Annotated in this window: 46 protein-coding genes and 1 tRNA gene (2 of these 47 only partly in view); 27 read left to right on the top strand and 20 right to left on the bottom strand. The window is 57.4% G+C overall.

The features are described from left to right. The 11 genes from ORG26_RS15520 to tgt form a co-directional block, all read right to left on the bottom strand. Positions 1-286: the start of a glycosyltransferase family 4 protein gene (locus tag ORG26_RS15520; RefSeq protein ID WP_266363314.1), read on the bottom strand. The gene continues 992 nt to the left of window position 1, outside the view; 286 of the gene's 1,278 nt are visible here — the first part of the coding sequence; it begins with the start codon at positions 284-286; its stop codon lies off the left edge, out of view. Beyond that, positions 283-2,364: a glycosyltransferase gene (locus ORG26_RS15515; protein WP_266363312.1), complete on the bottom strand. Its 2,082-nt coding sequence runs from the start codon at positions 2,362-2,364 to the stop codon at positions 283-285. Before ORG26_RS15515 ends, ORG26_RS15520 begins: the two co-directional genes overlap by 4 nt. Positions 2,365-2,385: 21 nt before the next feature. Continuing rightward, positions 2,386-3,282 carry an alpha-1,2-fucosyltransferase gene (locus ORG26_RS15510; protein WP_266363310.1) on the bottom strand — a complete coding sequence of 299 codons (897 nt, stop codon included), beginning with the start codon at positions 3,280-3,282 and terminating at the stop codon, positions 2,386-2,388. Beyond that, positions 3,279-4,433, bottom strand: a complete 1,155-nt coding sequence (locus ORG26_RS15505) for a glycosyltransferase family 4 protein (RefSeq protein ID WP_266363308.1) — start codon at positions 4,431-4,433, stop codon at positions 3,279-3,281. Before ORG26_RS15505 ends, ORG26_RS15510 begins: the two co-directional genes overlap by 4 nt. Then, positions 4,430-5,839 carry a hypothetical protein gene (locus ORG26_RS15500; RefSeq protein WP_266363306.1) on the bottom strand — a complete coding sequence of 470 codons (1,410 nt, stop codon included), beginning with the start codon at positions 5,837-5,839 and terminating at the stop codon, positions 4,430-4,432. Before ORG26_RS15500 ends, ORG26_RS15505 begins: the two co-directional genes overlap by 4 nt. Then, the gene (locus ORG26_RS15495; RefSeq protein WP_266363303.1) at positions 5,836-7,146 is read right to left on the bottom strand and encodes a lipopolysaccharide biosynthesis protein; all 1,311 of its coding nucleotides are present in this window, start codon (positions 7,144-7,146) and stop codon (positions 5,836-5,838) included. The genes ORG26_RS15500 and ORG26_RS15495 overlap by 4 nt, the downstream gene beginning before the upstream one ends. Continuing rightward, positions 7,147-8,430 (bottom strand): nucleotide sugar dehydrogenase, encoded by a 1,284-nt coding sequence (locus tag ORG26_RS15490; protein ID WP_266363302.1) that lies wholly within the window; start codon positions 8,428-8,430, stop codon positions 7,147-7,149. Further along, complete coding sequence (locus ORG26_RS15485) at positions 8,390-9,451, bottom strand: Wzz/FepE/Etk N-terminal domain-containing protein (protein WP_266363300.1); 1,062 nt, start codon at positions 9,449-9,451, stop codon at positions 8,390-8,392. Before ORG26_RS15485 ends, ORG26_RS15490 begins: the two co-directional genes overlap by 41 nt. An 8-nt stretch (positions 9,452-9,459) precedes the next feature. Beyond that, positions 9,460-11,814: an SLBB domain-containing protein gene (locus ORG26_RS15480; protein WP_266363298.1), complete on the bottom strand. Its 2,355-nt coding sequence runs from the start codon at positions 11,812-11,814 to the stop codon at positions 9,460-9,462. Between the two features lie 150 nt (positions 11,815-11,964). Then, positions 11,965-13,431: an OmpA family protein gene (locus ORG26_RS15475; protein WP_266363296.1), complete on the bottom strand. Its 1,467-nt coding sequence runs from the start codon at positions 13,429-13,431 to the stop codon at positions 11,965-11,967. Between the two features lie 161 nt (positions 13,432-13,592). Beyond that, entirely contained in the window at positions 13,593-14,723 is a 1,131-nt protein-coding gene (gene tgt, locus ORG26_RS15470) for a tRNA guanosine(34) transglycosylase Tgt (protein WP_266363294.1), read from the bottom strand. A gap of 166 nt (positions 14,724-14,889) precedes the next feature. Here tgt and ORG26_RS15465 point away from each other — a divergent pair, with 166 nt between their 5' ends. From ORG26_RS15465 to ORG26_RS15445, 5 genes are all read left to right on the top strand, one after another. Then, the gene (locus ORG26_RS15465; protein WP_266363292.1) at positions 14,890-16,080 is read left to right on the top strand and encodes a glycosyltransferase; all 1,191 of its coding nucleotides are present in this window, start codon (positions 14,890-14,892) and stop codon (positions 16,078-16,080) included. Next, complete coding sequence (gene rsmG / locus ORG26_RS15460) at positions 16,077-16,718, top strand: 16S rRNA (guanine(527)-N(7))-methyltransferase RsmG (RefSeq protein ID WP_266363290.1); 642 nt, start codon at positions 16,077-16,079, stop codon at positions 16,716-16,718. The genes ORG26_RS15465 and rsmG overlap by 4 nt, the downstream gene beginning before the upstream one ends. An 82-nt stretch (positions 16,719-16,800) precedes the next feature. Then, a complete protein-coding gene (locus ORG26_RS15455; protein WP_266363288.1) occupies positions 16,801-17,097 on the top strand; it encodes a hypothetical protein in 297 nt (98 codons plus the stop codon). Positions 17,098-17,342: 245 nt separating this feature from the next. Then, positions 17,343-17,416, top strand: a tRNA-Asn gene (locus ORG26_RS15450). A gap of 157 nt (positions 17,417-17,573) precedes the next feature. Next, complete coding sequence (locus ORG26_RS15445; protein ID WP_266363287.1) at positions 17,574-19,508, top strand: ATP-dependent nuclease; 1,935 nt, start codon at positions 17,574-17,576, stop codon at positions 19,506-19,508. A 441-nt stretch (positions 19,509-19,949) separates the two neighbouring features. Here ORG26_RS15445 and ORG26_RS15440 read toward each other — a convergent pair whose 3' ends face one another. Genes ORG26_RS15440 through ORG26_RS15430 form a run of 3 tightly spaced genes read right to left on the bottom strand, consistent with a single transcriptional unit; the run spans position 19,950 to position 22,014 of the window. Further along, positions 19,950-20,399 carry a DMT family transporter gene (locus ORG26_RS15440; RefSeq protein ID WP_266363285.1) on the bottom strand — a complete coding sequence of 150 codons (450 nt, stop codon included), beginning with the start codon at positions 20,397-20,399 and terminating at the stop codon, positions 19,950-19,952. A 27-nt stretch (positions 20,400-20,426) separates the two neighbouring features. Beyond that, complete coding sequence (locus ORG26_RS15435) at positions 20,427-21,221, bottom strand: DUF481 domain-containing protein (protein ID WP_266363283.1); 795 nt, start codon at positions 21,219-21,221, stop codon at positions 20,427-20,429. A gap of 22 nt (positions 21,222-21,243) precedes the next feature. Beyond that, a complete protein-coding gene (locus tag ORG26_RS15430; protein WP_266363281.1) occupies positions 21,244-22,014 on the bottom strand; it encodes a type 1 glutamine amidotransferase domain-containing protein in 771 nt (256 codons plus the stop codon). A 141-nt stretch (positions 22,015-22,155) separates the two neighbouring features. Between ORG26_RS15430 and ORG26_RS15425 the strand changes: the two genes are divergently transcribed. Both ORG26_RS15425 and ORG26_RS15420 read left to right on the top strand, forming a co-directional pair. Continuing rightward, a complete protein-coding gene (locus ORG26_RS15425) occupies positions 22,156-22,527 on the top strand; it encodes a winged helix-turn-helix transcriptional regulator (protein WP_266363279.1) in 372 nt (123 codons plus the stop codon). A 131-nt stretch (positions 22,528-22,658) separates the two neighbouring features. Further along, entirely contained in the window at positions 22,659-24,035 is a 1,377-nt protein-coding gene (locus tag ORG26_RS15420; RefSeq protein ID WP_266363277.1) for a TRAFs-binding domain-containing protein, read from the top strand. Positions 24,036-24,041: 6 nt separating this feature from the next. Here the strand turns inward: ORG26_RS15420 and ORG26_RS15415 are convergent, their stop codons facing one another. The 4 genes from ORG26_RS15415 to nirB form a co-directional block, all read right to left on the bottom strand. Further along, the gene (locus tag ORG26_RS15415; RefSeq protein WP_266363275.1) at positions 24,042-24,710 is read right to left on the bottom strand and encodes a response regulator transcription factor; all 669 of its coding nucleotides are present in this window, start codon (positions 24,708-24,710) and stop codon (positions 24,042-24,044) included. Positions 24,711-24,759: 49 nt separating this feature from the next. After that, positions 24,760-26,157: an ATP-binding protein gene (locus tag ORG26_RS15410; protein ID WP_266363273.1), complete on the bottom strand. Its 1,398-nt coding sequence runs from the start codon at positions 26,155-26,157 to the stop codon at positions 24,760-24,762. 88 nt (positions 26,158-26,245) lie between these two features. Further along, positions 26,246-26,599 (bottom strand): nitrite reductase small subunit NirD, encoded by a 354-nt coding sequence (gene nirD, locus ORG26_RS15405; RefSeq protein ID WP_266363270.1) that lies wholly within the window; start codon positions 26,597-26,599, stop codon positions 26,246-26,248. A gap of 62 nt (positions 26,600-26,661) precedes the next feature. Beyond that, complete coding sequence (gene nirB / locus ORG26_RS15400) at positions 26,662-29,184, bottom strand: nitrite reductase large subunit NirB (protein ID WP_266363268.1); 2,523 nt, start codon at positions 29,182-29,184, stop codon at positions 26,662-26,664. 278 nt (positions 29,185-29,462) lie between these two features. Here nirB and cobA point away from each other — a divergent pair, with 278 nt between their 5' ends. The 9 genes from cobA to ORG26_RS15355 all read left to right on the top strand — a co-directional run bounded on the left by cobA (position 29,463) and on the right by ORG26_RS15355 (position 42,003). After that, entirely contained in the window at positions 29,463-30,260 is a 798-nt protein-coding gene (cobA, locus tag ORG26_RS15395; protein ID WP_266363266.1) for a uroporphyrinogen-III C-methyltransferase, read from the top strand. Positions 30,261-30,387: 127 nt separating this feature from the next. Further along, positions 30,388-31,752 carry an alginate export family protein gene (locus ORG26_RS15390; protein ID WP_266363264.1) on the top strand — a complete coding sequence of 455 codons (1,365 nt, stop codon included), beginning with the start codon at positions 30,388-30,390 and terminating at the stop codon, positions 31,750-31,752. 5 nt (positions 31,753-31,757) lie between these two features. Then, a complete protein-coding gene (locus tag ORG26_RS15385) occupies positions 31,758-32,975 on the top strand; it encodes a CmpA/NrtA family ABC transporter substrate-binding protein (RefSeq protein WP_266363262.1) in 1,218 nt (405 codons plus the stop codon). Positions 32,976-33,087: 112 nt separating this feature from the next. Further along, positions 33,088-33,942, top strand: coding sequence for a nitrate ABC transporter permease (gene ntrB, locus ORG26_RS15380; RefSeq protein ID WP_266363260.1), 855 nt, complete (start codon positions 33,088-33,090; stop codon positions 33,940-33,942). A 164-nt stretch (positions 33,943-34,106) separates the two neighbouring features. Then, complete coding sequence (locus ORG26_RS15375) at positions 34,107-34,904, top strand: ABC transporter ATP-binding protein (RefSeq protein WP_266363258.1); 798 nt, start codon at positions 34,107-34,109, stop codon at positions 34,902-34,904. Positions 34,905-34,913: 9 nt separating this feature from the next. Continuing rightward, the gene (locus tag ORG26_RS15370; protein WP_266363256.1) at positions 34,914-36,209 is read left to right on the top strand and encodes an MFS transporter; all 1,296 of its coding nucleotides are present in this window, start codon (positions 34,914-34,916) and stop codon (positions 36,207-36,209) included. 122 nt (positions 36,210-36,331) lie between these two features. Continuing rightward, positions 36,332-39,904 (top strand): molybdopterin-dependent oxidoreductase, encoded by a 3,573-nt coding sequence (locus ORG26_RS15365; protein WP_266363254.1) that lies wholly within the window; start codon positions 36,332-36,334, stop codon positions 39,902-39,904. Between the two features lie 75 nt (positions 39,905-39,979). After that, positions 39,980-41,422, top strand: coding sequence for a rubredoxin (locus ORG26_RS15360; RefSeq protein WP_266363252.1), 1,443 nt, complete (start codon positions 39,980-39,982; stop codon positions 41,420-41,422). Between the two features lie 107 nt (positions 41,423-41,529). Then, the gene (locus ORG26_RS15355) at positions 41,530-42,003 is read left to right on the top strand and encodes a nitrate reductase associated protein (RefSeq protein ID WP_266363250.1); all 474 of its coding nucleotides are present in this window, start codon (positions 41,530-41,532) and stop codon (positions 42,001-42,003) included. On the opposite strand, the gene ORG26_RS15350 is transcribed toward ORG26_RS15355, so the two are convergent. Both ORG26_RS15350 and ORG26_RS15345 read right to left on the bottom strand, forming a co-directional pair. After that, positions 42,000-43,082, bottom strand: coding sequence for a hypothetical protein (locus tag ORG26_RS15350; RefSeq protein WP_266363248.1), 1,083 nt, complete (start codon positions 43,080-43,082; stop codon positions 42,000-42,002). The two genes, ORG26_RS15355 and ORG26_RS15350, sit on opposite strands and share 4 nt — an antisense overlap. A 127-nt stretch (positions 43,083-43,209) precedes the next feature. Beyond that, complete coding sequence (locus ORG26_RS15345; protein ID WP_266363246.1) at positions 43,210-43,548, bottom strand: hypothetical protein; 339 nt, start codon at positions 43,546-43,548, stop codon at positions 43,210-43,212. Between the two features lie 422 nt (positions 43,549-43,970). Between ORG26_RS15345 and ORG26_RS15340 the strand changes: the two genes are divergently transcribed. From ORG26_RS15340 to ORG26_RS15290, 11 genes are all read left to right on the top strand, one after another. Further along, on the top strand, positions 43,971-44,738 hold the full coding sequence (locus tag ORG26_RS15340) for a polysaccharide biosynthesis/export family protein (RefSeq protein WP_266363244.1): 768 nt from the start codon (positions 43,971-43,973) through the stop codon (positions 44,736-44,738). A gap of 540 nt (positions 44,739-45,278) precedes the next feature. Further along, positions 45,279-47,636, top strand: coding sequence for a GumC family protein (locus ORG26_RS15335; protein WP_266363242.1), 2,358 nt, complete (start codon positions 45,279-45,281; stop codon positions 47,634-47,636). Positions 47,637-47,661: 25 nt separating this feature from the next. Then, on the top strand, positions 47,662-48,804 hold the full coding sequence (locus ORG26_RS15330) for a DegT/DnrJ/EryC1/StrS family aminotransferase (RefSeq protein WP_266363240.1): 1,143 nt from the start codon (positions 47,662-47,664) through the stop codon (positions 48,802-48,804). 80 nt (positions 48,805-48,884) lie between these two features. Continuing rightward, on the top strand, positions 48,885-49,466 hold the full coding sequence (locus tag ORG26_RS15325) for an acyltransferase (RefSeq protein WP_266363238.1): 582 nt from the start codon (positions 48,885-48,887) through the stop codon (positions 49,464-49,466). An 82-nt stretch (positions 49,467-49,548) separates the two neighbouring features. Continuing rightward, positions 49,549-50,703 (top strand): Gfo/Idh/MocA family protein, encoded by a 1,155-nt coding sequence (locus tag ORG26_RS15320; RefSeq protein ID WP_407704800.1) that lies wholly within the window; start codon positions 49,549-49,551, stop codon positions 50,701-50,703. A gap of 86 nt (positions 50,704-50,789) precedes the next feature. After that, positions 50,790-52,169: a hypothetical protein gene (locus tag ORG26_RS15315; RefSeq protein ID WP_266363234.1), complete on the top strand. Its 1,380-nt coding sequence runs from the start codon at positions 50,790-50,792 to the stop codon at positions 52,167-52,169. 45 nt (positions 52,170-52,214) lie between these two features. Further along, positions 52,215-52,889, top strand: coding sequence for an acyltransferase (locus ORG26_RS15310; protein ID WP_266363232.1), 675 nt, complete (start codon positions 52,215-52,217; stop codon positions 52,887-52,889). Positions 52,890-52,925: 36 nt separating this feature from the next. After that, on the top strand, positions 52,926-54,182 hold the full coding sequence (locus ORG26_RS15305; protein WP_266363230.1) for a hypothetical protein: 1,257 nt from the start codon (positions 52,926-52,928) through the stop codon (positions 54,180-54,182). Positions 54,183-54,352: 170 nt separating this feature from the next. Then, positions 54,353-56,215, top strand: a complete 1,863-nt coding sequence (asnB, locus tag ORG26_RS15300) for an asparagine synthase (glutamine-hydrolyzing) (RefSeq protein WP_266363228.1) — start codon at positions 54,353-54,355, stop codon at positions 56,213-56,215. Positions 56,216-56,260: 45 nt separating this feature from the next. Continuing rightward, positions 56,261-57,415, top strand: a complete 1,155-nt coding sequence (locus tag ORG26_RS15295) for an N-acetyl sugar amidotransferase (RefSeq protein WP_266363226.1) — start codon at positions 56,261-56,263, stop codon at positions 57,413-57,415. A gap of 55 nt (positions 57,416-57,470) precedes the next feature. Continuing rightward, a protein-coding gene (locus tag ORG26_RS15290) for an N-acetyl sugar amidotransferase (protein ID WP_266363224.1) crosses the window boundary here: on the top strand, positions 57,471-57,671 show its 5' end (the start). The gene runs 954 nt beyond the window's last position; only the first 201 of its 1,155 coding nucleotides appear in the window; the start codon lies at positions 57,471-57,473; its stop codon lies off the right edge, out of view.

Below are 57,671 nucleotides of genomic sequence, written 5' to 3'. Positions count from 1 at the left end.
CGGACGCCAGAAAAGTGGCATAGCCCCAGAGCCGACCGACCCAGTTGCGGTTGTACCAGTCTGAAACATGGGTCCGGATGACCCGCAGGCCCGGCGCCGGGTGTTCTTCCACCACCCAGCGACCCCGGCAGTGGGCGTATTTCCGGCCCCGTCCGTAGTGAACCATGCCCGCAATGACCGTAACGGCATGTCCTTTCGTGGCCCAGAGTCGGCTGGTTTCGTTCCAGCGCTGGCCGCCCGCCTCTTCCGGTGGCAGAAAAAACTGGTGAATCAGCAGGACTTTCATGCCGTGACGGGTTCGATGGGCTGCGAAGGGCTTCCTTTGGCGTCGAGTAGCTGGCAGTAAAGCCGGTATTTGGCCGCCCAGATGGCGGGCGGTGAGTAGCGGTCGAGGACGCGCTGGCGGGCGGCCTCCCCGTGTTTTCTGGCCAACTCCGGGTCTTCCAGATAGCGGCCGACCATCCGCACCAGACTCCCGGACGAAAACGGTTCGCAGAAAAGGCCCGTCTGCTGCTCCACCACCGCATCCACAGCGCCCGTCACCCGGCTGGCTACCACCGGCACCCGCATCGCGGCGGCTTCGAGCAGCACCTGGGGCAGGCCTTCGCGGTAGGTTGGCAGCACCAGAACGTCCAGCAGCGCGTAATACCGCTCGATGTCCGGCACAAAACCCAGGCAGCGGACCCGGCTGTCGGCCAGCCAGGCCGTTATCTGCGGAGCCTTCTTGAGCGACCCCAGTTCGGGCGCGCCAATGAGCAACAGCGTCAGGTCCGGGTATCGGCTACGCAGGACGGCCCAGGCTTCGACCAGTTCAGAGAGGCCCTTGTCGCGCGTCAGTCGGCCGATGAAGCCGATGACCCGGCCGGATAGCCGCAGGTTCCGGCGAAGCTCCGCCACGTCGGCAGGGTCAATCCGTTCGGGATTAAACCGGGTCACCGCCTCCACGCCGTTGCAACTTCCGTTTTCCAGCACCTGAATTTTCTGCGGAGTCACCAGCCGGTAATGCAGGGCCTGCTTTTTCAGCGACGGGCTGACGGCCAGCACGACGGTAGCTACCCGGCAGCTCACCCATTCCGTCAGCCAGAGCACCCGGCGCATCGGTCCGCGCTGGCTTTCCAGCGGCAATCCGTGCAGTTCGTAGACCCGGACGGGTACGCCCGCCAGCCGGGCCGCCAGCATGCCCAGTAGTCCGGCTTTCGGGGTGTTGGCGTGGACGATGCGGGGCCGGGATTCCTGAAAATGCCGATACACCCGAAACAGGCAGCGCAGGTCCAACAGCGGAGAAAGGGTTCGGCGGAAAGGAACAGGCGTCAGACGGCACTGGGTCCGGGCTGCAAACTCCCGGGCCGCCTGGCCCGGCGCGCACATGACTTCCACCTCGAAGCCCTGCTCTCGGAAATACGGAATCTGTCCTTCCAGAAACAGCAGCGACTCGGGAACGCTGAAAAGCTGGGTGACGACAACCGCGGGCGCTGGCTTCGTCGGCCCGGTATCGCCCCGTTTAAGACCGCGGCGCAACAGCGTTTCGGCCTCCCTCCTTTCTTCGGGCGACAGCGTTCGGTTGCGTCGGTGGAGCAGCCAGCTTTCCAGCTTCAGCCGGCTGAGCAGCGTGTACAGGAAACTTTTCAGACTAAACAGCAACCAATAATACGCGACGGTCGGCCCACTGAGCCGGGGCCGGTACCGGACGACCAGCCGCTGCAGTTCAGCCGCCGTCCGGCGATATTTCGCGGCGTACGGCAAACCGCGCTCCCGGTAGAACAGCAGGGGCTGCGGTATTACGGCAAATTGGGAGGTAAACAGCGTCCGCAACCACAATTCCTGGTCCTGCGACCGTCGCCAGGCCGGGTCGTACGGATGTTGCAGGAACCACTCGCGCCGGGCCATCACGGTTGGGTGAATGATGGCCGTAGCTCGGATGGCTTCCCGCAGGGTTTCCGGCAGCTTTACCCGGCCACGAAAGCCGTAGACCCGGTTCCGGGTGTCGATGACGTAGGCAAAAGAGGCCACCAGATGCGTTTCGGGGCTGCTTTCCAGAAAATCCACCTGCGTTGCCAGCCGGTGCGGAGCCATCACGTCGTCGGCGTCCATTCGCGCCAGATAGCGCCCCCGGGCCAGTCGGGCAATCTGATTCAGGCGAGCGGGCAATCCCTCGTTCTGTCCGTCCAGAATCAGCCGGATGCGAGGGTCGCTGGCCCAGCGCCGGGCAACGGCGGCACTTCCGTCGGTGGAGCCGTCGTCCAGCAGAATCATTTCCCAGTCCGAAAAAGTCTGATTGACCACGGATTGAATGGCGTTGTCGAGGTAGGCCGCGGCATTGTAGAACGGCAATCCTATGGTTACGGTCGGTGCTCTGGGCGTCATGGGTTTTGTCGATTAGTGGGCCTACAGTTCTATCCAGTGCGGGTATTTCAATTCCGGGGCCGTCACGCTCCGGCCTTTTTCACGCAGCCAGAGGCGCGGCGCGACCACCAGCGAATCCGCCTTACGGCCGAGAAAAGCCGCCCACCACGAAAAGGTGCTATTTGGAATGACAAAATGCCGACATAAGGTCATCAGCTGAAAATGAATCGGTCCGCCCGGAAGGCTGTGCTCTTCGGCGGCGTACACGGCGGGCAGCCGAAAGCGCAGGTTCGTTCGGCACCAGTCCATATCATCCGAAAAGACAAAAAGCGTCGGCCGCTCCAGCCGCTGTTTCAGCACCTCTTCGGCCCGGTAGAAATAAGCCGGCTCGGTGACCTGATGGCGGGCATTATTCACAAAATCGCCCCGCCGGACGTGCAGGCAGACGGCTTCGGCCCCGCGAATCTGTTCGGCCAGTTCTCCGGCGACCGGGGGTAAGGCTTCCCGAAAAACCAGTTCCTGCCGGAGCACGGCCGCGATGGGGTCCACGTAGGCCCGGCTTTGCCAGTACCCGCTCAGGTAGCTGTTGTCGGGGGCCTGCAACACGCGCGAATCAGCCCGAAAAGGCGTCCGCTCGGCCAGGTACGTAAGCGGTCCCCGGTTGAAAAAGGTGTTTCTGACCCGCCCCCAAACCCGCCCCGCCCGGGTCGGCCGGAGACCATACCGGCGGGTAACGGCCGACGGAGCCATTTTGGGGTCGATGGTAAACCCATCCAGGGCAAAGGTCCGGCGCGCCGACGAGTCCGGGCCGCTGGACTGCTGCAACAGAAATCCATTGTCCAGCCAAAGCTCCGTCCGATGCCTTTCGGCCAGGTACCGCCCCAGCGCGTACTGGAAAAGCTGGTTGCCCAGTCCGCCGTTCAACTCGGTGACGATCATGATGCCTTGATTCGGACCGGAAGCCGGAGGGCAACAAGCCGTTGATAAAGAGCCGCGTATTGCCCAACGATTTTCTCCAGATCGTGACGAGTCCGGACGTGGGAAGCGCCCGCCTCCGCTAACCCTCGCGCCAGAGCCCTATCGTGCCGAATGGCCTGCACCGCTTCCGCCATTTCTTCAACGGAGGAAACCACGAGTCCCCCGCGATGCTCCCGCACGTCGCCCACGTCGAACGAAACCCAGGGCAGGCCCGCCGCCATCGCCTCCAGCAGCACCACGGGCGAGGCTTCGCGCGTAGAGGGCAGCACAAACACGTCGGCCTGTCGGTAGGCACTCAGCACGGTTTGCCGGTCGGAACCGGGTTTTGTCCAGAAATTGGGAATCAGTTTCGCCTGCAGGGCACATTCGTAGGTGCAGGGCGACTTCAGCCCAAGCCTGCCGAGGCCAAACCGCTCGGGATAGTGCGGGTTGCCAACGTTGACTACCTCTATGTCGGGCACTCGCCGGGCAAGGTCGTACAGCGTGCGGTGGCCTTTGAGCCGGAGATGATTCGAGACGTTCAGCGTCCAGAAACGGCCGCTCAGGCCCCAGTCGCGGCGGAGATTCCGGACCGGCAATTTCTCGACCTCGTCCCGATCGACCCCGTTGCCGATCACCTCGTAGCGGGCGTAGCCCAGGCGTTTCAGAAAAGGCACTTCTTCAAACGTTTCGGAAAGACAGGTCACCGCATCCACATGCTCCAGCAGTTGCCGGAACTGCTCAAAATACGGTCGCCAGGCGGGGTTGTTCAGTTGGGAAAACCCGTGCGGCGTTACGACCACCGGCCGTTGGCGGCGAGGCAGCCAGTCGGCCAGAGCGTCGAAGGACCAGATCTGGCAGGCGTGGTGGTGCTGAAGGTCCCAGCAACCGGCTTCGACAAATTGCCGGAACGCCGCCACCTCGCCCCGCATGCCCGTCATGCCGTTGCCGCTGACCCGAAACGAATGAATCCGCACGCCCCGATGCGTTGTCGCCTGTCGGGCAGGTTCGTGTTCGGTCGCCACGTCCACCGCATGGCCGCGCCGGGCAAGGCCCTCGGCCAGCGTCGTCAGGACCGTTGAGATTCCATTTTTTCTGGGCCAGTAGGATTGGCCGATCAGCAGAATGTTCATGAGCGGGCGGCAGCAAGTGGGGAATAAAACCGGTTAATCAGCAACAGCAGCAAAGCCGGGGCGGCCGAATAAATCAGGAACTGCACCAGAACGGAAAGACTGAGAAAAATCGTCGCGTTGAAGAGCAGCGCCAGATAAAACCAGGCGAAGGCAGACGCTTGGTTTGCGCCAAGATTTTGTTTGAACCGCTGATCGAGAAAGCAATAAGCGTAGCCGATTGCCAGATGGCTCAGGAATACCGCCGGGAATCCTCCGTTGTAATAAAATTCGCCGCTGACCGGAATCACCTGATCGGGGTGGATGACCGTCCCGTAAATCTCCCCGTTGTAGACCATGACGCCGCTGGTGTCCCGGAAGGATTTGCCGAGGACCGGCACGGGAAACAGGAAAGACGAAAGCAGCGTGGGGCCGTAGAAGTCGGCATTGACCCGCAGGAGCGGTGTTATCTGGTAAGGCGTTCCAAAATAGACCTGATGGGCCATCGGGACGTAGCTGATGTTCTCGATAAACAGGCGAATCAGACCGGGCACCTCGCTCCAGGCAAACTCCCGCAGCGACCGGACCAGTCCGAAGAAAAAGACCAGCACAATCGCCGGAACGGCCAGCAGCAGCACCAGCAGTTTGTGCCGCACCCGCCACGCCCCGAACGCCACCCCGGCGAAGGTCAGCACCGGATACAGAATGTTGGCCCGGTTGCTGTGCAGCGACGCCAGCAGGCATAAGCCGGTAAAAACGAGGTTTCGCGGGCAGGAAGGCGGTTCGTCCCGCTTATCATTCAGCCAGAAAAGCATCACCGCAAAGGGCAGAAACCGGGCTCCGAGGTTGGCCAGCAGCCCCAGCAGACTACCGCCCGCCTCCAGATTGAACGTTTCGGCCGATTCCTTCAGAATGGCCCGGGAAAAATACCCCGTTAGAGAACCGTACTGGAAGAGAACCGCCCAAACCCCGATTCCCAGATAACCCCACGCCAGCCTGCCCCGCCCGTTCCCGGGTTGTGCCGGGTCGGGCGACCCTGGCTTTTGCCGGGCGCGGTACGCCCACCCCATCACAAACGCGAAAAAGGCCAGTCCAACGACTCCTACTTCGGTTTGCATTGGACTTTTCAGCGGTTCAAATTTAGGAGCTAGATTGCCCCAGATGATGATTTCGAACGGAATCAGGACCAGCTTATTCAAAAAAATAAACAGCATGACGTTTTTGGGCGTCAACAGCTCCGGATCGCTTCGAAACGCCGGAAACCAGCTTTGCGCCGTCCAGAACAGAAGCGGAAGGACGCACATTGTCGGTCCAACTCCATCGTTCGGGAACTCGTCAACGGTCAGCCCCAGATAAAAAAGGGTCAGCAGGAGCAGCGAGAGGCTACTGAGTCTTTCGGTCTGACGAAGGCTGGGTTTGCTGAGCATCATCGGGCGCCGGTTAAGCTAACGTCCCCATTTGCTGCCCGCTTCAACCGCGCTTTTCGTTTCCGGACCCACCCCAGAAAGCCGACCGCACATCCCAGCCCCAGCAGATGAGCAAGCACCAGACTGAAATCGGGCAACCCGGGCGCGAGCAGGCCGCAGATTCCGACCAGCACCAGTGAGAAAAGCAGATCGGCCGTCAGCCGGACCCGGTAGCGGCCTTTGACCAGCAGTTCGTTTCCGTAAAACTGATTCAGCACCGCAGGAACGCCGCCGAAGATGGTCAGCCAGTACACTACTCTGTTTGTCCACGTTGGCGCCCAGCCGTAGGCCCTGAAGATCAGCGGTCCGGCCAGCAGCAAAACCAGACAACCCATAACGGCCAGCAACAGCCCCATGACAAAACTATTCCGCAGCAGCGGACGATAACCCTGGCTCCCGTACAGGGCATTCCACAACGGAAAAAGAGCCTGATTGAACTGGTTGACCAGCGTACTGTTCAGGTTGGACAGTTGCCGGCAAAGCGTGTAAAACCCCACCGCCGCCACTCCTCCCGGCCAACTGGCCACCAGCCGGACACTCGCGAAGGTGGCCGAACTGACCAGCAGCGAAGCAAGGAGGAGCGGCTGGCAGTCCGAAAGGACAAGGCGAAATTGTCTATTGCTTAAACAAGCAAACGAAAGGCCGTCTTTTTCAATGGCAAGAACCAGAAAACTGCACAAACAGAACCCGAACGAGCTTCCGTCGAGAATCCACCAGATTTGTTCAAGTCCGGGCCGGGACCCAAAGAGCAGCAAAGCCACAACGGCAGTGCGGCAGGCGGCCATTCCCAGCAACGCAGAATACCGTCGGTAAGCGACCAGCGCAGCCGTCAGGACCGTTTCGACGGAGAACAGAATCAGATAGCCGTGCGCCAGTGCCAGCAGTTCCGGAGTCATCAGCTTCGCCGGGAAAAAGAAGCTCCCGACGGGTTCCGGCAAAGCGTGAAGAAATCCGCTTACCAGACCACCGGCACCGACCACCAGCGCCAGCGTCGCCGTCAGGTAAGCGGCCTTTTCGGGGGAATCGGGGCGGGAAAGATAGCGGATCAGCGCGGGCGGCGCGCCCAGGGTGGTCAGAACGGTCCATACCGCCACGTAGCCCAGCAGCAGCGCATGCACGCCGACGCTTTCTACCGAATGCAACTGGGAAATGCGCTGGCCAATCAGCAGGGGCATGGCCTGATTAACCCCCACAAACAGCCCATAACCCAGCAGCAGGCGGTAGGGCAGGCCCCGCAGAGCCTCCGTAACGGTATGGAACCCGACCCTCATTTACAGGCGACTGTCCACCAGATCCTTTTCCAGCATGGCCTTCAGATCGTAGACGACCGTCTTTTCAGTGCGCAGGGCGTCATAATTCAGGCTCCGGAACTGCTTGTGCGAGACGGCCACAATGATACCGTCGTACGTTCCGGTCGGCTCGTCGATCAGGTCGATGCCGTATTCATGCTTTACTTCCTCCGGGTTGGCCCACGGGTCATATACATCGACCTGAATGCCAAACTGCGTCAGTTCGGTGTAAATGTCGATGACGCGGGAGTTCCGGATGTCCGGGCAGTTTTCCTTGAACGTGATTCCCAGCAGCAGTACCCGCGCGCCGTTGATGGCCTGTTCTTTACGAATCATCAGCTTGACCATCTTGGAAGCGACAAAAACACCCATTGCATCGTTGATTCGGCGGCCCGACAGGATAACCTGCGGATAATAGCCGAGGCTCTCCGCCTTATGCAGCAGGTAGTAGGGGTCAACGCCGATGCAGTGCCCGCCCACCAGACCGGGCCGGAAAGGCAGGAAGTTCCACTTCGTTCCGGCGGCTTCCAGCACGTCGTTGGTATCAATTCCCATGCGGTCGAACATCAGCGCCAGTTCGTTCACAAACGAAATGTTGACATCGCGCTGGGCATTTTCAATCGCTTTGGACGCCTCGGCCACCTTGATCGATGCCGCCAGGTGCGTGCCGGCCGTTACGATGGAGCTGTACAGATCGTCCACAAAGCGGGCAATTTCGGGCGTGGAGCCGGAGGTCACTTTTTTGATGGTCGTCAGCGTGTGAATCTTATCGCCGGGATTAATCCGTTCGGGCGAGTAGCCGCAGAAAAAGTCCACGTTGTAGACCAGGCCGGATTCCTTTTCCAGCACCGGAACGCAGTCTTCTTCCGTACAGCCCGGGTACACGGTCGATTCGTAGATGACCAGATCGCCTTTTTTCAGCACGGTACCGATGTCGCGGGTCGCACTCAGCAGGGGCCGTAAATCCGGTTTTTTATAAACGTCAACGGGTGTGGGAACCGTTACGATGAAAATGGTGCAGTCGGCGATATCCGCCTTGCTGCTGGAAAAACGCAGGCTGGTTGCCGACCGGAGGGCTGCCGCATCAGCTTCCCGGGTTTTGTCGATACCCTGCTGAAGTTCGGCCACGCGCTGGCTGTTAATATCATAGCCAACGACGTCGTATTTTTTTCCGAACTCAATCGCTAAGGGCAGACCAACATAACCGAGTCCGACAATGGCAATTTTACCCGATACGGGCACCTGTGATTCCACTAACTTGCTCATATTTGTTTTGGTTGACATTCTTTCCTGTTACCCACGCCAGACTGCCCAGTCCGCCCAGCAGGCCAAACAGCAGAACGAGGCGGGTTCGCCGGGGCGCACTGCGGCGAGTCGGCACCTGGGGAGGTTCCAGCACCTTCAGAATGGGCGTTTCCTCCTGTACCTTCAGCCGCACCTGTTCGTAGTCGTGGGTAATGCTATTTACTAACGTTTGTGCCAGATCAAATTCGGCCTGTAATTTTCGTTCTTCAACGCCCGCCACCTGGCTCACCAGATAGCGGTTGCGGTCTTTGTAGCCGGTCAGGTTCAGCATCGCGCGTTCGTACCGGTGCCGGGCTTCCTGCTGCCGCTGCCGCAAAAATGCCAGATCCTGCCTCGACTTCTCTGTCCTATAATCAATCACATAACGGGTTAAATAATTCACAGCGAACTGATTTACCTGCGCGGCAATTTCCGCGTCCGGCATTTTAACCCGGATGATGATAATACCCGTCTGCTTGTCCAGATCCGACAGCACCCGTTCTTTTACCTCGCTGACCAGTTCTTCCTGCTCCCGGCTCAAACGCAACCGGGCCGACTCGCCCCCCGGCAGCGGAACCCGAATTTCCTCGCGGCCCAGCAGGTCGGCCAGCCAGTCCGGCGAGCCGACCGTCAGGTATGTGGCCAGCGACCGATGGCGGCGCTGGTCGGCACTGACGACCGGCTGGTTCAGCAGGAACAGCGTAAACGGGGTGCTTTTCAGCACATCCGGGTACAAATCCGGCCGAATGGCTTCGGTGCTGCCCACGGCCGGAAGATCAATGCCCGCCATTTCGGCCAAAGCACCAAACCGCTTCAGATTCAGAGCCGACCGGGCCTGTAGCTCCGGCATGATCCGAACCTCCGAAACGTACTCGACCGGGGCCAGCAGCGCATACACCACCCCCACTAAAGCCGCCAAGAGCGTGCCTGCCGCCAGCGTCCGGCGTTCCCGCCAGGCCGTAGCGACGATGAGGCTGAATGTGATCGGCTGCGTCTTCCCCATTGCTCCAGTTATTGTCCTCCCGCCATTCGGACTACGGTCAGCAGCACGGCAACCAGCGAAGTCAGGCCGGTGGCAAGGGCGATCCGTTCGGTCGGGGTTAGTCTTTTTTCGTCTTTTGACGGCCGGGCAGGTACCGTCAGCACCATACCGGGTTCGGGTTTCGGGTAGTTTCGTACCCAAAGAACGTGCCGGGTACGACCGATCCTGCCGTTGGCATACGTCACGTAGGTCTGGCCCCGCCGGGCTTCGCGGCGAAATCCTCCGGCTTCGTCGATGTACGACCGGAGTGATTTTTCGGGATTGAAATCAACCGTGACCGGCGTCAGGACGGCCCCGGTGATGCGGACGGTTTCTACCCGACGCGGAATAACCAGCGAATCGCCCGCCAGCAGCAGCAGATTGCCCGTCACCGATGGCTCGGCAAGCACTTGCTGTAAATTTACCGAAATCGGTTCGCCAAGCCGATTGAACCGGGCCGCCGCCAGAAAAGCCCCCGGCCGGACACCGCCAGCCCGATGAATCAGGTCGGCAATGCGCTCGTTTTTATCGCGAATCACGTACGTGCCCGGATACGTCACTTCGCCCCCGATGTACACTTTCCGCTGGGGTTCGTAACGGGGTGATCTTCGGACAAATACTTCGTCGAACGGCTTCAGCACCCGATGCGCGTCGGCTTCGGTGAGACGCAGGCTTTCGTCCAGTTCCAGTTGTATCAGCCGCACATCCTGACCGGAAGGCAGTCCGGTGGTATCGTCCTTCACCCGACGGGCAATTTCGATCCGGGAAGCCGTGGCTCCTTCCTGAAATCCGCCGGCCAGCAGAACCAGACTGGCGACCGTCAGGCTGTCGGCGAACAGAAACTCGCCGGGCCGGTTTACGGCTCCTTCGATCCGGACGGTCCGCCGCTCGCGTACATCACTTACCGACTGCACCACCACCTCGTCCTCCCGTTGCAACGGCAGGTCGGCAGTTTCGCCCCGCATGAGCCGCCCCAGATCGACGGAAAGGATTTCGGGGTCCAGGTTGGGGCGCAGGCGGCGAACCGTTGCCCGGGACAGGAAGGCGTCCTCCCGAAGTCCTTCGGCCGATCTGATCAGGCCGGCAAGGGTCTGGGTTCTATTCAGTGCGTATTCTCCCGGCCGGAAAACGGCGCCCCGGATGCTCACCCGGTTCTCGTACCGGTCGAGAATCGCCCCGACCCAGTACCGATCGCCCCGGCGGGGCACAAACGAAGGAACTTCGGCCGCCGTCAGGGTCCCGATTTCCAGTTCCCGGTCTGTCGCTCGTCTCAGCGTCAGCGAGGCGGTATAGGCTTTGTCGGTGTACCCGCCCGCAAAGGCCAGGGCATGGCGCAGCGTCTCCCCTTTTCGCAGTTCGTACAATCCCGGCTGCCGGACTTCGCCCGCCAGTTCGATCCGGGTATCGTAGTGATTGACCAGCACAATGTCCTGATCCTGCAAACGGATGTTGTCGGTCTGGTCGGCGCGCAGCAGGAACGCGTAAATATCGAGCGTGCGGACGAGGCGATTCCCGCGAATCACGCGGATATCCCGGAAGGAACCCCGTTCGGCATCCGGCCCACCGGCGGCGTACAGGGCATTGAAAACGGTCGCCAGCGAAGAAAGCGTGTACGTTCCGGGCTTGACCACCTGCCCCATCAGCGTCACCTTAATGCTCCGGATGTTGCCCAGCGTTACCTGCGCATAGACGCCCGCGGCGGCCGTGTTCAGGCCCGCAAAAAGCTGGCGCAGACGCCCGACAATCCGCTGTTCGGCCTGTTCGATGGTCAGGCCACTGACGAAGATCGGGCTCAGGCTTTCGAGCCGGATGGTGCCTTCGGGACTGATTTTGGGACGATAGGAATGCTGGGCGTTGCCGTAAATTTCAATCTGTAGCTCATCATCCGGACCCAGCTGGTAGTTTCGCGGGGTGGCCAGACGCAAATTGGGTTCGAAAGTGAGCGAACTGCCCGAAAACAGGGCCGCGCCAAAGACGGGTACTTGGGTCGGTTCGTCGGGCTTTTTGCTGGACAGGGGAACCGGCGGCGTGAGGTCCGCCGGCAGCGTGCGCGAAACCGGCGGAGCCGGGCTTTCGACGGACTGCGGCTTCTGTTCACTTTCCAGCCGCTGACGCAGTTCGGTCAGGTCGGCGGCGGTAAACCCGCGCGTGCGCGCCAGGTCCTCCATCTGCTTTTCGGTCAGGCCGCTGGCTTTGGCACTCAGCACAAACTGCCGCAGTTGTTCCGGCGTCAACTCCGCCCGTTTCTGCGCGTGGCTCACGAAGCAGCAGGTTTGAAACAGTACCAGCAAAACCGCGGTGATCCGCCGACTACCGACGCAGTTTTCCGGAGAGATGAAGGGCACGGGTACGGATGGTAAAGTTATGGTGGCTCGTGACCGATAAGACGTTCTGGTTTTGGGGGACGAATTATCAGAATTGCTATTTTAGACGGAAAAAGCCCCGGAAGGTAACACCTCCGGGGCTTTTTCTTTCAATTTTAAGTATTTACGCGCTTACGGAACCAGGCGGAGTTCGACACGACGGTTCTTCTGCAGACCCGGGCGGGAGTTGTCTCCAACCGGCTTGAACGAGCCAAAGTAGTCGATCACGATCCGGTTTGCGTCGTTCAGACCGGCCTGAACGAGGTAGTTCCGAACGGCTTCCACGCGGCGGCGCGACAGGGCTACGTTGTACCGGTCCGAAGCCCGGCGGTCGGCGTGACCGGAGAGTTGCAGGCGGCACTGCGTTTTGTTCATCAGTTCCACCACCCGGTTCAGCATTTCGTGGTACTGCGGCTTGATAATGTTCTTGTCGGTATCAAACTGCACGTTGGCGAAGATTTCGGCGCAGGCTACTCCCGGCAGCGCGGCGCTTACGTACTTGTCGAAGTCGATGGCTTCCCCGGCACCGGAAACGATGCTACCGGCCGGTGTGTTGGGCTGACGGTCGAAGTAGTCCGAAACGCCGTCGTTGTCCGTATCGGTCAGCAGGCGCGGGTCGATGTCTTTCGGGCGGTTGGCTTTGGCCACGGAGTCGATCTGTTCGAGCGTCAGGATGACCGGCGGCTTGATGAGGCTCCGCGGATCGGTCCAGCGCAGGTGGTAAACGCCCTGCGTGGTGTCGTATTCGTACTTGCCGTTCACTTTCTGAACGCGGATGGCGCGCTTGCCGAGTTTGTAGGTCAGCATAAACGCCCCGTAGCCGTACTTGTCGAGGGCCGAGTTACCGCGGCGGGTGAGCTGGTTGTCAAAAGCCCCGCGGGCGCCCGACAGGTCGAAGACGCTGGTGTTGTTTTCCTGACCGCCGATGGTAGCGTCCAGACGCTCCGTGTTGACGTGGTTAACCCGGAAATCCAGCCCCAAGTCAAAGCGCGGGCTCAGTTCGTAATGCACCGCAAACCCCACCGGAATCACCCAGTCGGCTTCGTAACCGGCTTCCCGCAGGACGCCGTCGCCGAGGTTGTTCTTGGTAAAGCGGCGGACGCGGCCCGTACCGAGTTCGTAGGCGGTCGATTTAAAGCCGAGAACGCCCACGCCGCCGTAAGCGTCCATTTTCCAGCGTTTCATTTTGTTGACGCCAAACAGCAGGCTTTTCAGGTTGACGCTGGCCGTCAGATCGCCCTGGATGAAGTTCGAACGGAAGTAGGAGTTGTAAATCCGGCGTTTCATTCCGACGAGATTTCCAAAGCTGCCTCCCAGTTGCAGCCCAAACAGGTGCGAAAGCTGCTTGCCGACCGCCACTCCGACAAAAGCCGAGCGCCGTTCGTTGTAGCTGTCAATATTTGTCTGGCCTACCGGATAAAAGTCATATTCTCTCAGGTCTCCAAAGAATTGGGTTGGACCACCGTGAATGGATACCGACCAGGTATTCAGTTTGGCAGGACCCTCATAAGAAGCTTTCGGGTTGTACTGGGCAAAAGCGCCAGCCGATGCCAGCAGAGCCAGCCCCGCAGCCTTCACAAACAAGGATACTTTTTTCATACTTAACAGGTTATTGTTTGGTAGTTGAATGTTAACAGTGTGGTTTTCGGACATATGCAGCTTTCATCGTGGCTCCCAACCGGGTTGCCGCAAAGCTATAGAAATTCATTTAGTTTACAAACAAGATAGTATTGGCATTGTTTGGGCCGTATCATCGAAAATTAAAGCCGCTGCATGAGGGTCGGAATAAGGCTATTTTTCCAGTTTACGAAGGTTCCGGCGCGGATATGCTCCCTGGCCTGGCGCACCAGCCAGAGGTAGAACGTCAGGTTCTGCAGACTGGCTACCTGCCCCGAAAGTAATTCTTCGGCCTTGAAGAGGTGTCGCACGTACGCCTTCGTATAAAAGCTGCTGGCGTAGCCTTCCAGTCCGGGGTCGATCGGGCTGAAATCGTCCTTCCACTTTTCGTTTTTGATGTTGATAATCCCCTGTGTAGTAAAGAGAATGCCGTGCCGGGCGTTGCGGGTCGGCATGACGCAGTCGAACATATCCACGCCCCGTGCGATGCCTTCCAGAATGTTTTCCGGCGTGCCGACGCCCATCAGATAACGGGGTTTATCCAACGGCAGAATTGCATTGACGACTTCGATGGTCCGGTACATTTCTTCGGCCGGTTCGCCCACGGCCAGGCCGCCGATGGCGTTTCCCTCCCGCTCCTGGCTGGCGATGAATTCTGCCGACTGGATGCGCAAATCTTTATAGGTACTGCCCTGCACGATGGGAAAAAGGGTTTGCTGATAGCCGTATTTGGGCGGCGTACCGTCGAAACGATCGATGCAACGGCGCAGCCAGCGGTGGGTCATTTCCATCGATTCGCGCGCATAGCCGTATTCGCAGGGGTAAGGCGTACACTCGTCGAAGGCCATGATGATGTCGGCTCCGATGGTCCGCTGGATGTCCATGACGCCTTCCGGCGTGAAGATGTGTTTGGAACCGTCGATGTGGGATTTAAACGTAACGCCCTCTTCCTTGATCTTGCGCGTGTTCGACAGCGAATACACCTGATAACCGCCGCTGTCGGTCAGGATGGGCCGCTGCCAGCCGTTGAAGGCGTGGAGGCCGCCCGCCCGTTCGAGAATGTCCAGACCGGGACGCAGGTACAGGTGGTAGGTGTTTCCCAGAATAATTTCCGCGTTCACGTCCTGCACGAGTTCGCGCTGGTGTACCGCTTTCACCGTCCCGGCCGTCCCGACGGGCATGAAAATGGGCGTCTGAACCGGTCCGTGGTCGGTCGTCAGTAACCCGATGCGGGCTTTGGAACCCGGATCGGTCGTTTCTATGCTGAATGTCATTATCGGCGTGTAAAGTTTAAGGTTTAACGTGTAAGGTGTCCATTCGGGCTTGTTCAAGATTAAACCACGTTAAACGTTCAACCTTAAACTTTACACGTCAAACTTTCCTGTACTTTTGCAAAAGTATTCAATCCGTACGCTATTTGGTTAATCACTCTACCCGTCCGTGACTTCACTCCTTCTGGCTGTCTTTCTGCTACTGGCTGGCATTCAGCTACTTTACATTCTTTTTATTTTTTCCCGGACGGCCTTTTACCAGGACCCGGTTTCGCTGCCGGATGAACCTTCGGTAGGCGCTTACACGCCGGGCGTTTCCATCATTGTCTGCGCCTGGAACGAACTGGCCAACCTGCAGGAACTCATTCCGCTGCTGGATGCCCAGCAGTACCCGGCCTTCGAAATCATTGTCATGAACGATCGTTCTGGCGACGGCACCCGCGACTGGCTGGAAGAAGTGGCGGGCCAGTTTCCGCGGCTGCGGTTCTTCCACATCGACCGCGAACACGAGCACGTGACGCCCAAGAAATACGCCCTGACCATCGGCATCCGGAAGGCCGTGTACGACACCGTGCTGCTCACCGACGCCGACTGCCGCCCGGCTTCGGACCGCTGGCTGGCGGGCATGGCGGCGCACCTGGCCGACCCGGTGAAGGAAATCGTCCTCGGCTTTTCGCCCTACGAACGGCGGCGCGGCTGGCTCAACCGGATTATTCGCTACGAAACACTGTACACGGCGGTTCAGTACTTTTCGCTCGCCCTGACGGGAAATCCGTACATGGGGGTAGGGCGCAACCTGATGTATCGCCGCGACCTTTTTCTGGCCAACCGGGGTTTTTACAGCCACATGCGGGTGCTGGGCGGCGACGACGACCTGTTTCTGAACGAGGTGGCTACCTCCCGGAACGTGGCCGTCAGCCTTTACCCCGAAACCTTCACGGAATCGAAACCGAAAGAAACCTGGGAAACGTGGCGGCGGCAGAAGCGGCGGCATCTGTCGGTGGGCCGGTATTACCGGACCCGAAACAAAGCGTGGCTCGGCCTGTTATCGCTCACGCACGTACTGACGTGGGTGCTGACTCCGGCCATTGTGGGTCTGGCCCTTCCGGACCTGCTCCGGACCGGCTGGCCCGCAATGCTGTACGAACGGGAAACCGGGCTCTGGCTGATCGGCCTCGGTGCCATTCTGCTGCGTTTGCTGGCGTTCTGGCTGGTCGTCGGGCGGATTAGCTGGCGGCTGGGGCGTACGGTTCACTGGGTCGGCATTCCGGTCATGGATGTCGTTCTGGCCGGGTTTTTCGCCGGGGCGGGCCTAAAAACGTTATTTTCGCGGCGTAAAAACAAGCTGATGTGGCGATGAGTACCACTGTAGATATAAACCGAATCAAGCATTATTTCCCCCGCCTGACCGACCGGCAGATCGAGCAGCTGACGGCGCTGGGCGATCTGTACCGGGAATGGAACGCGCAGATCAACGTCATCTCGCGTCAGGACATCGACGCGCTGTACGAGAAGCACGTGCTGCACTCGCTGGCGATTGCCAAAATCATCCAGTTCAAGCCGGGCACCGAAATTCTGGACGTCGGCACGGGCGGCGGTTTTCCGGGCATTCCGCTGGCCATTCTGTTTCCGCTGGTCGATTTCCACCTGGTGGACAGCATCGGCAAAAAGATCAAAGTCGTGACCGAAGTGGCTTCGGCGCTGGGCCTGACCAACGTGCGGGCCGAGCAGGTCCGGGTGGAGCACCTGAGCAGCACCTACGATTTTGTGGTGAGCCGGGCCGTTACGCGCCTGAAGCCGTTTATGGGCTGGGTGCGGTACAAGATTCACAAAAATGGCAACAACGACCTGCCCAACGGGGTTCTGTACCTGAAAGGCGGCGAACTGGACGAAGAGCTGTCCGAGATCAAGGACCGTTACCGGCTCTACGACCTTTCGGATTACTTTGAGGAGCCGTTTTTCGAAACCAAGAAAGTTGTATATGTTCCGAAGAAGTGATTAAGTTGCGGCGTAGCCAATCGGTCGTTGGCTTTACAAGCTCTCTGTCACTGTTATCCATCCTATCTACCAACCTATTCACATGGCTGAAGTATTTCGTTCCAGCAGTTTCAAAGATCCCATCAACCGTGACGAAGTCGTTCTGGACGACAAAGGTGTGACCTTCCGGACGCGCAAGCTGATTGGCGGCAACGAGAATTTTGTTTTTTACTCGGACATTTCGGGGGTGGAGATCGACAGCGGCATGTTCTTCGCGACGATCCGGGTACTGCCCCGGGCCCGTCCGGAGATTGTGATCAAGAACTTCTCCAAGGGCGACGCCCGGACCATCAAGCAGATCATCCTGGAGCGCGTGCCGGGGACGCAGCATCGGTATTGATCGAATGAACCGCGGCGGCGGGCTGCAATGGCGAATGAATAATGAGTGGGGCGTTTGGAGCGCTGAGGGCCTGAGGGGGTGCGGCGGAGCGCAGAGTGCGAAAAAATTTTACAGTGCTAACCCGTTCGTCATCAATCCATTTTCATCATTCATTCTTCATTCTTCATTATTTTTTACCGCTACCTCTTGCATAAATCCCGCCGCGGCTCTACTTTTGCACCACAATACGACGGAGACGTCAACGATCCCGAATAGCTCAGTCGGTTAGAGCATCTGACTGTTAATCAGAGGGTCGCTGGTTCGAGCCCAGCTTCGGGAGCAAAAAGCCTCAAATCGCAAGATTTGGGGCTTTTTTGTTGTTACATCTGTTACAAGTCAATTGAGCCTTAGAAAATAACCAATTTCTTCATCGAAGGATGCAAATGGGAACATATATTTGCATTAGTGCCAACAATGTTAATATCTCCTACACATCCATGTTCTTATCAAGGTTACTCATACAAAATTTTCGCTCAATTGAAAATTTAGATATCAAACTACAAAAAGGTAGAAATGTAATAGTTGGTAGAAACAATGCTGGAAAAAGCAATATCGTCAAAGCTATAGATCTACTGTTGGGAGAGTACTCGCCCACTTACAATAGGTCAGAAAATATTACTGAATCAGATTTTTTCTGTGGCGATAAAAGTAAAAGAATTTTTATATGGTGTGAGATAACACGAGAGACAAACGAATTAGGCCAATTAGAGAATATAGATTTTAGTGAAGTAAAAAATACCGCTTTTTATAATGTTTCTAAGAAAGACACATCAGAGCTTGCTAACGTTAATACAAATACTTTTACAGAATCAACAATAAACAAATTATTTTATTTCTGCTCTGAAGAAGGGCAAACAAAAATAGATAACAATGAATTTAAGAAAAGATGGATAGGCGGAAAATCATATTGTAAGGGCACTTATGAATCAGAATTTCTCAATTCACAATTCTTTGCAATCGCTTTTATTGGCTTCTATTCAGAAGAAGGCAAACTTAATAGAGAGTTAGTTTTCTTATATAAAGAAAAAAAAGAAGATAATTGGATACTAGCCTTTAACTGTAGCCTACGAACAACTCTTATACAGAGTGCTATAATACCGGCGTTTCGAGACCCTAAAGATCAACTTAGAATCACATCATACTCTTGGTATGGTAAATTATTAAAAGCTTATATAAGTCCAAACAATTCACAACTTGAGTCTGCTTTTGAAATAGTTAAGAACGCGTCAAAAAATGTATTTCAAAACTTAGAAAGTCAAATAGTTAATAAGTCTATAGATGTAGCATTCCCTAACACTAGTATTTCTTTTCTATTAAATCCTGATAGTAAGCAAGATGTTTACAAAAATGCTTTAATCTATGTTAATGACGGATTCAGCAGTGAGTTGAAAGATAAAGGTGCTGGCATTCAAAGCGCTGTTTTGATTGGTCTTTTTGATTTCTATATTCGAAATGTAGCGCATAGCGGAAATTCATTACTTGCGATTGAAGAGCCTGAATTATACTTACATCCGCACGGTCGAAGGGTAATCTCAGACCGTCTTAATAGTTTTATTGGAGATGGTTCCAATCAAGTAATTTTAACGACTCACTCGCCTGAGTTTATAACATCCGTTTACGATAATCAAAATATCATTTCTGTCAAAAAAGCTGGTGTGTCCACAGTTGGAACTAATATATATTTTAATGATTCAAAGAAAAAGCAAATTTTAGTAAAGAAGCAAAACGCAGAAATGTTTTTTGCAGATGCCGTTATTTTAACTGAAGGAGCTGAAAAATATTTTATAGAAGAAGCGGCAAAGGAAATAGGTAGCAATACTACAATTGTCAATACAGATGGCTCAGAAATTATTTTAGGGAGGAATTGGCTTAACAACTATAATGTATCAATTATAAACACAGGGGGTAAAGGGGAATTATATAAATACAAAGCAATACTTGATGAATTAGGAATTGCAAATATTACAACTTCAGATTTTGATTTTTTAAGGGATGGACTAAATGAATTTTTTAAAAACCTTCAATTTAATCAAACTTATCATAATTCATTAAACGCTATAAAATCAAAAATTATTTCCATTTATGGTTCCGGAAAATATAAGAGCATTTCTCAATTAGCAAATGATCCATTAATTGAAGAAGTTAAAAAGTTTATTTTGGAGCTACGAGCTGCAAACATATTTATTTTCTCAGGCGAATTGGAAGACTTTTATACAGTCGCACCTTTTTCAAAGAAGGAGGCTGGCGTAATTGAAACAATTGGTAAGATAATCAGTACAGGCAATCCATTGAGTAGCTACTTAAATATAGAAGAGTATACAGAAATGCTTTCAATGTTCTTAAAGAAAATATTGAAAATAAATATCAAATAGTAAATACAAACAACTTAACAAGAGGTGAATTCACCTCTTGTTAAGTTGTTTGTATTCGAAGCCTTAAATGAGCCTTCTGACACCCCTGACAGCAGAACGTACTATCAACCCTTCTAGCTTCATACTCCTTCTCACAGTAAAGGCACTTCTTTTTATAGAACTATTCCATAATGGATTTGTGTATAGCTTCCAATACCAGGTTCATAACACCGTGTTTCCTTGTTCTTCTTCACTCGCTCAAAAGCGAAGTTACGCAGTCCGTTTTTCCCTTCTACAAGTTTTTTATCCTTCCAACAGGTTGATTTTCATTTCACGGTATTACCGTACATCCTTCTCCTACCTTTCGATGTAGGCCTGTAACAATCGATTACACCGCACATGAACGTTCATGCTTAAATCGAAACCTGTTTTTCCAAAAGTTTCGTCCGCAATTGAAAAAGCCTAGTACGTCCGAACGATATAGACACCGGCCACCACCAGCAGAACCCCGGCCAGTCGTTGCCAGGTGATGACGTGGACCGGGGCGTTGAGTAATCCGAACTGATCGATCAGCAGGGCCGCCAGCACCTGCCCGAGTAAAACCATCAGGGTTACGTTTCCAATTCCTAACCGGGGCGCGCAGATGACAATCAGGAGAATGTACGCTCCGCCCAATACCCCGCCCACATAACTCCAGCCGGGCGCCTCCGCAAACCGGGAAGTAGCCGGTAATGCCTGCTGCGTTACTGCGTTGTAAATCCCGAGACCCACGGCGGCCACCACAAACACGGTCAGGGCCGAAAAATACGGGCTTTGCAAACTTTTACCCAACTGGGTGTTCATGGCGCTCTGGAAAGGAATCATGGCGCCGGCTCCTACTGCCAGCAGGATATACAGTAACTGGTTACTCATTTTCATGGGGTTGACGGATTTAAAGTATCAGCGGCGATGGACCTTCCGGAGGGCGTAGGCCAGCCCAACCGTCAGGATGCGGTCGTCGGGCCGTATCCGCTGCACGACCACATTTTCGTGGGTATAGGTATAGAGCGCATTGAAAGACAAGCCTTTCCAGACGGGAAAATCGACCCCGACATCGTACTGCCAGCGGTAATTCCGGGTGTCCGACAAAGCGGGCTGGTAGTAAGCGTCGTAGTAAAGCCGCAGGTGCCCGTCCCACAGGGAATGCCACCCGCCAAGCCAGGTGGTTACCCGCCAGACGCCTATGGTTTCAGAACCGTCGTAGCGGGTTTCGTTGAAGGTGGCGGCGGTAAACCGGGTGCTTTCGTACACCGCGCCCGCCGCCAGTTTCAGCGTGTGTCCGGGCCGGCGGATGAGTTGTCCCGTCCCTCCGGCCCCGGCAAAATACCGCAGGTCAATTTTCCGGCGGTAGTTCGTTGACAGATACGCGATGGCGAACGGATAAACCCTCCGCCCGGGACGGTAGTACAGGTAGTTGCGGCTGAACAGATCGTTGTCCGCTTTGACTCCGTAAAAGGCCTGGTACAGACTGGCGTTCTGCGATTTGAAAACCCAAACCTGGTCCGGCGAGACCCGGTCCGGTGAAAGCACCACATCCAGCTTTCCCCGCACGGTGGACACTTCGACGTTGCCCTTCTGGTAGTTACCCGTCAGGGCGGCCCGAACCTGAAGCCGGGTGGTGTCGCTTTCGTTGAGTTGCGCCCGGGCGGGCCATCCGGTCAGACACAATCCCACCAGGGCTAAACGGCGGAGCATCCTGCTGACTCGTCGCACCCGTTTACTCGCCCAGGGCGTCGATGATGACCCGCGCCGTTTCTGCCCCGGAGAAGTTCTGCTGCCCCGTGATGAGGTTGCCGTCGCGAATGGCAAAACCCCGCCACAAACCAGCCTGGACGTAGTTAGCCCCCATTTTTCTGAGTTCATCCTCGATGCGCCACGGCATCACGTGCCTGTCCCGCGACAGCAGGCCATAGTCCCATACGGCATTATCGGCAAAATCCTCTTCGACGTTGGCAAACCCCGTAACCGTTCTGCCTTTGGCCAGATACTCGCCGTTGCTTAGTCTGGCATAACGCAGGATGGCCGTTCCGTGACAAAGCGCGGCGGTCACTTTGCCCGATTCATAAAACTCGACAAACTTCTGCTGCAGTGCGGTGGCGTTTTCGAAGGTGAACATGGGGGCCTGTCCGCCCGCCACGACGAGGGCGTCAAAATCGGCGACGTTCAGGGCGGAAATGGGTTTGGTGTTGTCGATCAGCGCCCGCAAAGACTCCGTGTGGATAAAACCCTGGGAAATGAGGTCGGTTGACGAATAGCCGCTGGCGTCGTTGGGGTCGCTCATGGCGTCGGGCTCACACTTGCCCCCGTCCGGGCTGAAAATTTCGATTTCGTAGCCCTTTTCGGCAAATTCGTAATAAGGGTGGGTCAGTTCGCTCCACCAGAAGCCGACCGGCCATCCGGTGGTGGTTGAAACAGCCGGATTGGAAATAACGATGGCGACGCGCCGGGGTCGCTTCTGGTTTACCCGATTTGGATCTTTGAGGCTCATATTCTGGCAGTTGTCTAAGTCGTACCGATTTTTTGTGGACCTCGACAAAAGTAGGAAGCCTGCATACCTTTGTAAATATATGTACTTTTAAGTGTGATACTCTCCTTTTGGAGAGCGTCTGTCAATCAACCCTTTATCGGTATGCCTGATTTTCTGCACAACGGCAAGCTATACTACAACCCCGTCGAATTTGCGATGGATCACATCGGCGGAACCTGGAAAATGCCCATTCTGTGGCGGCTCAACAAACAGGTCATGCGCTACAGCGAACTGAAGAAATACCTGCCTCACATCAGCCATAAGATGCTAACGACGCAGTTGCGCGAACTGGAAGGGCACGGTTTCATTACCCGGACGGTCTTTCCGGTGGTGCCTCCGCACGTGGAATACGCCATTACCAGCAAGGGAAAACGGATTATTCCGGTTATCGAAACGATTCGGCAATTCGGCCGGGAACTGATGGATGAGTACGGCATCGAAGAGGGAAAAAAGGGGTCGGCCGGAGACCGCTAACCCGGCTGATTTCCCCGAAAAGGCCCGGTAGTTTCCCGTTTTTATTAACCGGCAATCGGTCTCCCTTCACGAATCCGCAACTTACCGGTGCAAACCCATTTCCTGACCCTACTTTCCTAACGCTTGCGTCTATGACAACCGCCACCAAAACCGCCCAGAAAACCTGTTTTGTCGTCATGGGTTTTGGCAAGAAAACCGACCTGGCCACCGGTCGGAAGCTGGACCTCGACAAATCGTACCACGCGCTGATCAAACCGGTGGTCGAGGCCAAAGGCATGATCTGCATCCGGGCGGACGAAATCCTGCATTCCGGCCCCATCGATCTGCCGATGTACCAGCAGCTGCTGACGGCCGATATTGTAGTGGCTGACCTTTCGACGGCGAATCTGAATGCGTTTTACGAACTGGGCATCCGCCACGCCCTGCGCCCCCGGACCACCATCGTTATCTCGGAGGACCAGCTCGGCTATCCGTTCGATCTCAACCACATTCTGATCAACAAATACACGCATCTGGGCGAAAACATCGATTATTTCGAAGTGATCCGGTTTCAGAAGCACCTCGGCGAGACGCTGGAGGCGGTCCTCAACCGGGAAGAGCCCGACAGCCCCGTCTACACCTTTCTCGACGACCTGATTCCGCCCTCCCTGCGTCGAGAGGCCGAAAAGACCGCCAGCCGCGTCGGCGAAGCCCTGGCCCAGGCCCAGCCGCATCCGGCCGAGGGCGAGGCCAGCCAGACCCTGTCATTCATCATCCGGCAGGGCGAAGACGCCATCAAGGCCAAGAATCACGAAAGTGCCAAAAACCTGTTCCGGACGGCTCTCACGCTGGTCAACTGCGACCTGACCCAGCGGGTGCCTTCGAGCAACGCCTACCTCGTTCACCGGCTGGCCCTGGCGACCTACCGCGCCCAGACCCCCACGCCCATCGAGGCCCTGAAAGAAGCCAATCAGTTGCTGGACAAACTGGATCTGGCGCATACCAACGACTCCGAAACGGTGGTGCTGGCCGGGGCGATCGAAAAGAAACTGTACGAAAGCGGGCAGGGCGACGCCCACCTGAAAGACGCCATTCTGTATTTTCAGCGGGGCTTTTACCTGCACCATAACCGCTATAACGGCATCAATCTGGCTTATCTGCTCAACTGCCGCGCCCAGAGCAGCCTCAATACCACCGAAGACGAACGGCTCGCCGACCGGGTCTGGGCAAACCGGACCCGCCGGGACGTGCTGGAAATCTGCGAACAGGAATGGGACCAGCTGATGCGCCGGGAAATGGCCGCCACCCAGGCGGGCGCCGCGGCCGAGAACGCCCTTTCGCAGGACCATCAGGCCAGCGCAAACGAGCTTAAGTTCTGGATTCTGGTCAACAAGGCGGAAGCCTGCTTCGGGCTGGGCATGACCGAAGATTACACGGAGTTCCGCGACCAGGCCGAACAAATCGGGCATGAGCCGTGGATGATGAAAAGCTTTACCGATCAGATCGAACGGCTGAAGAAGGTGTTGTAGGGCCGGTTACGCTTTGCGCTCCCGCCCGTCCAGCGCCAGCCGGATGAGTTCGGCGGTATTTTTGACGCCCGCCTTGCGCATGATGCTGGCCCGCTGGTTGGCCACCGTGTTCGGGCTGATGTCAAAGCGGCTGGCAATGTCGCGGCTGCTGAGTCCTTCGGTGATGCAGCTCAGAATCTGGGCTTCGCGCTGGGTTAGTTTTTTCCAGACCGAACTGCTCTGATCGACCGTAGCCGCTTCCGGGGCGTTTTTCGGCCGGACCCAGTGCCGGATGATGACCGACGAGACGTTGGGCGTGTAGTACAGATCGCCCGCCGCCACGGTCCGGATGGCCCGGAGCAGTTCATCTTCGCCGGTATCCTTCGGAATGTAGCCCGAAGCGCCGTTGTTGACCGCACTGAGGATGTAATCGGGATTGTGATGCATGCTGAAAATGAGCACCCGCACGCCGGGAAACTGCTGACTCACGACCTTCGTCACCTCAATACCCGACATCCGCGGCATGGTGATGTCTACCAGCATCACGTCGGGGCGCAGTCTGGGAATCAGCGAAACGGCCTCTTCTCCGTCGATAGCCTCCCCAACGATCTCCAGATCGGTTTCATCCTCCAGCAGCATCCGGATGCCTTTGCGCACGACGGAATGGTCATCGACAATCAGAACACGTATCGGCATACACTTATGAATTTGTTTTGTGAGGTGTGAGGGTTTAAGGTTTAAACCCTCACACCCTTATTTCCACCTTTGTCCCCGTTTCGGACGAGGCGATCCGCAGGTCGGCTTTCAGGAGCCGGGCGCGGGTTCGCATGTTTTCCAGCCCGCCGGAATGGACTTTTTCTGCCTGAAACCCCCTCCCGTCGTCCGTCACCCGCAGCACCAACCGCTCGCCCTCCAACCCCAGCGTTACGTGGATTTCGGCAGCTCCGGCATGCTTGACGGCGTTGTTGACGGCTTCCTGGGCGATCCGGTACAGGCTGATTTCCGTTGCCGGAGCCAGCCGTTCGGTAGCTTCTTCGGCTTCAAAAGTCACCGGTATGCCCGACGAGCGGCCCACCTGCTCGGTCAGCAGTTGCAAGGCCGCTGCCAGTCCGTAGTCTTCCAGCACCGAAGGCATCAGGTTCTGCGACACGTGGCGGGTGGTCTGGATGGTTTCCTGCACCAGTTCCGACAAATCCGCCAGGCGTTGTTGCTGCTTCTCGTCGGCAAACGGGCCTTTTTTCAGTTTTCCGACATGCAGCCGGAGACCGGTGAGCATCTGGCCGATGCCGTCGTGCAGGTCCCGGGCAAACCGGCGGCGTTCTTCCTCCTGCCCTTCCAGCAGCGCCGCCGAACGGACGGTATCCTCGGCCCGTTGCAGGCGGTATTTCTCTTCGGTGGCCTCCACCAGCTGGGCCTGCGTTTGCAGCAGACGTTCGTTGGTATCGGCCAGCTGGTCGTTGGCCCGCCGCAGCGCCTCCTCCGACTGGGTGAGCCACCAGATGACGTTGCGCGTGTGCCGCACGACCGGCCGGAAAATGAATAAGCCTTCCAGCAAAACGACCAGCAGCGTGGCCAGTCCGAGGGCCCACTCGACCCGCTCCAGGTGCCGGATGCGTTCGGTGTTTTCGGCATCGAACCGGAACACAATGTCGTTCATTTGCCCCAGATACAGCGGCTCTTCGCGCAGAACGGCCCCTAACGCCGCCTTCCGGTCGGCATCCGGCAGGTCCGCCGCAGAAATCTGCCGGAAATTACGGTACATCGTCTGAAAAACCGGCTCCAGTTGCGCAAACATCTGGTCCAGCTCCGCACTTTTTCGAACCTGAAACGGCTTTTCCATCACCAGTTCCCCCTTCCGCAACTGGATATGGCTCTGACTCCAGACATCCAGCAGCGAATCGAACGGCACCGTATCCGCCGCCGGAATGCCTTCCGTTCGCAGCAGGGCCAGCTTGGTCAGGCGCTGGCTCAGCATCCGCTGCCGCCCGGCCACGTTCAGCACCCGGCCGTCGTCGTACTGATTCCGGATGGTATGCCGCACGAACAGCAGGCCGCTGATGGTCAGCACCCCAATGGCCGAAAGAGCCAGCACATAAAACCGGGTCAGGCGCCGGGCCACCCGGCGGTCGAGATGGTCTGTCATCGGTTTTCGGTTGTCCGTTTTCAGTTTTCGGTTGTCCGTTTTCGGTTTTCGGTTAGTCAATTGCTGCGGAACAACTGAAAACTGAAAACTATAAACTGACATAAACCTGCCCACCTTCCACCTTCACCGGGTAAGTTTCGATGCGGTAGTCCTCGTCGGTGAGGCAGGAGCCGTCGCGGAGGGAAAAGGTCTTTTTGTGGAACGGACAGGCCACTTTGGGTTCGTCGCCCTGACTGCCGATCAGTCCCCGCGACAGGGCCATCTGCTGCCGGTGCGGACATTCGTTGGTGGTGGCGTACCACTCCCCGCGCCGGGCAAAGTTGAAAATCGCGATCTGCCGACCTTCCAGCAGAACACAGGCGCCGCCATCGGCCGGCACATCTTCCACCCGGCACGCCAGGTGCCAGGTGGTCGAAAGGGTTTCGGTTAGTAAGGTTTCCATCTTGTTCTGTGACCCCGGAGTTCAGCCGGGAAATTGGTTCATTCAGCTAAAGCCCGGGGATACTACCAACCTTTCGCCCGGACCTGCTCCCGCATGGGTTCGAACTGCACGCTGGGGTCTTTCTGGTCCGGCTGGTTCACGAAATGGGCAAACCGGCGACGGATTTCGGGCGTCTCGACGGCCTCTTTCCATTCGCAGGCGTAGTTGTCTACCAGCGCCTGCATCTCGCGTTCGAGGTCGGCGGCGATGCCTAGTACGTCGTCGACGACGACGGCTTTCAGGTAGGTCATGCCGCCTTCCAGCTTGTTGAGCCAGGTAGCGGTCCGGGTCAGCGGGTCGGCGGTTTTGATGTAAAACATCAGGAACCGGTCGATCAGGCGCAGGCAGGTTTCCTTGTCCACGTCCGATGCCAGCAGCTGGGCGTGCTGCGGTTTGGAGCCGCCGTTGCCGCAGACGTACAGGTTCCAGCCTTTTTCGGTGGCGATAATGCCGAAATCCTTGCTCTGCGCCTCGGCACATTCGCGGATGCAGCCCGAAACGGCCGATTTCAGCTTGTGCGGCGAGCGCAATCCCTTGTAGCGTTCTTCCACTTCAATGGCGAACGAGACCGAATCCTGCACCCCGAACCGGCACCAGGTCGAGCCGACGCAGCTTTTCACCGTCCGCAGCGATTTGCCGTAGGCGTGTCCGCTCTCAAAGCCGGCGGCAATCAGTTCTTCCCAGATTTGCGGCAGGTCGCTCACGTGTGCTCCGAAGAGGTCGATACGCTGGCCGCCGGTGATTTTGGTATACAGGCCGTACTTCTTCGCCACCTGCCCGATCACGATCAGCTTCTCCGGGGTTATTTCGCCGCCCGGAATCCGGGGCACCACCGAATACGTGCCGCCTTTCTGGATGTTCGCCAGATAGCGGTCATTGGAATCCTGAATCATCGCGCGGTCCTTGGCAAGGACGTTTTCGTTCCACAGGCTGGCCAGCAGCGACGCTACCAGCGGTTTGCAGATTTCGCAGCCGTCGCCTTTGCCGAAATGGTCCAGCACCGCGCCGTAGGTCCGCAGGTCGTTGATTTTGACCAGATCGAGCAGTTCCTGGCGTGAGTAATCAAAATGTTCGCAGACGACGTTGCGGATGTACTGGCCCTGGGCTTTCAGCACGCCCTGGAGGAGATCTTTCACCATCGGTGTACAGCCCCCGCAGCCGGTACAGGCTTTGGTCGCTTTTTTCAGGGCGTCGATGCTGGTATGGCCGTTTTCGGCCACCTCTTTGCAAATCTGCGCTTTGGTGATGGCTTCGCAGGAACAGATAAGCGCGTCGTCGGGCAGACTCATCACGCCCGCCGCGCTGTCAGCGCCGCTTCCGCCGCGGGCGCCCAGAATCAGGTCTTCGGGGTCGGGCGGCAGGGCCATGCGGTTTTTGCAGGTTTGCAGCAGCATGTTGTACTGTTCGGCGTCCCCCACCAGCACGCCGCCAAGCAGTTCTTTGCCGTCGGCCGACACGTTGATGCGCTTATAAATGCCTTTCGCCCTGTTTTCGTAGCAGATAGTGCGGCAGTCAGGGCCTTCCGCGAAGGGATTGCCGAAGCTGGCGACATCCACGCCGATCAGCTTCAGTTTTGTAGACATATCGTAGGGCCGGAACGCCTTTTCTTCGCCCGTCAGGCGTGAGGCAACGACCTCGGCCATCTCGTAACCGGGTGCCACCAGGCCGTAAATCATACCGTGGGCCAGGGCGCATTCGCCGATGGCAAAAATGGCCGGGTCGGAGGTTTGCAGAAAATCATCGACCACGATGCCGCCCCGTGGGTGGGTGTCCAGCCCGGCGGCTTTGGCCAGCTCGTCGCGGGGACGGATACCGGCCGAGATGATCAGCATGTCTACGTCCAGTTGCGTATCGTCGGCGAACGCCATGCCCGCAAACGTTTCGTCGCCGAGCAGTGTCCGGGTGTTTTTGGACAGGTGAATCCGCAGCCCCAGTTCCTCCAGTTTGCGCTGGAGGACGGCCGAACCGGCCTCGTCGATCTGCCGGGGCATCAGGCGCGGGGCAAACTCGACCACGTGCGCTTCGTCCAGACCGAGGTCCAGAAGCGCCTTGGCGGCTTCCAGGCCGAGCAGTCCGCCGCCGAGTACGGCCCCTTTGCGGGCCTTACGGGCGTGCGCCTGAATCATTTCAAGGTCTTCGATGGTGCGGTAGACGAAAACGCCTTCCTTCTCTACGCCCGGCACCGGCGGCACAAACGCACCCGAGCCGGTGGCCATCACCAGATAATCGTAAGGTACAACCAGCCCGTGATGCGAATGCACCTCGCGGCGGTCGCGGTCGATGTGCAGCACCGGGTCCGACAGGTAAAGCTGAATGCCGTTGTCGGCGTACCAGTTGTCCGGAGCCAGGGCGAGATCCCCGGCGGTCTTGCCGTCGAAGTACGCGCTCAGGTGTACGCGGTCGTAAGCGGCACGCGGTTCCTCGCCGAATACCGTAATCGAAAAGTCTGCCCTGTTGTGAGCCTTCGCTACGAGCTTTTCGCAAAACTTGTAGCCTACCATGCCGTTGCCAACAACAACAATTCGTCTGCTTGTACCCATGGACATAGTTATTTGTAACTATAAAATTGGTAAGACGCTCTTTTTTTATATAACTATTCTCATAAATGGCAGTTTGACGAAGAATAATTACAAGCCAAACTTAAATCGTCTTTTTTAAAATTCCTAACTTTTTATTTCGACAAAGCTCTGTTTTTAAATTAAAATTTGGCAAAAACACTTGTTTTGTAAAATTATACCTCTACTTTTGAACCAAGAAATCGCACATAGTACAAAATACTACAAATAGTACTTAAATAATAGTACCTCTTTAAACAGTGAAGCCTATGCGCCCCCGACTGACACTGGTAGGAGCGGGTCCGGGAGACCCGGAACTGATTACGCTGAAGGGCCTTCGGGCACTCCAGACGGCGGGGGCCGTGCTCTACGACGCGCTGGTTCACCCGGCTCTCCTCGACCACGCTCCGGCCTCCGCCGAACGACTGTTTGTCGGCAAGCGGCGCGGGCGCTGCGAGTTCGCCCAGGAGGACCTGAATCATCTGATTGTGGAATACGCCCAGCGTTACGGGCATGTGGTGCGGCTCAAGGGCGGCGACCCGTTTGTGTTCGGGCGGGGTTTTGAAGAACTGACATTTGCGCGGGAATTTGGCATCGAAACGGCGGTCGTACCGGGCATTTCGAGCAGCTATGCGGTGCCGGCGCTGGCCGGAATTCCGCTGACGAGCCGAGGCCTGAGCGAGAGTTTCTGGGTGCTGACCGGAACCACCCGGTTTCACCAGCTCTCGGGCGACATCCACGCCGCCGTCCGGTCCAACGCCACCCTGGTGATCCTGATGGGCATGCAGCATCTCGACAGGATTATGCGGCTGCTGTGCGGAGCAGGAAAAGAAGATTTACCGGTAGCGATCATACAGAATGGAAGCTGCGCCAACGAACGGGTGCTGTTCGGCCTGGCGGGAACAATTGCGGAAGAGGCTGTTTTGGAAGGGTTCTCAAACCCGGCGGTCATTGTGGCCGGGGAAGTCGTATCACTGAACAAGGAATTTTTTACGCAGACCAACAAGGTGGCCGTCGACCAGTTGCTCGACTCGCTGGGCGTAGGCGGCCGACCGGGAATTGCGTAATCAAACAGTCTTGTGGCCTACGGAATGGCAGTTCCGGAACGCCACAAAAATGCCCTGTCCGGTGGCAGCCTGACAGGGCGGGTAAAACCCAGTTTAAGCATGTTCCAACTTAAACCAGTCCAAATGTATGAGAAAACTCGTACATCCCAAAACTCTTTTGGGTTTCGTCGGCCTTAGCCTTCTCTCGCTGAACGTTCAGGCCCAGTTCACCCTCGGCGGCCAGCTCCGCACCCGTTCGGAATACCGCGACGGACAGGGCACCCTTCTCAAAGTCGGTGACAAACCGGCCTTCTTCACCTCCCAGCGAACCCGCGTAACGGCCTCGTATACAGGCTACCGGCTGAAGTTCGGCGCGACGCTCCAGGACGTTCGGGTGTGGGGGCAGGATGCGTCCACGATCAACCGCGTCACCAACCAGGATTTCAACGGCCTGCTCATGCATGAGGCGTGGGGCGAGGTCAGCCTGCTGGATACGACGGTCAAAACCAGGGAATTCGCCCTGAAGGTCGGTCGGCAGGAACTCGTCTACGACGACTCCCGGCTTCTCGGCAACCTCGACTGGCTCCAGCAGGGGCGCCGTCACGACATGGCGCTGCTGAAATACGCGGCCAACGGCTGGATGCTGCATGCCGGGGTCGCCTACAACCAGAACGCCGAACGCAAGACGGGCGCAATCTACAACGGCATTCCGACGGGCTACACGGCCGGGACCAACGCCATCGGCAGCCTTTACAAATCCCTCCAGTTCGTTTATCTGGGCCGGAAATTCTATGCCGGAAACTTCTCGTTCCTCGTTATCAAGGACGACTTCAACAAGTACGCCATGACGCTGCCAGCGGGCAGCACGGTAGCCACCCGCACCAACATTCCGGGCGTCTGGAGCCGGGTCACGTTCGGCGGCTACTTCACGGGTCAGTTCAAAAAGCTGGGTCTGAAAGGCGAAGCCTACTACCAGACGGGCAAAGACAAGGACGGCCTCACGGTCAAAGCGGCCCTGCTTTCGGGTCAGTTGACCTACAACACCAGCCGCCGTACCAGTCTCGGCCTCGGGCTGGACTACACGACCGGCAACGAACCGACCGCTTCGGGCACCACCACCCGCCGGTTCGACCCGCTCTACGGCACGCCGCACAAGTTCTGGGGCCTGATGGATTACTTCTACGTCGCCGACGGCTTCGGACGGGGCGGCCTGACGGACCTGTACTTCCGGGCCCGCTACAAGCCCACCGACAAACTGAATTTTGCGCTCGATGCCCACAGCTTCCGGTCACCCAACACGGTTCTGAGCGGCGACAAGAAGGAACTGAGCCAGAACTTCGGCGAGGAAATCGACCTGATTGCCAATTACACCCTCACCAAAAACATCGGACTGGAAGGCGGTTACTGCACTTTTCTGGCGACCGAATCGCTGGCTGCCGCGAGCGTCAAGAACGTAACTACGCCGCAAAAACGCTCCAACTGGGCTTATCTGATGGTTAACCTCAAATTCTGAACCCCATGAAATTCACCAATCCCCGCTATAACAAAATGCTGCTGGCGCTGGTGCTGGTAGCCGGCCTGATTACGGGCTTCAAAACCCTGGAAACCAACGATGAGCCCATCCGGATCGGCTTCATCCCCCTGACCGACTGCGCGCCCATCGTGATGGCGAAAGAACTGGGACTTTTTGAAAAATACGGCGTCAACGTGGAGGTCCGCAAGGAAGCTTCGTGGGCCAACATCCGCGACAAGGTCCTGACCGGCGAACTCGACGCGGCGCACTGCCTGTACACCATGCCGTTCTCGGTCTACACCGGCGTGGGCGGCAAGGCTGGTTCCGAAATGTACGTCGCCATGATTCTGAACAACAACGGACAGGCGATTACGCTTTCCAACGATTTCTGCGGAAAAGTGGGCTTCAGACAGACCGGCAAGGTCGCTCCGGTGGTGATGAACAAACTGAAGGCCGAGAAGGAAGTCACCTTTGCCATGACCTTCCCCGGCGGCACTCACGACCTCTGGCTCCGCACCTGGCTTTCGGCCGCGGGCGTAGACGCCAAGAAACTGAAAGTGATCACCATTCCGCCGCCGCAGATGGTCGCCAACATGAAAGTAGGCAACATGGACGGCTTCTGCGTCGGCGAACCCTGGAACGGCGTGGCCGTGAAACAGGGCATCGGTTTCTCCGAAATCTCAACCCAGGACATCTGGAAACACCATCCCGAAAAGGCGCTGGTGGCGAATAAGGAATTTGCCACGAAAGACCGCGAGAAGCTGAAGCGCGTGATGATGGCCGTTATGGAAGCCTGCAAATGGCTCGACAGCCCGGCCAACCGCAAGAAAGCCGCCGCGACCATCGGCCGGGGCCCGTACGTGAACGCGCCCGCCGACGTGATCGAAAACCGGATGATGGGCACCTACGACCTCGGCTGCAACCAGGGACAGGAAATCTACGGCGACGATTACATGACCTTTTTCCGCGGTGGTCAGGTGAATTTCCCGCGCAAGGCGCACGGCATCTGGGCGATGGCGCAGTACGTGAAGTTCGGCTACCTGAATCAGGCGCCGGATTACAAAACCATCGCCGACAAGCTGGTTTTGCAGGATCTGTACAAGGAAGTGGCGGCGAAAATGGGCGTCAAAGTCCCGAACGACGACATGAAGCCCTTCAGCCTGACCCTCGACAAAACGCCTTTTGACCCCAACCGTCCGGAAACGGCCCTGGCCCGCAAATAAGCTAACCGCCTCCGGACTACAGCTCAGGGTTTAGCTCCCCTGCCCGACGTTATGAAAACCTGATTCCATTAACAAAACCCTGAGCTGATTTTCACTCCTTTTTCTCATCCCCATGGAAGCAACGAACTCATACTCATTATCGGTCGAAGAAACCTCCGGCCGGATTTCGGAAGCGGTCTCAAAAATCGCGCTGAAGGCAAAAGGAACGGCCATTTCCCTGCTCTACTCGGCCGCGGGCATGGCCACGCTGCTGGGCCTGTGGGCGCTGGTCAGCAAGGTGACCAATAATGAAATTCCGACGCCCGCCGCCACCTGGGAAGTGTTCCGGACGCTGATCGAAGACCCGTTCTACGACGCCGGTCCCAACGACAAAGGCATCGGGCTGGTGCTGTGGAGCTCGATTCTGCGCGTCCTGACGGGTTTTGCGCTCGGTTCGGTGGTAGCCATTCCGCTGGGCGTGCTGATGGGCGCCAATGCCTTCTGCCGCAAAGTTTTCTACCCGATTGTGCAGATTCTGCGTCCGGTTTCGCCGCTGGCGTGGTTCCCGATTGGCCTGATGTCGTTTCAGTCGGCCGAGTCGGCAACCATTTTCATCATCTTCATCACCTCGCTCTGGCCGACGCTCATCAACACGGCCTTCGGGGTCGCTTCGCTGCCCGCCGATTACCGCAACGTGGCGAAAGTCTTTGGTTTCTCGACCTGGAAATACCTCACCCGAATCCTGATTCCGTACAGCATTCCGCACATCATCACCGGTCTGCGGCTGTCGATTGGCGTGGCGTGGGTGGTCATCGTGGCGGGCGAAATGCTCTCGGGCGGCATCGGCATCGGTTTCTTCGTCTGGGATAGCTGGAACGCCCTGAGCCTCGAAAAAGTCATCTCGGCCATCCTCATCATCGGTTTCGTCGGCCTCGCCCTCGACCGCCTGTTCACCCTCATCGAAAAGCGCGTCTCATACCAGGGGTGAAAAGTTGAAGGTTGAACGTTTAAGGTTGAATGTTTAAAAGTTTAGGGTTTATGGTTTATGGTTCGCAACCCTTCCTTATAGCTGATAGCCAGCCAATTACCACGTTAAACCATAAACTCTAAACTCTAAACCACATCCCCTCTGATTTCAAACGAAAACTTCCCATGTCCCATATCTCCTTACAAAACGTAGAAATCGCTTTTTCGTCCGCTAAAGGTCGTTTTGTGGCCGTGCGGGATATCAACCTCGACATCGAGCGGGGCGAAATCATTGCCATCATCGGTCACTCCGGCTGCGGCAAATCAACCATCCTGAACGCGATTGCGGGCATGGTGAACGTCAGCCGGGGCGACGTCCTGATTCACGGCAAACCCGTCAATGGACCGGGGCCCGACCGGGGCGTGGTGTTTCAGCACTACTCGCTGCTGCCCTGGCTGACGGTCGAAAAGAACATCCTGACGGCCGTGGATTCGGTATTAAAGGATAAAACAAAAGCCGAAAAAGCGGAGACGGTTGAATACTTTCTGAAGGCCGTGAACCTGTACCAGCACCGCCACAAACTGCCTTCGGAGATTTCGGGCGGCATGAAACAGCGGACGGCCATTGCCCGGGCCTTTGCCATCAACCCCGACATTCTGCTGCTCGACGAGCCGTTCGGGGCGCTCGACGCGCTGACCAAAAGCACGATGCACGTCGAACTGCTGAAGCTCTGGAACCTCGACAACCGGAACAAGACCATCGTCATGGTCACGCACGACATCGAAGAGGCCATCTTCCTGGCCGACCGCATCGTGGTGATGACCGACGGCCCCGCCGCCACCATCCGCGAAATCGAAAACGTCACGCTGGACCGTCCGCGCCACAAGAAAGACATCGCCCACGACCCCCGCTACAACGACATCCGCGACCGCCTGCTCGAACTGCTGGTCGACAAACTTTCTATTGCTGACATCGCTGTATAACCCTTTTGTATGAAAACCACAGGCAAACTTACCCAACTGAACCTGCTCTCGGCTTCCGGTATCGGGATGCGGACCTTTCACATCACCTGGCTGACGTTCTTCTGCTGCTTTTTCGGCTGGTTCGGCATTGCGCCGCTGATGCCCATTATCCGCGAAGACCTCGGCCTGACCAAACCGCAGATCGGCAACACCATCATCGCCGCCGTATCGATGACCATTTTCGCCCGCCTGCTGATCGGTCGGCTGTGCGATACGGTGGGGCCGCGCCTGACCTACACCTGGCTGCTGGTGCTGGGCGCGATTCCGGTCATGGGCGTGGGCCTGGCGAACAGCTACGAAACGTTTCTGCTGTTCCGGCTGGGCATCGGGGTCATTGGGGCATCGTTTGTCATTACGCAGTTTCATACCTCGGCGATGTTTGCCGACAACATCAAAGGCACGGCCAACGCGGTGGCGGGCGGCTGGGGCAACCTCGGCGGCGGCGTCACGAACATGGTCATGCCGCTCATTCTGGCCGGCATCGTGGGTCTGGGCTACGCACCCCACACGGCCTGGCGGCTGGCGATGATTCTGCCGGGCGTGATGCTGCTCGTGATGGCGTTCGTCTACTACAGATTCACCAAAGACACGCCGGAGGGCAATTACGCCGACATCCAGCGCGATACCACGGCCAAAGCGGCCCCGGTTTCGTTCGCAAAGGCGGCCTCCGACTGGCGCGTATGGGCCCTGTTTCTGGCCTACGGAGCCTGTTTTGGCATCGAAATCACCTTCGACGGGGTGGCGGCCCTGTACTTCGTGGACACCTTCCACCTCGACGTGGCGACGGCCGGTTTGTGGGCGGGCGTGTTCGGCTTCATGAACATCTTCGCCCGGGCACTGGGCGGCATCGTAGCCGATAAGGTCGGCAGACGCTACGGCATGCGTGGCAAAGGCCTGCTGCTGGCGGCGATGCTGCTGCTGGAAGGTCTCGGCATCATGTTCTTCGCCCAATCGGGCAACCTGACCCTGGCGATTGCGTCCATGCTGGGCTTCGCGATGTTCCTGAAAATGGCCAACGGGGCCACGTATGCCATTGTGCCTTTCGTGAATCCCCGGGCGGTGGGTGTCGTGAGCGGCATCGTCGGGGCGGGCGGCAACCTCGGCGGCGTGCTGGCGGGCTTCCTCTTCAAGTCGGAAAGCATCAGCTACGGGCAGGCGTTCCTGTATATCGGCATGGCCGTAGCGGCGGTGTCGATGCTGGTCGTCCTGACGCGATTCGAGAAGAAAACCGTGGAGCAACCCGAGCTGGTGGCAGAAGCTGTGTAAAGATTTTTGTATCGCGGAGTTAAGCGGAGAGGAGCAGAGTTTAGCGGAGATTTTTCTAAGAAACAACTCCGCTAAATCCCGCCCCCTCCGCTTAACTCCGCGAAATAACCCCCTTTAGTCCCATGACTCAACCCATCAAAACCACCTGTTGCTACTGCGGCGTCGGCTGTGGCGTGCTGGTTCATCAGGAGCGGCGGTCCGGCGATTCGGCCGGGCAGTTACGCGTCGAAGGCGATCCCGATCATCCGGTCAACCGGGGCATGTTGTGCTCGAAAGGCATGAACCTGCACTACACCGTGATGGATGGGTCGGACCGGCTGCTGTACCCGCAGATGCGCCCCAACCGCTCGATGCCCCTGCAACGCGTGAGCTGGGACGAAGCCCTGGAACGGACGGCGGCGGTGTTCCGGACCTTCATCAAAAAGTTCGGGCCGGATTCGGTGGGTTTTTATGTGTCGGGGCAATGCCTTACGGAAGAATATTACCTCGTTAACAAGCTGATTAAGGGCTTTATCGGCTCGAATAACATCGATACCAACTCCCGGCTCTGTATGAGTTCGGCCGTGATGGGCTACAAACTGACGCTGGGCGAAGACTCCGTGCCGGTCTGTTACGACGACATTGAAGAGGCCGACGTATTTTACGTGCAGGGAGCCAATCCCGCCTGGTGCCACCCGATTCTGTGGCGGCGCATCGAAGCGCACAAAGCGGCCAATCCGCACGTCAAAATCATCTGCGTCGACCCGCGCAAAACGGATACGGCCCGCTCGGCCGACCTGCACCTGCCCATCCGGCCCGGTACGGACATTGTGCTGAACCACGCCATCGGCCGGGTGCTGATCGAGCGGGGGTATATTGACCAGACATTTATTGACAATCACACGGACGGATTTACGGCCTACCGTGAAGCCGTCAGGCAACGCACCGTCGCCGAAGCCGCCGACATTTGCGGCGTTTCGGAAGCGGGCATCGAAGAAGCCGCCGAATGGATTGGCCGCTCGAAAGGCTTTCTGTCGCTGTGGACGATGGGTCTCAACCAGTCGGTCATCGGCGTCAACAAGAATTTAGCCCTCATCAACTTACACCTCATTACGGGCCGCATCGGCAAACCCGGCAACGGGCCGTTTTCGCTGACGGGCCAGCCCAACGCGATGGGCGGCCGCGAAGTCGGCGGACTCGCCAACGGCCTTCCGGCCCACCGCGACGTGACCAACGCCGCCCACCGCGCCGAAATGGAAGCGTTCTGGGGTTCGCCGGTGTCGATTGCACCCAAACCCGGCCTGACCGCCACGGAGTTGTTTCAGGCTATGGCCAACGACAAGCTGAAGGCGATCTGGATCATCAACACGAATCCGATGGTGAGCATGCCGGATGTAAACGCGGTCGAACAGGCGCTGACGAACGGCCGTTTCGTGGTCGTGCAGGACATTTCGAACCGCGCCGACACCGTGCCGTTTGCCGATGTGGTGCTGCCCGCCGCCGCCTGGCTGGAAAAGGAAGGCACCATGACCAACGCCGAACGCCGGATTACGTACCTTCCCAAAGCCCTCGACGCGCCCGGTGAAGCCCTGCCCGATGCCGAAATCATCTGGCGTTTCGCCCAGAAAATGGGCTTCGGCGAAGCGTTCCAATACACCTCAGCCGCTGAAGTCTACGACGAATACGTCCGCATTTCGGAAGGAACCAACGTGGACATGACCGGCGTGAATTACGATCTGCTCAAGGCGAAACGGAGCATTCAATGGCCGTTTTCGAAGACAGGAGACAAGAGACAAGAGACAGGAGACAAGAGACAGGAGGCTGGAACGAAACGACTCTTCACGGACGGGCAGTTCTACACGGCCAATGGGCGGGCGCAGATTCATGCGGTGCCGGACGGGAACGAGTCGGAGCCGACAAGCGAGGATTTTCCGCTGGTTCTGACCACGGGTCGCGTCCGGGATCAGTGGCATACGATGACCAAGACCGGTCGCGTGGCAAAACTGAACCAGCACACACCGCAGCCGTTTCTGCAAATTCACCCCGACGATGCCCGGCAGCGCGGCATTGCCGACGGACAACTGGTCGAAGTGCGCAGCCGCCGGGGCCTCGTGCGCGTGAAGGCGCAGCTGACCGACGACGTGCGGCCGGGGCTGTGTTTTCTGCCGATGCACTGGGGCAAAATGCTCGACTCGACCCTGAACCGGGCCAACAACCTCACCAGTGCCCTCATCGACCCGCGTTCCAAAGAACCGGACTTCAAGTTTTCGGCCGTAGAGGTGACGCTGTACCGCAAACCCGCCGAGAAAATCATCCTCATCGGGGCCGGTTCGGCGGGACTGGGCTTCATCAACGCGTATCGCAACCTAAATTCAGAAGACGAAATTCACGTCTTTTCCAAAGAAATCTACCCGTTCTACAACCGCGTGCTGCTGCCCGACTACATCAGCGGAGCGCAGTCGTGGGAACAGCTGGTCAAACTCCGCGAGGACCAGTTTGCCGACGCCCGCATCGTGGTGCACAAGGGCGTCGGCATCGAGCATATCGACCGCAAAAACAAGGTGGTCATCGATAGTGAAGGGGCCGAGCATCATTACGATAAACTGCTGCTGGGAACGGGCAGCCGGGCGTTCATGCCGAAAGGCGTGCCCCGGTTGTCGGGAATTTTCAATATGCGTTCGCGCCTGGATGCGGATTCGCTGATGCCGTTTCTGCAAACGGAAAACCCGCATGCGGTCATCGTCGGCGGCGGTCTGCTGGGGCTGGAACTGGCCTCGTCGCTGCGGCATATCGGCGTGCGGGTGTCGGTCATTCAGCGTGTCAGCCGACTCATGGAACGGCAACTCGACCCGCTGGCGGGCGAACTGCTGTACCAGGAACTGACCGACCGCGGCATCGACATTTTCTTCAACGAAGAAGTGATGACCTTCCAGGGCACCGACCGGGTAGAGGGCGTGAAGCTGAAATCCGGCCGGACGCTGGCCTGTCAGGTGGTCGTGATGGCGATTGGCACCGTGCCGAATACCGAACTGGCCCGCGAAGCCGGTCTGGACCTGAACCGGGGCGTGGTCGTGAACGATTACCTGCAAACGTCGGACCCGGACATTTTCGCCGCCGGAGAAATCGCCCAGTGGCGCGGGCAGATGTGGGGCATCACGCTCGCCGCCGAGCAGCAGGCCGAAGTGGCCGCCCGCTTCATCACGGGCGACGTGTCGCAGCCCTACAAAGGCAGCCTGTCGATGAACATCCTGAAAATGGAAGGACTGCATTTGTGCAGCATCGGCATGGCCGAAGCGCCCGCCGGGGAGCCGGGTTACGAGGAAATTATCTTTACGGATAAGGCCAAACGGTATTACAAAAAGTGCATTGTGTACCGCGACAAGCTGGTCGGAGCCATTCTGGTGGGCGATAAGAACGAGTTTCAGGAATTCCGCGAACTCATCGCCAACGGCCTTGAACTGTCGGAAAAACGCCTGCAACTGCTCCGGGCGAGCAAGAAAGTGGACCCGGTGATGGGCAAGCTCGTCTGTTCGTGCAACAACGTCGGGCGCGGCAACCTCGAACGGGCCATCCAGGCGGGCTGCACGGACTTCAAAGAACTCTGCAAGACCACCGGCGCCGGCACCGGCTGCGGCTCGTGTCGGCCGGAGGTGAGGAGTATTCTGGAAATGGCAAATAGCCTGATAGTGAATAGTGAATTGGCGAATAGCGAATAAGCTCCGCTCTAGCTCTGACTCTTCACTAAGCGAAGTCTATTCGCTATTCGCCAATTCACTAGTTCGCTATTAAAAATGCGCGATTACTACACCCTCAAATTCAACCTTCCCGCGGGCATTGTTTCGCCGGGGGCGTTGCAGCAGATTCTGAAACTGGCGGCTGGGGCGCATGTCCGGACGGTGCGTTTCGGGGCGCGGCAGCAACTGCTGATGACCGTGCATTACGAGGATCTGCCGTTTCTGCGGAAAGACCTCGACGGCATCGGGCTGCGCTACGAAGTCAATACCGACCAGTACCCGAACATTATCAGCTCGTACTGCGGCGAAGAAGTGTTCCGGACGGGTGCGTGGCTGGGCGAAAGCGAGTACCACAGCATCCTGGACCAGTTCGATTTTCAGCCGCGGCTGAAGGTCAATCTTTCGGATTCGAACCAGAACTTCACGCCGTTTTTTACGGGCAACCTCAATTTCATTGCTTCGCCGGAGCCGCATTTCTGGTATCTGTACATCCGCCCGAAACAGACGAACACCGTTTTCCGCTGGCGCGACCTGATTTATACCAACGACATCGGTCGCCTGGCCCGGAATGTGGAGGAGGCCATGCTCGAAGCGGGGTATACCGACGAGGAGACGCTGTACCGGACCGTATCCCAGGGACGAACGTACATCACCCAGCCCGCTACGCAGGAGGTGGAACTGCCAGAATTTTCGCTGCCGTATTACGAAGGCTTCAACCGCTACGGGCAGCGGACGTGGCTGGGGCTGTACCGCCGCGACGAGCAGTTCAGCATTCCGTTTCTGCTCGACCTCTGCGCGCTCTGCCTCAAAACCCGGATTGGCGAAATCTGCCTTACGCCCTGGAAATCGCTCATTATCAAAGGCATTTCGGAAAAAGACCGTTCCGCCTGGTCGTATGTCCTCGGGAAGCACAACATCAACGTCCGCCATGCCGCTACCGAACTGGCCTGGCAGACCGAAGACCATTCCGACGAGGGGATGAAGCTGAAAAAGAAGCTGGTCCAGTATTTTGAACAACACGATACCCGCACTTTTGGCCTTTGTTTCGGCATCCAGACGCGGCCCAAATCGGAGGTCTTCGGCTCGGTGCTGATTCGGAAACGGCCGCTGGTGCAGTTGGGCCAGTTGTCGCTCTTCAGTGTTTACGATCTGTATTTTACCGAAAACTTCAACCCGAACAGCCGGACCTATTTCCGGTTCGAAAGAGGAATTCTGGGCATTCATCTGCCCGCGCAACTGGAGCGGCTGTGCCGGAAATTCAACATGCGACGGGTGATGGAAACGGCCCGGCCAGTGCCCGAACCCGCCGAAACGGCAACTCCGGCCGCGGCCCAGACGGCGCACCAGTGTCCGGATTGCCTGACGATCTACGACGAGCGTCACGGCGACAGCCGGCGCGGCATTCCGGCGGGCGTCCCGTTTGCGAACCTGCCCGCCGACTGGTGCTGCCCGACCTGCGAAACCGAAAAAGAGAAGTTGCTGGAAGTTGAACTTAACTAAATGTGTTTAACCACAGAGGTACACCGAGTTGGGCACAGAGTTAAAAAGAGTTTTTTTAGAAAAAACCTCCGTGCATCTCTGTGAATTTCTGTGGTTACCCAAAGAATATGAAAACAGCCGCAATCGAAACCACGTTTTTCGCCTTTGAGAGCGACTTTGCCGTGTCCCTCCGCTGCATTCCGATGGTGGTCCGGTACAAACTCGACGCCGTCCGCATCAAGCTCAAACTGCCGGAATGGGCCCGCTTCAGCCTTGCCGAGAAGCAGGAACTGGCGAACCGGCCCTGCCATACGCCCAATCAGATCGAAGAATACCGGCAAGCCGTCGTCCGGCTGATTGCCGAACGCTGCCGCCACGGAGCCACGGAACTGACCAGCCTGAACCCGTCGTGGGACAACCTGAGCGAAGTTCCGGCGGAGGTCAATGAGAAGGCCGCCGAATGGGAATGTCCGCCCGTCAGCCTGAGCCAGTGGATAGACCTGCCTGTCCTGCAGCGGTTTGCGCTGGTGAAGCTCAGCCGGTCGGGGCACGGAGGCGAAAATCTGCCGCGCGCCATGCGGGAATTTGGACTGGTGGATTAAAACAGAAAGAGGCTCCCCAGCGTGTACTGGCCCAGCTTCCGGCTATCGGAAGGCAGTCCGGCGACATTGGTCCGGAGCAGCCGGACCGCCCGGCGCCGGGTGCCCTGAGCGGAAAAAACGATGCTGCCGTGCATCTGTTTTACCTTCTCGAAGGCCGCCAGGTTGGGGGAGCGCTCCATGGAAAGGGTCGTGTGGTAACTCGCCGTCTGGATGTTGATTCCTTCCCGTTTCAGGCTGCGGCTGATTTCGCGCAAAACGGCAAAAATATTGGTTTCCAGTTCCAGCAGTAATTCGCCGACACCTTCGGTCTGAAATACCGTTGCGAGATCGTATTCAAACGAGCGCAGGTATTGCCGAACGGTGTTTAAGTGCTCTTTGTATTTTTCTTTGTAAGCAAGAATCGCCTCCAGATTGGTATTGGCCTGCGGAACCGGAAAACAGGTGTCGAAAATCAGCGTAACGGCATCCGTCGGCCGGGCCTGCGCCTGAAACAGAAAGTCCTGAAAAGCGGCATTGCAGGTGCCGGGGGTGATGTGTTTGCCCTTCAGCATGAAGTCCTCGCGCACCAGCCGGGTCAGGAACCAGACGCTCTGGTCGATCAGGTCATTGTGCTCCACTTCGTAGGCAACCTCCGGCTTTTCAAGGCGATTGATGGCATAAACGTAGTCGAAGAAGGACGTCTCATACGCGGCGGAGAGGGGAACGCTTTGCAGAACCGGGGGTGAAAAGCGGTCGAAAAGCTGAGGCAGCAAGGCGCTGGAACCGTCCTTTTTAAACCCTTTTTCGAGCCGTCGATACTCCTTTCCCAGCTCTTTTTTCAACTCCTTATTGATAAACGATTTGGCTACGATGGGCGTAAACAGCTCATTTTCGTACAGAAACCGGATGGCCTCAGCGCGTTTGAAATAGTTTTTCTGCTGCCGGTTTTCGGTTGCTTCCGGTTCTTCTCCTTCCAGCAGCTGCGTCAGATACTCGTCGGTAGGGAATACCGAAAGCAGTTCGTCATTGTACAGCAGCGAAGCTTTTGTCCAGTTCAGGCACGGCAGGAATCCCGGATAGTAAATCGAGCACTCTTTCATACAACAAATATACAACCCGGCCTCCACCCGCTCCCACCTTCGACGGGTTTTACAAAAAAAGTGCCCTGCCGACCCGTCGAACGCAAACGGGCGGGCAGAGCCTCTGTATATTCTTATCGCTTCCCGTTCAGGTGGTTACGGACGCTTCCTGGTCCAGAATGGCCCTTACCTGTTCGCTTACTTTCTTCATGGTCCGGAAATGCCCGGCCAGAAACTCACCCAGCGCCTCCTGGTCCGCAGCCGGCGGCGCATTCTTGAGGTCTTCCAGCGCATTGGTCAGAATGATCATCAGTTGCTTCTGACCGGCTTCCGCCGCATTGCCGACATCGGCGCACGTCGTGCGGTCGCGCAACACCAGCAGATCATAGTAAAGTTTGTATAATTCCTGAACCTGCTGACTCCACTGGTCAAATGCAGTCGCCAGAGGGTGGATCAAAGCCGCCGGAGTATTTGTCACTAGTTGCATATGTTTTGGGGTAGGGAGATACTCAATTGTTCAAAAAACAAACAACTACCATACCAGACAGGCAAAATCGGCCCATTGCTGTAACCATTTCAACCTAAACCATTAACATTTCATATGTAATGCCGTTATTTTTACAGAAAATGATCCCTTCCGAAGCGAATTATTGGACATTGGACCCTTTCGACGGCAGCCCGGTATCCATCCAAATAACAAAGGAATTGGCCTTCTGTTTTGGGAAAACCGGTTTTTCACCGAATTTTGCATCAACTGATCCTATATTCATGCTGCCTTGCCAATCTTCCGTGCAGTATGGTATCACTATTGCTCTGATTCACAGGTTTACCGGCTGCTACCACTGACCTGATTTCTAATAACCAATGCATACGTTTACTCCACCCAGTTTCCGTAAACCGATCATCCGCTTGCTCGCTGTTCTGCTGGGCGGCCTGCTGGCCTCCTGCACTTCCTCCCGCGACATTGCCTATTTCCAGTCCGGATCGAGTCTGCCGGGGGCGGGCATGGCCATTTCCAATCGGTACGTGCCGGTGATTCAGCAGGCGGACCTGCTTTCGATTTACATCAACAGCATCAATCCCGAAGCCAGCCGGATGTTCAACCCGTACGGCGAGGCCGAGCGGCAGATCACGACCCCGACGCAGCCGGGCCAGATTCCCGCCGGAATCGGCTACCTCGTCGATGAGGAAGGCAACGTGGAAATTCCGCTGGTGGGCAAAGTAAAACTGGCGGGGCAGACGACCCTGCAGGCGCGGGAGATCATCCGGGAAAAGCTGAAAGCGTTTCTGAAAGAGCCGACCGTCAATGTGCGGTTTCTGAATTTCAAGATTTCGGTACTGGGCGAGGTGGGCCGCCCCTCGGTTTTTGTCATTCCCAACGAGCAGATTACGCTTCCGGAAGCGCTCAGCCTCGCCGGTGACGTGACCATTTTCGGCCGGCGCGACAACGTACTGATTATCCGCGAGACGGCCGGGCGCCGCGAATTTGCCCGCCTCAATCTGACCCGTCGGGATGTGTTTCAGTCCCCGTTTTATTACCTGCATCCCAACGACGTGGTGTACGTGCAGCCCGGAAAGACGCGGGTCGCCTCTACAGACCGCTGGCTGCTTTTCCTGCCGACGACGCTCAGCGCGCTTTCCCTGCTGGCGATTATCATCCGGGGCGGCGGGTTCTGATTCCGGCATGGAGCGGTAAAACGACCGGGAAAAGGTTACCGGCCGACCCGCCTGACTGGCTTTGAACGTTAAATTTCGCGAGCAACAGTAACTCTTCTCTCGAAAACAACTGATTGATTTACAACGAAGTGGCATCCGGCGATGCCACTTTTTTTTATTTAATCAAACCAGAGCTGTTACCTTTTGAACATTATCCTGTCTAAAAAACATCAGAATCAATGCGGTGTTCTGCAATCAATTCATGATCAATAAAGCATATAAGATTATTTCCGGTTAATCTTGTTGCTCCTGAGTAGATCGTCGGTAGCTGACTTATCCGTAAAGTTCTGTTTATCATGGCAAACGATCGCGCGCCTTCTACTGGTCGCGTGTACTCAACGTCTTTCAGGTGTTGCACTTTCAGGCAACGCCCTGTGCAATTGAATTTCTGAGAATTAAGAAAAAATGCCCTGCCGTTCGACGTCCCGACGAAACGCTGGAATTGCTGTGGCATCACTTTTCGAAAGGCTTTAATTAATCACCAAGAGTACCTCAATGGGTATGAAGGCAACAACCTCCCACACATACACAACGACACCCGCTTACACGAAGGAAGAGTACGTCACGTCCGATCTCCAGAGTTTCGTGATGCGCTATCTGCGTAACTGGAAATGGTTTGTCCTGAGCCTGTTCGTCTTTGCGGGTCTGGGTTTTCTTTATCTGAAATCAGTAGAGCCTCTTTACCGCATCACGGCCTCTCTGCTCGTGAAAGACCAGCAAAAAGGCATTTCGGAGACCAACGCGCTGAAGGAGATGGACCTTTTCAAACCCAGCCGGGTGGTGGAGAACGAAATTGAAATCCTGAAGTCGCACACCCTGATGCAGAAGGCCGTCGAAAGCCTCGGCCTCCAGGTCCGTTATTACCACAAAGCCCTGTTTGGTCCCCGGGAAGTGTACGACGAACTGCCGTTCCGCCTGCAACTGATCGACCCGCTGCCCGGACTGTACAAAACAGACCTGACCCTGCAGCCGGTGAGCGCCGGGACGGTCCGCCTCGGCAACCAGACCTATCCGGTCAACCAGGTACTGCAAACGCCCTACGGCCGTCTGCGCATCGAGGCCCCCAAACCGCTGGAAGCCGCAGCGGAACCCCTGATTGTCAAAACCATGCCGCTGCGGCAGGCGACGCTCGTGTACTCGCGCAGCCTTAAGGTCGAGCCCAGCAGCAAATCCTCCACCGTGCTGCTGCTGACGCTGGACGACCCCGTTCCGACCAAAGGCGAAGACCTGCTCAACCGGCTCATCAAGGAATACACGGCCGCCGAAGTGGAAGACAAAAACCGGGTGGTCAACAAAACCATGCAGTTTATCGAAGCCCGCCTTGCGCTGGTCTCCAAAGACCTGGCGGAAATCGAGAACAATATCGAAAAATACAAATCAGCCAACGGCATTACCGACATGAGCGCCGAGGCCCAGACCCTGCTTCAGCGGGTGCAGGCCAACGATAGCCAGCTCAGCCAGGTCGATATTCAGCTTGGTGCCCTGAACGATGTGGAACGGTATGTCCGGGCAAAGACGACCAATCCGGGCATGGTGCCGGCCTCCCTGGGCATGAACGACCCCACGCTGGTAGGACTCATCAGCCGCGCCAGCGAACTGGAACTGAAGCGCAACGACCTTCTGAAAACGACGTCCGAACAGCACCCGTTTGTGAAGGGCGTCAACGAGCAGATTGCGCTGACGAAGCAGAACATCCGGCAGACGCTCGGCAACCTGCGCGAAAGCCTCGAAGGCACCCGGCAGGAACTGCTGACGCGCAACGCCCGGCACGAAGGCATGGTGCGGAGCGTCCCCAACAAGGAACGCGAACTGATGAACATCACGCGCCAGCAGTCCATCAAAAACGGCCTGTATACCTATCTGCTGCAAAAACGGGAGGAAACTTCGCTGTCGTACGCCTCGACGATGGCCGACACCCGGACCATCGATCTGGCCCGGAGCGACGCCACGCCCATCAAGCCCATTGCCTCCCTGATCCTGCTGCTTTTCAGTACGCTGGGGCTGATCGTGCCGATGGTTGCCATCACCCTCCGGGATCTGCTGAACAACCGCGTCGCGCAGCGCTCGGATGTGGACGAAGCTGTGCAGGTGCCCGTCATTGGCGAGATTTCGGAAGCCCGGTTCAAAAATCCGATCATTGTCCGGGAGGGCGACCGGTCGGTGGCGGCGGAGCAGATTCGGGCGCTGCGGACAAATCTCCAGTTCCTGCGGTCGGGCAACGACAGTCTGTCGCTGCTGCTGACCTCCAGCGTCAGCGGGGAAGGCAAGTCGTTTGTCTCGCTGAACCTGGCCGCCAGCCTGGCGCTCATCAGCCGCCCGACGGTCCTGATCGACATGGACCTGCGGAAACCGACCCTGCACACGCAGTTGAAACTGGCGAATTCGGTCGGGCTGAGCAACTACCTGACCGGCGAGGCCGAGCTGGAAGACATTCTGCAGCCGGTGGCCGACATTCCGTACCTGTGGGTAATTCCCTGCGGCATGACGCCGCCAAATCCTTCGGAACTGCTCACCAGCAGCCGTCTGGATGAGCTGTTTGTCAAACTGCGCGAACTGTTTGCCTTTATCCTGGTGGATGCCCCGCCGATCGGGCTGGTCACCGACGCCCAGATCATCGCCAGCCATACCGACGCCGCGCTGTACATGGTTCGTTACAAACTGACGCCCAAAGAAGCGCTTCGCAAGGTCGAGACGCTATATCGGGAACAGCGCCTGCGAAAACTGGCCCTGGTCCTGAACGGCGGAGACGCCAAATCGGCCTACCAGCATAATGCCTATTACAGCCCGCAGGCCCGTGAGCAGCCCGGCGTGCTGAAACGTCTTTTACAAAATCCGACTTTGAAAAACGCCTTGAATTAGGCCGTCCTACCTGATCCGTACCGATATGATTACGCAAGCCCCCATTCAGATGGTAGATCTGAAAACCCAGTATCTCCGCCTGAAAACCGATATTGACGAAGCCATGCAGCAGGTTCTGCTGAACGGCGACTTCATCAACGGCTCGTTTGTCCGGCAGTTTCAGCAGGATCTGGCCGCTTTTCTGGATGTGGAACGGGTCGTCACCTGCGCCAACGGCACGGATGCCCTGCAACTCGCCATGATGGCGCTGGATCTGAAACCCGGCGACGAAGTGATTGTCCCGGCGTTTACGTACGTGGCCACGGCCGAAGTGATTGCCCTGCTGGGTCTGACGCCCGTCTGGGCCGATGTGGACCCGGATACGTTTAACCTCACGGCCGAAAACGTGCAGGCCGTGCTGACACCCCGGACCAAAGCGATTGTCCCCGTTCACCTTTTTGGCCAGTGCGCCGACATGGAGCCGCTGCTGCATCTGGCCAGCGCCAACGGCCTTGCGATCATTGAAGACACCGCCCAGGCCATCGGCAGTATCTACCGTTTTGCCGACGGCACGGAGCGGATGGCGGGCACCATCGGCGACATTGGCTGTACGTCTTTTTTTCCGTCGAAAAACCTCGGCTGCTACGGCGACGGCGGGGCGCTCATGACCAACGATACCGGGTTGGGAGAACGCCTGCGCATTGTCGCCAACCACGGCCAGCGGCAGAAGTACATTCACGAACGGGTGGGGGTCAATTCGCGGCTCGATACCCTTCAGGCGGCCGTTCTGAGCGTTAAGCTGCCGCATCTGCCGGATTTCAGCCGCCGTCGGCAGGAAGCCGCCGCCCGCTACGACGAATGGCTGGGCAACGTGCCCGGCCTTCGGATTCCGGTCCGGGCGGCCGCTTCGACGCACGTTTTTCACCAGTACACCCTCAAAGTAGAAGGCGACCAGCGCGACGCGCTGAAAAGTCATTTGCAACAGGCGGGCATTCCGGCGATGGTCTATTACCCGATGGCCATGCACCAGCAGCCCGCCTACCGCCGCGACGAGTATCCGGCGGGGTCTTTCCCCGTTTCGGAAGCCCTCTGCCGCCAGGTGCTCTCGCTGCCCATGCATACCGAAATGGACGAAGCGGAGCAGGAATACATTGCCGCAAAAGTAATCGAGTTCTTTAATGCTGAATGATTGATAGGTTGAATGATAAAATGACTGAGTCAAATCAACCTATCAGTCATTCAACCTTTCAATCCTTCAGCCAGGCGCTTATGACAACCAAAACTACCTATATCCACCCTACCGCTGTCGTGGACGAAGGCTGTGAAATCGGTGCGGGAACGCGGATCTGGCACTTTTCGCACCTCATGCCGGGCTGCGTGCTCGGGGAGGACTGCAACATTGGCCAGAACGTGGTCGTGTCGCCGAACGTCGTGCTCGGGCGGAACGTGAAAGTGCAGAACAACGTGTCGATTTATACCGGCGTCACCTGCGAGGATGATGTGTTTCTGGGCCCGTCGATGGTGTTTACCAACGTCATCAATCCCCGTTCGGCGGTCAATCGCCGGGACCAGTACACCTCTACGCCCGTCGGCCGGGGCGCTTCCATCGGCGCCAACGCGACCATCGTTTGCGGCAACCCGATCGGGGCGTTTGCGCTCATCGGGGCCGGGGCCGTCGTGACCAGACCCGTACCGGCCTATGCCCTGGTGGTAGGTAATCCGGCCCGGCAGACCGGCTGGGTAAGTGAATACGGCCACCGCCTGCAGTTTAATGCCGAAGGACGGGCCACCTGCCCCGAAACCGGCCAGGAATACCAGCTTGAACAAAACCAGGTCCGGCGCATCAGCTGAACCTGCCCAATACCGTCAGGAAACCCCTGACACTCATGAAAAAGTACTCTGTCCGGGGGCGACCCCTCTTTTTAACTGTAAAATGAACTATTCAGAAAAGTTAATCCGGTTTGCCGTAGTTGGCTGCGGTCATATTGGAAAACGTCATGCCGAAATGATTCAGCAGCATCCCGAAACGGAACTCGTTGGACTGGTTGACGTAAAGAATCGCCGTGACCTGAATATCGACAAGTACGACGTGCCGTTCTTCCGCTCGCTCGACGACCTGCTGGCGGCCAATCTCAACCTCGACGTGGTCACGATTGCCACGCCCAACGGCCTGCATGCCGAACAGGCGCTGCGGGCGCTCGATGCCAACAAGCACGTCGTGATCGAGAAGCCCATCGCCCTGCGCCGGCAGGATGCCGAACAGGTGCTATACAAAGCCCTGAGCAAACGCCGGGACGTGTTCGCCGTGATGCAGAACCGGTATTCGCCGCCTTCCGTCTGGCTCAAAGACCTCGTGGAATCCGGCGCCCTGGGGCAGATTTACCTCGTTCAGCTCAACTGCTACTGGAACCGCGACGAACGGTACTACACCACCGGCAGCTGGCACGGACAGCGCGACCTCGACGGCGGGACGCTCTACACCCAGTTCTCCCATTTCATCGACATCATGTACTGGCTGTTTGGCGACATCACCAACATCCAGGCGCGCCTGATGGACTTCAACCACCAGCACCTGACCGATTTTGAGGACAGCGGCGTGGTGTCGTTCCAGTTTCTCAACGGCGGGATGGGCTGCATGAATTTCTCGACTTCGGTCTGGAACAGCAACCTCGAAAGCAGCATTACGGTCATCGCCGAAAACGGCAGCCTGAAAGTGGGCGGACAGTACATGGACAAGGTCGAATACTGCCATGTCCGCAATTACACCATGCCGGAACTGCCGCCGACCAACCCCGGCAACGACTACGGCGCGTACAAAGGCTCGGCCATGAACCATAACTTCGTGGTCGCCAACGTGGTGGACGTACTGCGCGGACGGGGCGCCATCACCACCAACGCCATGGAAGGGCTCAAAGTGGTGGACATCATCGAACGGATTTACAAAGCCGCCCAGAACGACCAGCCGGCCGGGCAGGCACCGGCGGGACAGGATTCCCGGCCAATCGGTCGGCCGCAGGTGGTGCACCGCGAACTGTACCCCCTTGCTCCCAACGGCTCAGCCAACGGACAGCGGGTTCATTCCTACTAAGACCCAAGGCCCGCCGGACCTCTCCGGCGGGCTACCCGCCGTCCTTTTCCTGAATGCTCGCGCTTCTTTGACGACCTCCATTCCGTATGCTTTCCCGCCTGCAAGCTTATTTTCAATCCGGAAACGCCCTGACCGTAGCCGTTCGGAAGAACGTTCTTCTGACGGTGCTGATCAAAGCCGCCGGATTTGTCCTGAATCTGGTGTTTATTCCGCTCACCCTGAGCCTGCTATCTACGGAACTGTACGGCGTCTGGCTGACGCTCAGTTCGATGGTCGCCTGGTTTCTTTTTATTGATTTCGGACTGGGGAACGGACTTCGCAACAAACTGACCCAGCTTCTGAGCCAGGGAGAGCACGCGCAGGCCCGAACCTACGTGAGCACGCTGTATACCGCAACCGGAGTGATCGCCCTGACTTTCTGCCTCCTTTACGTCTGCGTGCACCCCTTCATCGACTGGGCCGGGCTCCTCAAAGTAGCCCCCCGCTGGAACTCGGAGGTCAGCACGCTGGCGTTGATCGCGTTTATGACGTTCGGGCTGGAACTGCTGCTGCGCAACATCACTTTTGTGCTGCTGGCGGTGCATAAATCGGCCGTCAACTCGCTCTTTCCGCTGCTGAGCAACCTCACCACGCTGGGGCTGATTCTGGCCTTTCGTCCGTGGCTGGAGGGGTCGCTGCTGCATGTCGGGCTGGCGCTGCTGGTACCGCAGATTGTGGTGCTGGCGGGTTTTCATCTGTATTTTTTCCGGGGCGAACTCCGCTACCTGAGCCCGTCCATCGGGGTGGCCCGGCGCGAAACCCTGCGGCATTTCGGCGGACTCGGGCTTTCGTTCTTCATCCTGCAACTGAGTTTTTCGGTCATTTTCACCACGACCAACCTCTTGATTACGCGGCTGCTGGGTCCGGCGTATGTGGCCCAGTATGAAGTGGCGTTCCGGTATTTCGGTTTTCTGCCGATGGGCTTCAACATCGCGCTGAATCCGCTCTGGTCGGCCTTCGGCGAAGCGTATTTCAAACGCGATGTGGAATGGATTGAAGGGGCGCTTCGGCGGATGCAGCAGTTGTGGGGGCTCGTTACGGCGGGGCAGGTGGCGCTGCTGGCGCTTTCGGGCTGGCTGATTCCGCGCTGGGTGGGCAACTCCGTGGCGGTTCCGTTGACGCTGGCGGGCGCCATGCTCGTCTACTACGCGCTCACCACGTTCGGCACCATCTACGTGAGCTTTCTGAACGGCATCGGGCAGGTCCGCTACCAGCTGATCGCGGCCACGGGAGCCATTCTGCTGATGATTCCGCTCGCTTATGCGCTGGTGACGCTGGCCGGACTGGGGCTGGTGGGAATGCTGGCGGCGATCTGCCTCTGTTCCTCGTACAGTTTTCTGGTCGCTCCGTTCGAAACCCGTCAGGTTCTGCGGAAGCTGCGGACCTCGCCCGTTTTTTCCTCCGTCAACGAAAGCCTGCCCGTGTGACCGGCAGCCCAAAAAACGGTCCGAACGGGTAAACCCCATACCGCCATGATGCGACCCGACCGATTCCTGTACAAAGCCATCCATTGGACCTACCGCCGGTTCCGCCGCTCCTTCGACCAGGTGTACACCCGCTGGCTCTTTTCGATTCATCAGGTGGACCTCGGACCTGGCCTCGATTGCCGGGGCATTCCGGACATCTACATTTCGCGGGGCGGAAAAATGAACGTCGGGAGTGGCCTGATTCTGAACAACGGGCGGTATCACAACATGGCGGGCCGGGAGCAGAACTGCCTTTTTGCCGTCTACGGCGGCGAACTGAGTATCGGCAACAACGTCGGCATGAGTTCCGTCGCCATCGTCTGTACCGACCGAATCGTCATCGGCGACAACGTCCGCATCGGCGGCAGCGCCTGCATCTACGACAGCGATTTTCACTCCCTGGACCCCGTCGAACGCGCGGCCCTGCCCGAAATTGTGGATCACGTGCAGACCAAACCGGTCATTTTGGAGAACGACTGCTTCATCGGCAACCACGTCACCATCCTCAAAGGCGTCCGGATTGGCGCGCGCTCGGTGGTGGGCTCTTCGTCGCTGGTCGCCCGCAGCATTCCGCCGGACGAAATCTGGGCGGGCAACCCGGCCCGGTTTATCCGCAAAATCGACGACGCGTTTCTGACGCAGCTAAAAAAGAACCAGGCCCGGGCGCTGGCGGAACTGTAACCGCCGCTGAAACCGAACGCACAACTGCTCTGCTTTATGCAACCAAAATCCGAATGGCCGGACTATCTGCTTGCTTACGGCCTCATTGCCGTCTCCGGCATAGAATATTTTTACGGAAGCCCGGAGTTCATGCTTATCTTCTTGCTGGTGGCCGTGGCCGTGGCCGTCTACCGGCGAACTCCGCTGACGGCCGCCCCGCTGGGCATCATCGCGACGGTGTTTCTGGTCGAACTGCTGCAGGCTTCCCTGTTCAACAACTTCGTGCCCATGTCGCTGATTACCATTCTGGTTCGCCTCTCGCTGGCGTATCTGGTGGTGCACGTCTGCGGCATCCGGCTTATTCACTACTACACACAGCTCCTTTACTGGTTTGCAATCATCAGCCTGCCGATTTACGGGCTGACCTTCTTTCCCGCGGTCGAACAGTTTCTGATTCAGAACGTGGCGAAACCCTTTTTCTCGTCGCCGTTCGGCACGCTGGAACCGTACGGGTTCAACCCCAACATGATTCTGTACACCTTCAATCCGCTGGCCGAAGAGAAGCTTTCCTTTGGCGTGCTGAAGCGTAATTCCGGGCCTTTCTGGGAACCGGGCGCTTTCGGCGTTTTCCTGAATCTGGCCCTGACGTTCAGCATCATGCAGGACAAGCGGCTGGCCACCCGCCGCAATGGGGTTCTGCTACTGACGCTGCTGACGACCATTTCGACGGCGGGCTACCTGACCCTCTTCGTCATTGCCATGGGGTACATCCTGACCAGTCCGGCGCTGAAACCGGCCGTCAAAGGCACCGTCCTGCTCATTCTGTTTCCGCTGTTTCTGACGCTCTACACCCAGACCCAGTTTCTCAGCGGCAAAGTAAAGCAGAACGTGAGCATGTCGACCGAAGACAGTTCATCCCGCTTCGGCAGCGCCTTTTTCGATCTGATGGACATTAGCCGGAGTCCGCTGATCGGCTTCGGGCGACTGGCCGAGAACCGTTTCGGGCAGGCCGCCCGCTCGGGCGATTTGAAGGTGATTCACCGCAACAACGGCATTACGTATCTGATGGTCACCTACGGGCTGCCGCTGTTTTTGGCTTATTTCACGCTGCTTTTTCTGTTTTTCAAACGATACACCCGCTGGGTCGAATACCGAAGTTCTTTCGGGCTCGTGGCGTTTCTGTCGCTGCTTTCCAGCGGCTTCTCGCAGGGCATTTTCGACCGGGCTTTTCTGCTGGCGCTGCTGTTTCTGGCCATACGCCTCAGACAGGCAAGCCAGCAGCCGGCACCCCGGGTCCGGACGGAATGGGTCTGAAACCGCAACGGGCCGATGGTCCGCCTGTTCTTCCGCTTTACCGGACCTTATTTCGCACTTTTTCAGGCAGAAACGCCCGATCCATGTGTCCAATTCCACTTTTTACCGTCTTAACAGGACTCGATGTCTTAACCACGAACTACCTCACTTATTAACCAGTCTTTTTGATTATGTGCGGCATAACAGGAATTATAAATTTCACCAAAAAACCTGTCCAGCAGGCTGAATTGACAGCCATGATGGAACGGCAGCGCCACCGGGGGCCCGATGACAGCGGAACATTTACGGAGAACGGCGTTGGGCTGGGCTTCGTCCGGCTGAGTATTCTGGACCTTTCGCCGGCCGGGCATCAGCCCATGTTGTCAGACGATGACCGGTACGTTATCATCTTCAACGGAGAAATTTATAATTACGTCGAAATCCGGCAGAAGCTGGCCGCCCACTACTCGTTTCGCTCGCAGACGGACACCGAAGTCCTGCTGAATGCCTACCGGCACTGGGGCGCCGACTGCCTGCACGAACTGAACGGCATGTTCGCCTTCGCCGTGTACGACCGCCATACCGGCAGTCTGTTTGCCGCCCGCGACCGGTACGGGGTCAAGCCCTTTTACTATCATCTGTCCGATAAACAGTTCGTTTTCTCCTCCGAGATTGCGCCGCTGTTCGAGCACCTGGGCCGGCAGAACGTCTCCCTAAGCCCAGATGATACGGTAGTTTACAATTACCTGCTCTACAGCCGGACCGACATCGACGGCAACACCTTCGTCCGGCAAATCAAGAAACTGGTCCACGGCCACTGCATCAGCGTTCGCGACGGCAACGTGCAGGTGTCGCGTTGGTATAATCTGGCCGACCGGCTTCAATCCGGCTGGCAGAGTCCAGAGGAGTATTACGACACGTTCCGGTCGTCGCTGTCGCTGCGGCTGCGGAGCGATGTGCCCGTTGGGATCTGCCTCAGCGGCGGGCTGGACTCGTCGTCGGTCGCTTCCACGCTCATTCACGGGTTGCAGAAAAGTGACTTTTATGCCTTCTCGGCCGTCTATGGAGCAGGGCTGCAGGGCGACGAAAGTCCGTTTATCAATGAATACAAGGACCAGCTTCCCAACCTGACCTACGTCCGGCCGACCGAACAGACCCTGCTGGAAGACTTCGACGGCCTGATGGACTGCCATTTCGAGCCGTTTGGCGGGCTGAGCATCTATTCGCAGTACAAAGTAATGAAAGATGCCTCGCGGCACGTGACGGTGCTCATGGACGGGCAGGGCGCCGACGAGCAACTGGCCGGATACACTTACTTTTTCGGCAGCTTTTTCCGGGAATTGCTGGCCCGGGGGAACTACGGAAAGCTGTGGCACGAATGGCGGGCGTATTACCGCAACCATCATTCGCTGAGCAGTCTGGCGTATCTGGCCTTTTACCTGGCACCGCGCTGGGCGCAGGAGGCCGCCACCTTCCGCAAACGGGCTTTTCTGAACATGAGTTTTTTTGAGCAACAGGCCAAAGCGTCTACCATCAACGACCAGTTGTTCAACCCCCGAAACCTGCGGGAAGCCCTGTTGCAGCATTTTGAAAGCAAACTGGAGCATAACCAGAAGTGGAACGACCTCAACAGCATGTACTTTTCGCTCGAAGCCCGCGAGCCGTTCCTGGATTTTCGGCTGGTGGAGAAAACGATCGGTTCCACGACGGACATGATCATGCGCGACGGCAACACCAAATGGATTCTGCGGGAAGCCATGCGCGGCAAACTTCCCGAAAAAATCCGCAAACGGCAGGATAAGGTCGGTTTTGACAATCCGGCTGACGAATGGATGCGGACCTCGCTGTTCCGGCAGAAAGCCGAAGCGGCGCTGGCCTCAGCCGCCTTCCGCGAATCGGGATACTTTAATCTCGGCGAATGCCGCAACCTGCTGCAACAGCATAATGAAGGCCGGATAAACATTGCGCGGGATATCTGGAAGTGGATTGAAATGGCGCATTTTCTGGAGCGATTTGAAACGAAAAAAACACAACCCGTTGTATTGCAGCCCTGAGCGGAAAGCCCGCCCTTAACGCCGTGATATGACCCACACGATTCTATGAAACTTTACCAAATCTGTCAGGAAGGTATCTGGGACACGTCCGTTCCGGGAATTCGGTTCAACGAACGGGGCGTCTCCAACTACGCCACGATTCAGCGCAAACTGTCGGAAGCATTTCCGCGGGGAGAACAGGGCGCCCAGGAGTGGGCCCGGATCGTGGAACGCATCCGCGCGTCGGCCCCCCAAAATGCCCGCTACGACTGCATCATCGGGGTCAGCGGCGGCACGGATAGCTCGTACCTGCTTCATATCGCCAAAGAATACGGGCTGCGTCCGCTGGCCGTCAATCTCGACAACGGCTGGAACTCCGATATTTCGGTGAAGAACATCCGGAAGATGGTCACAGCCCTGAACATCGACCTGGAAACGTACGTCATTGATTACGAGGAAATTAAAGACATCCTTCGCTCCTACCTGCTGGCCGGTCTGCCCTGGGCCGACGCCCCGACGGACTCCGCCATCAAGGCTGTCCTGTTCCAGATTGCCCGGAAGGAAGGCATCAAGTACATCCTGACCGGCACGGATTTTCGCTCGGAGGGCAAGCAGCCGACCGAATGGACCTATACCGACCTGAAGCAGATTCAGCATGTTCACAAACGCTTTGGGCGGCTGCCCATGAAAACGTACCCGATGCTGCCCGTCTGGAAACTGTTTTATCTCGGCTACGTGAAAGGCATCAAGCATATCGCTCCGTTCAACTACCTGCCGTACCAGAAAAATGAGGCCCAGGCGATGCTGAAGGAGAAATACGGCTGGGAATATTACGGCGGTCACCACCACGAGAACCTGTACACCAAGTTCGCCGTCGCCTACTGGCTTCCCCGCAAATTCGGCATCGACAAACGCCGGATTACGCTCTCGGCCCAGATCATGAGCGGCGAGATTACCCGCGACCAGGCGCTGGGCATGATCAACCAGCCGCCCTACGCCCTTGAACAGATGGAAGCCGACCGGGAGTACGTGATGAAGAAGCTGGATTTTACGCTCGAAGAGTTCCAGAAGCTCTGGCACGCCCCGAACAAGTCCTTTCTGGACTACCCTTCCTACTACCCGCTCATCCGGCGACTGGCTCGCCTCGCGGCTCCGGTGCTGAAGCTGGTTCTGTCCAGTAAGCCGAAGATTTTTTACGAAATGGAAGAGCGGGCGGCCTGATTCGACCTGGCGTGCTTCCGCCGCGAAATCCGCCAAATGAGAAAATCCCTTTTCGATGAACACACCAACGACTACCCTTACCGAAACGTTTCAACGCTGCCGCCGCTGTGTGCTCGACACCACGGTGGCCGATATCTGGTTTGATGCCGACGGTGTCTGTAAGTACTGCTACATCCATGAGGAAATGGAGCGGCTGCACCCGGAAGCGACCAGACAGCAGGAACTCCTCGGCTTTGTGGAGCGCATCAAACAGGAC

Source organism: Tellurirhabdus rosea, from assembly GCF_026278345.1.
Taxonomy (GTDB): domain Bacteria; phylum Bacteroidota; class Bacteroidia; order Cytophagales; family Spirosomataceae; genus Tellurirhabdus; species Tellurirhabdus rosea.
Note: the sequence above shows the minus strand (reverse complement) of the source record. Positions and strands in the feature narration are given on the sequence as shown.

Bases quoted from the DNA above. Each gene is read 5' to 3' on its own strand.
- ORG26_RS15515 (WP_266363312.1), bottom strand. From the start codon at position 2,364: ATGACGCCCAGAGCACCGACCGTAACCATAGGATTGCCGTTCTACAAT.
- ORG26_RS15510 (WP_266363310.1), bottom strand. From the start codon at position 3,282: ATGATCGTCACCGAGTTGAACGGCGGACTGGGCAACCAGCTTTTCCAG.
- ORG26_RS15505 (WP_266363308.1), bottom strand. From the start codon at position 4,433: ATGAACATTCTGCTGATCGGCCAATCCTACTGGCCCAGAAAAAATGGA.
- ORG26_RS15500 (WP_266363306.1), bottom strand. From the start codon at position 5,839: ATGATGCTCAGCAAACCCAGCCTTCGTCAGACCGAAAGACTCAGTAGC.
- ORG26_RS15495 (WP_266363303.1), bottom strand. From the start codon at position 7,146: ATGAGGGTCGGGTTCCATACCGTTACGGAGGCTCTGCGGGGCCTGCCC.
- ORG26_RS15490 (WP_266363302.1), bottom strand. From the start codon at position 8,430: ATGAGCAAGTTAGTGGAATCACAGGTGCCCGTATCGGGTAAAATTGCC.
- ORG26_RS15485 (WP_266363300.1), bottom strand. From the start codon at position 9,451: ATGGGGAAGACGCAGCCGATCACATTCAGCCTCATCGTCGCTACGGCC.
- ORG26_RS15475 (WP_266363296.1), bottom strand. From the start codon at position 13,431: ATGAAAAAAGTATCCTTGTTTGTGAAGGCTGCGGGGCTGGCTCTGCTG.
- tgt (WP_266363294.1), bottom strand. From the start codon at position 14,723: ATGACATTCAGCATAGAAACGACCGATCCGGGTTCCAAAGCCCGCATC.
- rsmG (WP_266363290.1), top strand. From the start codon at position 16,077: ATGAGTACCACTGTAGATATAAACCGAATCAAGCATTATTTCCCCCGC.
- ORG26_RS15455 (WP_266363288.1), top strand. From the start codon at position 16,801: ATGGCTGAAGTATTTCGTTCCAGCAGTTTCAAAGATCCCATCAACCGT.
- ORG26_RS15445 (WP_266363287.1), top strand. From the start codon at position 17,574: ATGTTCTTATCAAGGTTACTCATACAAAATTTTCGCTCAATTGAAAAT.
- ORG26_RS15440 (WP_266363285.1), bottom strand. From the start codon at position 20,399: ATGAGTAACCAGTTACTGTATATCCTGCTGGCAGTAGGAGCCGGCGCC.
- ORG26_RS15435 (WP_266363283.1), bottom strand. From the start codon at position 21,221: ATGCTCCGCCGTTTAGCCCTGGTGGGATTGTGTCTGACCGGATGGCCC.
- ORG26_RS15430 (WP_266363281.1), bottom strand. From the start codon at position 22,014: ATGAGCCTCAAAGATCCAAATCGGGTAAACCAGAAGCGACCCCGGCGC.
- ORG26_RS15425 (WP_266363279.1), top strand. From the start codon at position 22,156: ATGCCTGATTTTCTGCACAACGGCAAGCTATACTACAACCCCGTCGAA.
- ORG26_RS15420 (WP_266363277.1), top strand. From the start codon at position 22,659: ATGACAACCGCCACCAAAACCGCCCAGAAAACCTGTTTTGTCGTCATG.
- ORG26_RS15415 (WP_266363275.1), bottom strand. From the start codon at position 24,710: ATGCCGATACGTGTTCTGATTGTCGATGACCATTCCGTCGTGCGCAAA.
- ORG26_RS15410 (WP_266363273.1), bottom strand. From the start codon at position 26,157: ATGACAGACCATCTCGACCGCCGGGTGGCCCGGCGCCTGACCCGGTTT.
- nirD (WP_266363270.1), bottom strand. From the start codon at position 26,599: ATGGAAACCTTACTAACCGAAACCCTTTCGACCACCTGGCACCTGGCG.
- nirB (WP_266363268.1), bottom strand. From the start codon at position 29,184: ATGTCCATGGGTACAAGCAGACGAATTGTTGTTGTTGGCAACGGCATG.
- cobA (WP_266363266.1), top strand. From the start codon at position 29,463: ATGCGCCCCCGACTGACACTGGTAGGAGCGGGTCCGGGAGACCCGGAA.
- ORG26_RS15390 (WP_266363264.1), top strand. From the start codon at position 30,388: ATGAGAAAACTCGTACATCCCAAAACTCTTTTGGGTTTCGTCGGCCTT.
- ORG26_RS15385 (WP_266363262.1), top strand. From the start codon at position 31,758: ATGAAATTCACCAATCCCCGCTATAACAAAATGCTGCTGGCGCTGGTG.
- ntrB (WP_266363260.1), top strand. From the start codon at position 33,088: ATGGAAGCAACGAACTCATACTCATTATCGGTCGAAGAAACCTCCGGC.
- ORG26_RS15375 (WP_266363258.1), top strand. From the start codon at position 34,107: ATGTCCCATATCTCCTTACAAAACGTAGAAATCGCTTTTTCGTCCGCT.
- ORG26_RS15370 (WP_266363256.1), top strand. From the start codon at position 34,914: ATGAAAACCACAGGCAAACTTACCCAACTGAACCTGCTCTCGGCTTCC.
- ORG26_RS15365 (WP_266363254.1), top strand. From the start codon at position 36,332: ATGACTCAACCCATCAAAACCACCTGTTGCTACTGCGGCGTCGGCTGT.
- ORG26_RS15360 (WP_266363252.1), top strand. From the start codon at position 39,980: ATGCGCGATTACTACACCCTCAAATTCAACCTTCCCGCGGGCATTGTT.
- ORG26_RS15355 (WP_266363250.1), top strand. From the start codon at position 41,530: ATGAAAACAGCCGCAATCGAAACCACGTTTTTCGCCTTTGAGAGCGAC.
- ORG26_RS15350 (WP_266363248.1), bottom strand. From the start codon at position 43,082: ATGAAAGAGTGCTCGATTTACTATCCGGGATTCCTGCCGTGCCTGAAC.
- ORG26_RS15345 (WP_266363246.1), bottom strand. From the start codon at position 43,548: ATGCAACTAGTGACAAATACTCCGGCGGCTTTGATCCACCCTCTGGCG.
- ORG26_RS15335 (WP_266363242.1), top strand. From the start codon at position 45,279: ATGAAGGCAACAACCTCCCACACATACACAACGACACCCGCTTACACG.
- ORG26_RS15330 (WP_266363240.1), top strand. From the start codon at position 47,662: ATGATTACGCAAGCCCCCATTCAGATGGTAGATCTGAAAACCCAGTAT.
- ORG26_RS15325 (WP_266363238.1), top strand. From the start codon at position 48,885: ATGACAACCAAAACTACCTATATCCACCCTACCGCTGTCGTGGACGAA.
- ORG26_RS15320 (WP_407704800.1), top strand. From the start codon at position 49,549: ATGAACTATTCAGAAAAGTTAATCCGGTTTGCCGTAGTTGGCTGCGGT.
- ORG26_RS15315 (WP_266363234.1), top strand. From the start codon at position 50,790: ATGCTTTCCCGCCTGCAAGCTTATTTTCAATCCGGAAACGCCCTGACC.
- ORG26_RS15310 (WP_266363232.1), top strand. From the start codon at position 52,215: ATGATGCGACCCGACCGATTCCTGTACAAAGCCATCCATTGGACCTAC.
- ORG26_RS15305 (WP_266363230.1), top strand. From the start codon at position 52,926: ATGCAACCAAAATCCGAATGGCCGGACTATCTGCTTGCTTACGGCCTC.
- asnB (WP_266363228.1), top strand. From the start codon at position 54,353: ATGTGCGGCATAACAGGAATTATAAATTTCACCAAAAAACCTGTCCAG.
- ORG26_RS15295 (WP_266363226.1), top strand. From the start codon at position 56,261: ATGAAACTTTACCAAATCTGTCAGGAAGGTATCTGGGACACGTCCGTT.